Annotated in this window: 48 protein-coding genes and 3 pseudogenes (2 of these 51 cut by a window edge); 24 read left to right on the top strand and 27 right to left on the bottom strand. The window is 58.8% G+C overall.

Going from position 1 to position 57671, the window contains the following annotated elements:
* The 5 genes in view from AB4N48_RS19250 to AB4N48_RS19270 are tightly spaced (each overlapping or abutting the next) and all read right to left on the bottom strand, a layout consistent with a single transcriptional unit that may run on beyond the window.
* Window positions 1–1260: the 5' portion of a hybrid sensor histidine kinase/response regulator gene (locus AB4N48_RS19250; RefSeq protein ID WP_457264244.1), read on the bottom strand. 1011 nt of this gene lie to the left of the window's left edge; only the first 1260 of its 2271 coding nucleotides appear in the window; its start codon is at window positions 1258–1260; its stop codon lies beyond the left edge, outside the window.
* The gene (locus tag AB4N48_RS19255; RefSeq protein WP_457264246.1) at window positions 1257–1940 is read right to left on the bottom strand and encodes a chemotaxis protein CheW; all 684 of its coding nucleotides are present in this window, start codon (window positions 1938–1940) and stop codon (window positions 1257–1259) included. The genes AB4N48_RS19250 and AB4N48_RS19255 overlap by 4 nt, the downstream gene beginning before the upstream one ends.
* Complete coding sequence (locus AB4N48_RS19260; RefSeq protein ID WP_460142769.1) at window positions 1937–3211, bottom strand: CheR family methyltransferase; 1275 nt, start codon at window positions 3209–3211, stop codon at window positions 1937–1939. The genes AB4N48_RS19255 and AB4N48_RS19260 overlap by 4 nt, the downstream gene beginning before the upstream one ends.
* Entirely contained in the window at window positions 3208–3744 is a 537-nt protein-coding gene (locus AB4N48_RS19265) for a chemotaxis protein CheW (protein WP_252885427.1), read from the bottom strand. The genes AB4N48_RS19260 and AB4N48_RS19265 overlap by 4 nt, the downstream gene beginning before the upstream one ends.
* Complete coding sequence (locus tag AB4N48_RS19270; RefSeq protein WP_252887380.1) at window positions 3744–5366, bottom strand: methyl-accepting chemotaxis protein; 1623 nt, start codon at window positions 5364–5366, stop codon at window positions 3744–3746. The genes AB4N48_RS19265 and AB4N48_RS19270 overlap by 1 nt, the downstream gene beginning before the upstream one ends.
* Window positions 5367–5804: 438 nt before the next feature.
* Here AB4N48_RS19270 and AB4N48_RS19275 point away from each other — a divergent pair, with 438 nt between their 5' ends.
* The 12 genes and pseudogenes from AB4N48_RS19275 (at window position 5805) to AB4N48_RS19330 (ending at window position 21823) form a co-directional block, all read left to right on the top strand.
* Window positions 5805–6320 carry an Hcp family type VI secretion system effector gene (locus AB4N48_RS19275; protein ID WP_007949952.1) on the top strand — a complete coding sequence of 172 codons (516 nt, stop codon included), beginning with the start codon at window positions 5805–5807 and terminating at the stop codon, window positions 6318–6320.
* 134 nt (window positions 6321–6454) lie between these two features.
* Complete coding sequence (locus tag AB4N48_RS19280; RefSeq protein WP_460094181.1) at window positions 6455–8497, top strand: type VI secretion system Vgr family protein; 2043 nt, start codon at window positions 6455–6457, stop codon at window positions 8495–8497.
* Window positions 8487–9230, top strand: a complete 744-nt coding sequence (locus AB4N48_RS19285; protein WP_460095569.1) for a DUF4123 domain-containing protein — start codon at window positions 8487–8489, stop codon at window positions 9228–9230. The genes AB4N48_RS19280 and AB4N48_RS19285 overlap by 11 nt, the downstream gene beginning before the upstream one ends.
* Window positions 9227–14113, top strand: a complete 4887-nt coding sequence (locus tag AB4N48_RS19290; RefSeq protein WP_460094182.1) for an RHS repeat-associated core domain-containing protein — start codon at window positions 9227–9229, stop codon at window positions 14111–14113. The genes AB4N48_RS19285 and AB4N48_RS19290 overlap by 4 nt, the downstream gene beginning before the upstream one ends.
* On the top strand, window positions 14110–14523 hold the full coding sequence (locus AB4N48_RS19295; protein ID WP_041478177.1) for a hypothetical protein: 414 nt from the start codon (window positions 14110–14112) through the stop codon (window positions 14521–14523). The genes AB4N48_RS19290 and AB4N48_RS19295 overlap by 4 nt, the downstream gene beginning before the upstream one ends.
* A 1386-nt stretch (window positions 14524–15909) precedes the next feature.
* Window positions 15910–17436: pseudogene (locus tag AB4N48_RS19300) on the top strand (RHS repeat domain-containing protein); the annotation flags it as partial.
* A 3-nt stretch (window positions 17437–17439) separates the two neighbouring features.
* Window positions 17440–17742 carry a hypothetical protein gene (locus AB4N48_RS19305; RefSeq protein ID WP_136492024.1) on the top strand — a complete coding sequence of 101 codons (303 nt, stop codon included), beginning with the start codon at window positions 17440–17442 and terminating at the stop codon, window positions 17740–17742.
* Between the two features lie 22 nt (window positions 17743–17764).
* Window positions 17765–19391, top strand: a pseudogene (locus AB4N48_RS19310) (RHS repeat-associated core domain-containing protein); the annotation flags it as partial.
* On the top strand, window positions 19391–19681 hold the full coding sequence (locus AB4N48_RS19315; protein WP_041478181.1) for a hypothetical protein: 291 nt from the start codon (window positions 19391–19393) through the stop codon (window positions 19679–19681). The pseudogene AB4N48_RS19310 and the gene AB4N48_RS19315, both read left to right, overlap by 1 nt.
* A complete protein-coding gene (locus AB4N48_RS19320) occupies window positions 19682–20905 on the top strand; it encodes a hypothetical protein (RefSeq protein WP_460094183.1) in 1224 nt (407 codons plus the stop codon).
* A gap of 177 nt (window positions 20906–21082) precedes the next feature.
* Window positions 21083–21370, top strand: a complete 288-nt coding sequence (locus AB4N48_RS19325; RefSeq protein ID WP_150636249.1) for a barstar family protein — start codon at window positions 21083–21085, stop codon at window positions 21368–21370.
* Between the two features lie 108 nt (window positions 21371–21478).
* A complete protein-coding gene (locus AB4N48_RS19330; protein WP_460094184.1) occupies window positions 21479–21823 on the top strand; it encodes a hypothetical protein in 345 nt (114 codons plus the stop codon).
* A gap of 122 nt (window positions 21824–21945) precedes the next feature.
* Here the strand turns inward: AB4N48_RS19330 and AB4N48_RS19335 are convergent, their stop codons facing one another.
* A complete protein-coding gene (locus AB4N48_RS19335; protein WP_323621756.1) occupies window positions 21946–22668 on the bottom strand; it encodes a tellurite resistance TerB family protein in 723 nt (240 codons plus the stop codon).
* A gap of 179 nt (window positions 22669–22847) precedes the next feature.
* Window positions 22848–23033 carry a hypothetical protein gene (locus AB4N48_RS19340; protein WP_041478186.1) on the bottom strand — a complete coding sequence of 62 codons (186 nt, stop codon included), beginning with the start codon at window positions 23031–23033 and terminating at the stop codon, window positions 22848–22850.
* A 403-nt stretch (window positions 23034–23436) separates the two neighbouring features.
* On the opposite strand from AB4N48_RS19340, the gene AB4N48_RS19345 reads away from it, so the two are divergent.
* Entirely contained in the window at window positions 23437–25065 is a 1629-nt protein-coding gene (locus AB4N48_RS19345) for a glucan biosynthesis protein D (RefSeq protein ID WP_460094185.1), read from the top strand.
* A gap of 199 nt (window positions 25066–25264) precedes the next feature.
* Here AB4N48_RS19345 and AB4N48_RS19350 read toward each other — a convergent pair whose 3' ends face one another.
* The 3 genes from AB4N48_RS19350 to AB4N48_RS19360 form a co-directional block, all read right to left on the bottom strand.
* Entirely contained in the window at window positions 25265–26371 is a 1107-nt protein-coding gene (locus AB4N48_RS19350) for an NADH:flavin oxidoreductase/NADH oxidase (RefSeq protein WP_039759093.1), read from the bottom strand.
* Between the two features lie 255 nt (window positions 26372–26626).
* Window positions 26627–28336: a single-stranded-DNA-specific exonuclease RecJ gene (recJ, locus tag AB4N48_RS19355; RefSeq protein WP_236168090.1), complete on the bottom strand. Its 1710-nt coding sequence runs from the start codon at window positions 28334–28336 to the stop codon at window positions 26627–26629.
* 54 nt (window positions 28337–28390) lie between these two features.
* Window positions 28391–28933, bottom strand: a complete 543-nt coding sequence (locus AB4N48_RS19360; protein ID WP_007908961.1) for a YaeQ family protein — start codon at window positions 28931–28933, stop codon at window positions 28391–28393.
* Window positions 28934–29079: 146 nt separating this feature from the next.
* On the opposite strand from AB4N48_RS19360, the gene AB4N48_RS19365 reads away from it, so the two are divergent.
* Entirely contained in the window at window positions 29080–30279 is a 1200-nt protein-coding gene (locus AB4N48_RS19365; protein WP_041478190.1) for a CaiB/BaiF CoA transferase family protein, read from the top strand.
* A gap of 220 nt (window positions 30280–30499) precedes the next feature.
* Here AB4N48_RS19365 and AB4N48_RS19370 read toward each other — a convergent pair whose 3' ends face one another.
* The 7 genes from AB4N48_RS19370 to xerD form a co-directional block, all read right to left on the bottom strand.
* On the bottom strand, window positions 30500–30781 hold the full coding sequence (locus AB4N48_RS19370; protein ID WP_016771530.1) for a DUF3509 domain-containing protein: 282 nt from the start codon (window positions 30779–30781) through the stop codon (window positions 30500–30502).
* 162 nt (window positions 30782–30943) lie between these two features.
* Window positions 30944–31351: a response regulator gene (locus AB4N48_RS19375; protein ID WP_041478191.1), complete on the bottom strand. Its 408-nt coding sequence runs from the start codon at window positions 31349–31351 to the stop codon at window positions 30944–30946.
* A gap of 117 nt (window positions 31352–31468) precedes the next feature.
* Entirely contained in the window at window positions 31469–32842 is a 1374-nt protein-coding gene (locus AB4N48_RS19380; RefSeq protein ID WP_056783127.1) for a transporter substrate-binding domain-containing protein, read from the bottom strand.
* Window positions 32843–32962: 120 nt separating this feature from the next.
* Window positions 32963–34372, bottom strand: a complete 1410-nt coding sequence (thrC, locus tag AB4N48_RS19385) for a threonine synthase (RefSeq protein WP_024011723.1) — start codon at window positions 34370–34372, stop codon at window positions 32963–32965.
* Between the two features lie 106 nt (window positions 34373–34478).
* Complete coding sequence (locus AB4N48_RS19390; protein ID WP_024011722.1) at window positions 34479–35783, bottom strand: homoserine dehydrogenase; 1305 nt, start codon at window positions 35781–35783, stop codon at window positions 34479–34481.
* Window positions 35784–35914: 131 nt separating this feature from the next.
* Entirely contained in the window at window positions 35915–36646 is a 732-nt protein-coding gene (gene dsbC / locus AB4N48_RS19395; protein WP_095180448.1) for a bifunctional protein-disulfide isomerase/oxidoreductase DsbC, read from the bottom strand.
* 366 nt (window positions 36647–37012) lie between these two features.
* Window positions 37013–37909 (bottom strand): site-specific tyrosine recombinase XerD, encoded by an 897-nt coding sequence (xerD, locus tag AB4N48_RS19400; RefSeq protein WP_016771535.1) that lies wholly within the window; start codon window positions 37907–37909, stop codon window positions 37013–37015.
* A gap of 108 nt (window positions 37910–38017) precedes the next feature.
* Between xerD and AB4N48_RS19405 the strand changes: the two genes are divergently transcribed.
* Complete coding sequence (locus AB4N48_RS19405) at window positions 38018–39826, top strand: cation:proton antiporter (protein ID WP_460094186.1); 1809 nt, start codon at window positions 38018–38020, stop codon at window positions 39824–39826.
* A 166-nt stretch (window positions 39827–39992) separates the two neighbouring features.
* Here the strand turns inward: AB4N48_RS19405 and rplS are convergent, their stop codons facing one another.
* The 5 genes from rplS to ffh all read right to left on the bottom strand — a co-directional run bounded on the left by rplS (window position 39993) and on the right by ffh (window position 43563).
* Window positions 39993–40343: a 50S ribosomal protein L19 gene (gene rplS / locus AB4N48_RS19410; RefSeq protein WP_041478196.1), complete on the bottom strand. Its 351-nt coding sequence runs from the start codon at window positions 40341–40343 to the stop codon at window positions 39993–39995.
* A 45-nt stretch (window positions 40344–40388) separates the two neighbouring features.
* The gene (trmD, locus tag AB4N48_RS19415) at window positions 40389–41099 is read right to left on the bottom strand and encodes a tRNA (guanosine(37)-N1)-methyltransferase TrmD (protein ID WP_231507574.1); all 711 of its coding nucleotides are present in this window, start codon (window positions 41097–41099) and stop codon (window positions 40389–40391) included.
* 44 nt (window positions 41100–41143) lie between these two features.
* Window positions 41144–41680: a ribosome maturation factor RimM gene (gene rimM, locus AB4N48_RS19420; RefSeq protein WP_016771538.1), complete on the bottom strand. Its 537-nt coding sequence runs from the start codon at window positions 41678–41680 to the stop codon at window positions 41144–41146.
* Between the two features lie 5 nt (window positions 41681–41685).
* Window positions 41686–41937 carry a 30S ribosomal protein S16 gene (gene rpsP / locus AB4N48_RS19425; protein ID WP_003185073.1) on the bottom strand — a complete coding sequence of 84 codons (252 nt, stop codon included), beginning with the start codon at window positions 41935–41937 and terminating at the stop codon, window positions 41686–41688.
* Between the two features lie 249 nt (window positions 41938–42186).
* Complete coding sequence (ffh, locus tag AB4N48_RS19430; RefSeq protein WP_007967791.1) at window positions 42187–43563, bottom strand: signal recognition particle protein; 1377 nt, start codon at window positions 43561–43563, stop codon at window positions 42187–42189.
* 210 nt (window positions 43564–43773) lie between these two features.
* Here ffh and AB4N48_RS19435 point away from each other — a divergent pair, with 210 nt between their 5' ends.
* The 3 genes from AB4N48_RS19435 to AB4N48_RS19445 all read left to right on the top strand — a co-directional run bounded on the left by AB4N48_RS19435 (window position 43774) and on the right by AB4N48_RS19445 (window position 47389).
* Window positions 43774–44586, top strand: a complete 813-nt coding sequence (locus AB4N48_RS19435) for a cytochrome C assembly family protein (protein WP_016771539.1) — start codon at window positions 43774–43776, stop codon at window positions 44584–44586.
* A 12-nt stretch (window positions 44587–44598) separates the two neighbouring features.
* A complete protein-coding gene (locus AB4N48_RS19440; RefSeq protein WP_460094187.1) occupies window positions 44599–45840 on the top strand; it encodes a CNNM domain-containing protein in 1242 nt (413 codons plus the stop codon).
* Between the two features lie 232 nt (window positions 45841–46072).
* Window positions 46073–47389, top strand: a complete 1317-nt coding sequence (locus tag AB4N48_RS19445) for an MFS transporter (protein ID WP_076566027.1) — start codon at window positions 46073–46075, stop codon at window positions 47387–47389.
* A gap of 125 nt (window positions 47390–47514) precedes the next feature.
* Here AB4N48_RS19445 and purT read toward each other — a convergent pair whose 3' ends face one another.
* The 5 genes from purT to AB4N48_RS19470 form a co-directional block, all read right to left on the bottom strand.
* Window positions 47515–48696, bottom strand: coding sequence for a formate-dependent phosphoribosylglycinamide formyltransferase (gene purT / locus AB4N48_RS19450; protein WP_024011715.1), 1182 nt, complete (start codon window positions 48694–48696; stop codon window positions 47515–47517).
* Between the two features lie 100 nt (window positions 48697–48796).
* Window positions 48797–49264: a VUT family protein gene (locus AB4N48_RS19455; protein WP_016771544.1), complete on the bottom strand. Its 468-nt coding sequence runs from the start codon at window positions 49262–49264 to the stop codon at window positions 48797–48799.
* A 154-nt stretch (window positions 49265–49418) separates the two neighbouring features.
* Window positions 49419–49634, bottom strand: coding sequence for a DUF1289 domain-containing protein (locus tag AB4N48_RS19460; protein ID WP_039759143.1), 216 nt, complete (start codon window positions 49632–49634; stop codon window positions 49419–49421).
* Window positions 49631–50155 (bottom strand): gamma carbonic anhydrase family protein, encoded by a 525-nt coding sequence (locus AB4N48_RS19465; RefSeq protein WP_016771546.1) that lies wholly within the window; start codon window positions 50153–50155, stop codon window positions 49631–49633. The genes AB4N48_RS19460 and AB4N48_RS19465 overlap by 4 nt, the downstream gene beginning before the upstream one ends.
* Before the next feature lie 80 nt (window positions 50156–50235).
* The gene (locus AB4N48_RS19470) at window positions 50236–50793 is read right to left on the bottom strand and encodes a CoA pyrophosphatase (RefSeq protein WP_460094188.1); all 558 of its coding nucleotides are present in this window, start codon (window positions 50791–50793) and stop codon (window positions 50236–50238) included.
* Between the two features lie 147 nt (window positions 50794–50940).
* On the opposite strand from AB4N48_RS19470, the gene AB4N48_RS19475 reads away from it, so the two are divergent.
* From AB4N48_RS19475 to ptsP, 6 genes and pseudogenes are all read left to right on the top strand, one after another.
* Window positions 50941–51492: an NUDIX hydrolase gene (locus AB4N48_RS19475; protein ID WP_150636236.1), complete on the top strand. Its 552-nt coding sequence runs from the start codon at window positions 50941–50943 to the stop codon at window positions 51490–51492.
* 76 nt (window positions 51493–51568) lie between these two features.
* Window positions 51569–52084, top strand: a complete 516-nt coding sequence (locus AB4N48_RS19480) for a L,D-transpeptidase family protein (protein ID WP_217852193.1) — start codon at window positions 51569–51571, stop codon at window positions 52082–52084.
* Window positions 52085–52367: 283 nt separating this feature from the next.
* Window positions 52368–53099: a GntR family transcriptional regulator gene (locus AB4N48_RS19485; protein ID WP_051600384.1), complete on the top strand. Its 732-nt coding sequence runs from the start codon at window positions 52368–52370 to the stop codon at window positions 53097–53099.
* A gap of 56 nt (window positions 53100–53155) precedes the next feature.
* A pseudogene (gene nagA, locus AB4N48_RS19490) lies at window positions 53156–54238 on the top strand (N-acetylglucosamine-6-phosphate deacetylase); the annotation flags it as partial.
* Between the two features lie 15 nt (window positions 54239–54253).
* A complete protein-coding gene (locus tag AB4N48_RS19495) occupies window positions 54254–55264 on the top strand; it encodes an SIS domain-containing protein (protein WP_460095570.1) in 1011 nt (336 codons plus the stop codon).
* Between the two features lie 152 nt (window positions 55265–55416).
* Window positions 55417–57671: the 5' portion of a phosphoenolpyruvate--protein phosphotransferase gene (gene ptsP / locus AB4N48_RS19500; RefSeq protein WP_460094189.1), read on the top strand. The gene runs 259 nt beyond the window's last position; the window shows 2255 of its 2514 coding nt (coding positions 1–2255); it begins with the start codon at window positions 55417–55419; the stop codon falls past the right edge of the window.

Here is a 57671-nt window from a genome sequence, read left to right on the forward strand (position 1 = left end):
AAACAGGAAGGTCAGCAGTTCTTCTTCGCTCAGTTGCGCTGCGGTTTCGGCTGGGGATAACTGCCGTTCGACGATGCTGCGGTGGACTTTCTCCAGATCGACGCCACCGCCGTCATCGCTGAGTTCCAGCACCAGCAAACCGGCTTGGTGGGAGGCGCGCAGACGAATCAGGCCTTCTTCGGGCTTGCCCTTGAGCAGGCGCTGCTCCGGGGATTCGATGCCGTGATCGACGGCGTTGCGCAGCAAATGAGTCAGCGGCGCTTCGAGCTTTTCCAGCACGTCGCGATCGACCTGAGTTTTCTCGCCTTCGATCTCCAGGCGCACTTGTTTGCCAAGACTGCGTCCGAGATCGCGAACCATGCGCGCCTGCCCGCTGAGCACGTCGGCAAACGGGCGCATGCGACAGGCCAGCGCGGTGTCGTAGAGCACTTGTGCACGCTGGCTGGCCTGCCAGGCGAATTCGTCGAGTTCGGCGTTTTTCTCGCTGAGCAATTGCTGCGACTCGGCGAGCAAACGTCGCGCATCTTCCAGCGACTCGAGCGCTTCCAGGCTCAGTGCATGCTCCTTCAGGTGCACATTGAGATTTTCCAGCGCGCGCAGGCCGTTGTTCTGCATGCGCTTGAGGCGCTGCATGGTCGCCAGATGCGGCTTGAGACGCTGGGTTTCCACCAGCGATTTGCTCGACAGATCGAGCAGGCTGTTCAGGCGTTCGGCAGTGACGCGCAAAACGCGCTCGCCGCCTTCGGTGGTGCGTTTGTTTTTACGCGGGGTCGGTTCGGCGGGCTCGTCGACAATCGGCGCCGACACTATCGGCACTGGCTCGATCTGCAACTCGGCCATTGGTGGCGTGGCAACCACAGCGGCTGGCGCCGAAGGATCGAGCAGACGCCCCATCAGCGTCACGTAGGCTTCAATGTCCGTGGGTTGCGGCGCATTGGCCGGCGTGGCGATGCGCATCAGCAGGTCGGTGCCCTGCAACAACGCGTCGATGTGTTCGGGACGCAGCAACAAACGCCCTTCCTGCGCGCTGACCAGGCAATCCTCCATGACGTGGGCGACGCTGACGCCGCTGTCGATGCCAACAATGCGCGCCGCACCTTTGAGCGAGTGCGCCGCACGCATGCACGACTCCAGCTGATCGGCCTGGGTCGGATTGCGCTCCAGCGCCAACAGCCCGGCGCTGAGCACTTGGGTCTGGGCTTCGGCTTCGAGACTGAACAGCTCGAGCAGAGAGGCGTCGCGCATTTGCTCGGGGGTCATGTCAGGCTCCGGGTCACGGCGGACAACAGCTGTTCTTCATCCAGCCAGCGCAGGCTGCGACCGCGATATTGCAGAACGCCACGGGTGTACTTGGCACTGTTCTGCGCACCGGACTGCGACGCGGCGTCGAGGATGCGCTCGTCGATGGCATGGATGCCGTCGACCTCGTCTACCGGCACCACCACCGGCCCGCCGTGCGCGGCGATGATCAGCATGCGCGGCATGACGCGTCCGCCGCTGGCCGGCGCGGCACTGCCGTCGAGGTCGAGCAACTCCACCAGCGACAAGCAAGCTACCAAGGCGCCACGGACATTGGCCACGCCGAGCAAGGCCCGTGAGCGCTGGTGCGGCAGCGAGTGAATCGCCTGCAACGGCGCGACTTCGACGAGGCTGCGCGTCGCAAGTCCGAGCCATTCCTCGCCGAGGCGGAACATCAGCAGCGAGCGGGTCTTGACGTCGGTTTCGACCTTGCTGACCACTGCTTCGCGCTGGTCCTGCTGCAACGAATAGCGGTCGAGCAGGCGTGTGGCGGCGGCGGAATATACCGAGCAGTTGCGGCAATGGATGTGCTCTTCCAGCAACGGGCAGGACTTGTCGCCATGAATGCCGATGCGGTTCCAGCAATCGTCGATGGCGCGGGCGTCTTCGTGGGTAACGTTCAAGGTGTCGGACGCGCTCATCGTTTACGCTCACTGTCGGCGGTGCGCCCGCTGCGGGCGGCGCGCTCCTGCAATCGTCGGGCACCCGCCGTATCGCCCTGAGCCTGCAGCAATACGGCCAGGTGCATCAGCGCTTCGGGGTGTTGCGGTTCGAGGTACAACGCTTTGCGGTAATACCCCTGGGCTTCGAGGCTCAACCCGGCGACATCGCTGAGCAGGCCCAGCCAATAGAACACCTGCGCCACGGGTTCATGGCTGCACAGATAGTGTTCGCACGCGGCGCGGGCCTCGGCGCTTTTGCCTTCGTTGGCCAGTGCAGCAATCTGCGCCAGCAGTGTTGCGGCGTCCGGGTCGGCAGTTTTTTTCGTCACCGGCAAAGCCGTCACGGCAGCGAACGGCCGATTGCGCACTGGCGCTGGCGGCGGCGCGCTGCGCAGTGGTTGGCTGACCGGCACGGCGACCGGTTTGGGCGTCGGCAGCGGTTCGGGGTGCGGCTCGCTATGGCGGCTGAAAGCGAACGACTGCGGGATGCCGATCGAGCGCATGCCCAAGCGCCCGAGCAGACTGCCCTCCGCCGGGCCGATAAACAGCACGCCGTCGACGTGGGTCAGGCGCTTGAGCACTTCGAACACCTGCTTTTGCGTCGGCTGGTCGAAGTAGATCAGCAGGTTGCGGCAGAACACGAAATCGAAGGCCGGCTCGGTCGCCAAAAGCGTCGGATCGAGCACATTGCCGACCTGCCAGCGCACTTGTTCGCGAACGTATTCGTTGACCCGGTGGCCGTCCTGCTCAGGCATGAAATGCCGATCGCGAAACTGCAGATCCTGCCCGCGAAACGAGTTCTTGCCGTAAACAGCGCGGCGCGCCTTGTCCACCGACAACGGGCTGATGTCCATGCCGTCGACCTTGAATTGATGCGGCTGCAATCCGGCATCAAGCAAGGCCATGGCAATCGAGTAGGGTTCTTCGCCGGTCGAGCACGGCAGGCTCAGAATTCGCAGCGCGCGCATATTATTGAGTTCTTTAAGCCGACCTCGCGCCAGTTTGCCCAGCGTCGCGAAAGATTCCGGATAACGGAAAAACCACGTTTCCGGAACGATCACCGCTTCGATCAGCGCCTGCTGCTCGTCCCGCGAGCCTTGCAACAGCTGCCAATATTCGTCGGCGTGGGCGGCCTGGGACAGGGTCGTGCGCTGGCGTACGGCACGCTCGATGATCGCCGCGCCCACCGACGCAACATCAAGGCCGATGCGTTCCTTGAGGAAATCGAAAAAGCGCTGCTCACTGCTCATGGCTGCGCCTCAAGCTGCGCCGGATCACGCGGCGGATCGGGGAACAGCAAACCGCGCACGGCATCATCGAGCAAGTCATCGACCCGCACCCATTGCAGCAATCCCTGCGCATCTTCGCGCACCGGGCCGAGGTACGGCGCCTCGCGGTTGTCGAGGCCGTAGGGCTGGAAATCTTGCGGATGACAGCGCAGCGTGTCGGTGGCCTGCTCGAGAATCAGCCCGAGCCATTGCGCTGCTTGCGATTGATCCGGCTGATAATTGACCAGCACCAGCCGCGTGCTGGTGCGCGCCTCGGCGGGTCGGCCGAAAGTCAGCGCGCTGAGATCGATCACCGGCACCACCGCCCCGCGATAGGCGAACACCCCGGCCACCCAGTGCGGTGCCCGGGCAATCGGTTTCAATGGCAGGCGCGGCAGCACTTCGGCCACTTCCGTGGCGCGCAGGGCATAGCGTTCGCTGCCGATGCGAAACAGCAGAAACAGCGCCTGCTTCGCCACTGGCGCGGCGCCACGCTTGGCGATGATTTCGCTCATCAGACTTTGAATCGCGAAACGCCGCTGCGCAGGCCGACGGCCACCTGGCTCAGTTCGTCGATAGCGAAACTGGCCTGACGCAGCGACTCGACGGTCTGGCTGCTGGCATCGCCCAACTGCACCAGCGCATGGTTGATCTGCTCGGCGCCAGTGGCCTGGGCCTGCATGCCTTCGTTGACCATCAGCACGCGCGGTGCCAGCGCCTGCACCTGATGGATGATCTGCGACAGCTGCTCGCCGACCTGCTGCACTTCCGACATGCCGCGGCGCACTTCTTCGGAAAACTTGTCCATGCCCATCACCCCGGCCGACACCGCCGACTGGATCTCGCGAACCATCTGTTCGATGTCGTAGGTGGCCACGGCGGTCTGATCGGCCAAACGCCGGACTTCGGTGGCGACCACGGCAAAACCGCGACCGTACTCGCCGGCCTTCTCGGCTTCGATCGCTGCGTTGAGCGACAGCAGGTTGGTCTGGTCAGCCACTTTGACGATGGTCACCACCACCTGATTGATGTTGCCGGCCTTCTCGTTGAGGATCGCCAGTTTGGCGTTGACCAGATCCGCCGCGCCCATGACCGAGTGCATGGTGTCTTCCATGCGCGCCAGGCCTTGCTGGCCGGAGCCGGCGAGCACCGAGGCCTGATCGGCAGCGGTCGACACTTCGGTCATGGTGCGCACCAGATCCCGCGAAGTCGCGGCGATCTCACGGGAGGTTGCGCCGATTTCGGTGGTGGTCGCTGCGGTTTCGGTGGCGGTGGCCTGTTGCTGCTTGGAAGTGGCGGCGATCTCGGTCACCGAGGTGGTCACCTGCACCGAGGAGCGCTGGGCCTGGGACACCAGCGACGTCAGCTCGGTCATCATGTCGTTGAAGCCGGTTTCGACCGCGCCGAATTCGTCCTTGCGATCGAGGTTCAGGCGCGAGCTCAGATCACCGGTGCGCATGATGTCGAGGATGGTCACGATGCGGTTCATCGGCGCCATGATCGCGCGCATCAACAGCAGACCGCAGAGGCCGGCAACCAGTACCGCGACCAGCAGGGAAATGACCATGCTGACTTTGGCCGTTGCGACCGCATCGTCGATGTTGGCCATGGCGTTATCAGCGACGACTTTGTTTTCGCCAATGATGTCGTTGAGTTTCATACGCCCGGTGTACCACGCCGGGGTCAGTTTCTCGTTGAACAGCTTGATGGCATCGGCTTCCAGATTGCGCTTGTGCAGGTCCAGCACGGCATCCTGAATCTGCATGTAGGTATCGTGGTACTTCTCGAACAGGGCGAATTCGGAACGGTCTTCATCCGTGGCCATGGTCTTGCGATAGTTGGCCATCTGCTCTTGCAGACGCGCCTCGAATGCCTTGTAGTCCGCTGCGTCTTCGCTGGAAACGCCCTGGCCTTCCTTGAGGCCGAGCAGCTCCTGGGTCTGCAAATAACTGTCGACCCAAGCGCCGCGAATCATCGAGCTGTAATAGACGCCGGGAATGGCATCGTCGCGCACGCTGTTTTCACTGGCCTCGATTTTCAACAACCGCGAGTAGGACAGCACCACCATCAACAGCATGATGGCGATAATCACCGCAAAGCTCGCCAAAATGCGTTGGCGCAACGTCCAGTTCTTCACAGTGAATCCTCGTGCCTGATCGAAATGCGGGGAGTATAGCCGAGGGCGGTGTTTCATTTATAAGACGCTTTCGCTGGCAGCACTGTCCTTGTGGGAGCAAGCCTGCTCGCGAAGGCCACACCGCAGTCCCGGCAAATACCCAACTGCGCAAGAAGTTGCGCAGTTGGTCGTAATATTTCAGGGCCTAAATCCTCTGCAGCTCAAGCGGCGCAAGGCCTGCAGCCAAGTGCGCAAGAAGTTGCGCAGTACTGCGCAACTTCTTGCGCACTTTCTCCCGACTTTCCCGCTGAAAATCGCCCCGAATGATCACCGACTACCGTGGCGCCCCCGCCATCCGGGCACCGCGCAAAACCTGGCACGCTCCTTGATAACTCTCAGCCACCCACCGGGCGATTTCGCCTCCGGGCACCCTAACTTTATCCGCAAGGAGAGCACCCCATGGCAACACCAGCGTACATGTCGGTTACCGGCGAAAAACAAGGCCTGATCACTGCCGGCGCTTTCACCGCCGACTCCGTTGGCAACACCTACCAGGAAGGCCACGAAGACCAGGTCATGGTTCAGGCTTTCACCCACGACGTGATCATCCCGCGTGACCCGCAATCCGGTCAGCCAACCGGTCAGCGCGTACACAAGCCAGTTGTGATCACCAAGGTCTACGACAAGGCTTCGCCACTGCTGCAAGCAGCTCTGACTTCCGGCGAGCGCATGAGCGAAATCGTTATCCAGTGGTACCGCACTTCGGCTCAAGGCACCCAAGAGCACTACTACACCACCAAACTGGAAGACGCGATCATCGTCGCCATCAACAACAAAATGCACAACTGCCAGGATCCAGGCAACGCGCACTTCACCCACCTGGAAGAAGTGCAGTTCACCTACCGTAAAATCACCTGGACCCACGAAGTATCCGGTACTTCGGGTTCCGATGACTGGCGTGCTCCAGTCGTTTAATTACGGCTGACCGTTACACGCATCGGCCAGCTCTGCTGGTCGATGTTGTTTACGCCCCTCCAGAATTTCGCGTACGTTGAGCCGCTTTTTTGCGGCCGTCGACGAGCGCCGCTGTACAGCACGAGGAACAAGGGATGTTCGCGCCGGCCAATGAAACCCACTTTGCCCTGACCATCGAAGGGCTTTCCGCCGACTTTCAGGTGTTTACCCTCACCGGCCGGGAAGCCATCAGCCAGCCTTTTGTCTTTGAGGTGGAGCTGGTCAGTGAGCAGCCGTCGCTGGACCTCGAAACCCTGCTGCACAAACCGGCCTTCCTGCAGCTGTCGCCCGACGGCAGCGGCATCCATGGCCAGATCTACCGCGCCGCGCAAGGTGACTCGGGCAAACGCCTGACCCGTTATTCGGTGACGCTGCGCCCGCAACTGGCGTATCTCGCGCACCGCATCAACCAGCGCATCTTCCAGAACCTCAGCGTGCCGAAAATCATCGGCATGGTGCTGGAAGAGCACGGCATCCAGAGCAACGCCTACGAATTCAAGACCGGTTCGATCTATCCTGAACGCATCTACTGCGTGCAATACGACGAGTCGGATCTGCACTTCATCCAGCGCCTGTGCGAGGAAGAAGGCATTCACTTCCACTTCCAGCACAGCGCCAACGCGCACAAGTTGGTGTTCGGCGACGACCAGACGGTGTTCCCGAAGCTCAAGCCGGTGCCCTATCAGCAAGACTCCGGCATGGTCGCCAGCAACCCGGTGATCAAGCGTTTCGACCTGCGCCTGGAAACCCGCACCAGCCGCACCACGCGCCGCGATTACGATTTCGAAAAACCGCGCCTGACCCTGGAAAGCGAAAACCGTGGCGACGCCCTGCCCGACCTCGAAGACTACGATTACCCGGGCCGCTTCATCGACCGCGAGCGCGGGAAACATTTGGCCAAACGCGCCCTCGAACGCCATCGCAGCGACTTCCAGCTCGCCGAAGGCAAGAGTGATCAGCCACTGCTGGTCAGCGGCCATTTCCTCGCGCTGACCGAACACCCGAAAGCCAAATGGAACGACCTGTGGCTGCTCACTGAAGTCCTGCATGAAGGCAAACAGCCGCAAGTCCTCGAAGAGTCGGTGACCAGCGACACCACGGCGCTGAAAGACGATTTCCACCAGGGCTACCGCAACCGCTTCCAGGCCACGCCGTGGGACGTGCCCAATCGCCCGCCGCTACGCCATCCGAAACCACGCATCCTCGGCAGCCAGAGCGCCGTAGTTACCGGCCCGAAAGGAGAAGAAATCCACTGCGACGAATACGGCCGCGTCAAAGTCCAGTTTCACTGGGACCGCGAAGGCCAGGCCGACGACAAGACCAGTTGCTGGCTGCGCGTCTCCTCCGCCTGGGCAGGCGCCCAGTACGGCGGCATCGCCATCCCGCGCATTGGCATGGAAGTGCTGGTCACGTTCCTTGAAGGCGACCCCGATCAACCGCTGATCAGCGGCTGCCTGTACCACAAGGAAAACACCGTCCCCTATCCACTGCCGGCAAACAAGACCCGCAGCACCTTCAAGACCCTGAGTTCCATGGGCGGTGGCGGCTACAACGAACTGCGCATCGAAGACAAAAAAGGCCAGGAACAGATCTACCTGCATGCCCAGCGCGACTGGGACGAAAACATCGAGCACGACCAGAAAATCCGCGTCGGCAACGAACGACACGACACCGTCGAAAAGAACAGCTACACCGAGCTCAAAGCCGAAGAACACCACACCGTCTACGCCGACCGCAAAGTCGAAACCCGCGCCAACGACCACCTTACCGTCGGCGTGAACCAGCACATCAAGATCGGCACCGGTCAGTTCATCGACGCCGGCCAGGAAATCCACCTTAGCAGTGGCATGAAAGTGGTGATGGAAGCCGGTGCGGAGCTGACCCTGGTCGGCGGCGGCAGCTTCATCAAGATTGATGCTGGTGGCGTGACCATGAGCGGCCCGGTGATCAACATGAACTCCGGCGGCAGCCCGGGCGTTGGCACGGGCGCCGCGCCGTTGATGCCCGGCGTGTTGAAACAAGCGGATGCCGACAAGGCCGGCCAGGTCCTGACCCCGGCGCAAATCAATACACTCAAACGTAACGCGCCGTTCTGTGAAGAATGCGAAAAATGCAAGGCAGGTGCCTGTGCCATCTGAACGAATCACCCCCAAAGACTGGCTGGCGCAACAGCCACTGCAAAGTGGCGAGCGGTTGTACCTGATCATCAGCGCGGCCAGCGACGCAGACGCCCTGAAAACCCTGTACCTCACCGAACCCACCGCCCAGCTCATCCCGATCTGGGGCGGCACGCCCTACTCCACCTGGCAACCGGTGATGCCCTACCTCACCGAACTCAAAGCCAACTCCGCCTTCCTGCCATGGATCGCCGAAACCGACGCCCTCGACTGGGGCTGGCTGGCGGTATCGCGTTCAGAACCGAACGAAGTGTTCGAGCATCTGCGCAGCCTGACGCAGGTGAAAATGCCGGATGGCACCGAGGTGTTTTTCCGGTTTTGGGATGGCCGGCATATTTATCCGATTCTGCGGGGGCTTGGGGAAAAGGCTGGAGAGGTGCTGCCGGTGTTTGAGCGGTATCTGATCAATGGGCAGGCGCTGGAAGTGGGCACGCGAGTTGTGCCGAAGGTGCGGGACTGGCCGTGGTGGGAGGTGCCGAAGGGGTTGTTGGAAGGGTTGATGGCAGAAAATCCATCCACCGTGATCGGCAACATGATGCAGTGGTTGCAGGAGGAACACGCCGATCTGTATTTCTCCTTTCCCGAATCGAACCTGAAACAAAAAGTGGCGCGCTTTGTTAAACGCACGCCACTCACGGAAGAAAACCTTACCGGGCTGTTGAAGGCCTGTCTGGAAAAAGAGGTGGTGGTATGAGCGTTTTAATGGGCGGGATCGTTGGCGGTCTCACAGCAAAACAACCCGATGCTCAGGCCATCATCAACGACTTCAAGAAGTGCCTGAAGGATTACCGCGAGCATGCCGAAGCCTGGTACGGCGGCATTCTGGATGCGGAGCAGCAGTTCAAAGTCGGTGACGAAGTTGGCACGGCTGACAAGGACAGCAAGAAGGAAAATACCCTTTATGCCAACTGTCCTGCGAACGGCAAGCTGGTGCTGATCCATAGTTTCGAGTCCGCGCGCTTTGTGCCGATCGGCAATACGCCAGTTCAACTGACACCGGTCGTCAATGGTCGCTTCATCGGCAAAAACGAAGTTGGACCGACCATCAATAAAACCATTGATGCATCAGGGATTCTTGAAGTCTCAGGCCTTACTCCCAATCAGCAGTACAAAATCACCTTCTTCCCGAATCCTACGCGTGCCCAGATCGACAGTTTGTTCAATTCCTACCAAGGCGTGATCGGCGAGTTGGGCGGCTGGCTACAAACCGAATGGAGCACCAGCTTCCTCCCGCTATGGCAGGCGCACACCGAAGCCTCCCTTGGAGGTCGCGCCTTGCAGGAGCTGGAAGCGGCTTGGGAAGGTTTCATGAAAGCGATCATGGGCTTATGGGGCGATATCAAAAGTCTCTACGACCTCATTGCCCATCCTCGCGAAAACTACGAGAAGCTGAAAAACTTTTTCACTGAAGAACAGATCAAGAAGATCTACGACGCCTCTGCCGACGCTATTCACACGGCTTTGTTAATCGCGAGCGATGAGCCGCTGATGTGGATATACGTCGCGGCCATCGTGGCCTGGGTGAAGATGCTGCCGCCGCAGACTTGTACCGAAGTGCTGGCGCAAATGTCGACAGAGTTCCTGCTCAACATTTTGATCGGCGTTGTTTTGACTGGTGGTCTTGGCTTGGCCGTACGCGTGGGTACAAAAGCCGTCAAAGGGATACAAAGCAGCGGCAAAGTCATAAAGCTGATTGAAGACTTCACCGGCATGTTGATGAAAGTCAGCAAGTCCAAAGCGACGCCGCATACCGAAGCATCGAAGCCGTTGCTACTCAATGGTGATTCGAAATTCAATCCGGCACGCAAAGCGGATGTTCAGATTGCGCCCCCCAAACCCGCCGAAACGGCCACAGCTCCTAAAAGCAGGCCACCGATCACTGGCGGAAGTGATTCGAATTTCAATCCGACACCCAAAGCGGATGTTCAGATTGCCGCTCCCAAACCTGCTGAAACCGCGACAGCTCCGAAGAGCAAGCTACCGGGCACCGTCGGAAAAGTGGAATCCGATGCGCAGATTCAAACCCGTAAAAAAGATGAGCCAGCCTCACGGATCGAGCAAGTAGAGACCATCGACAACGCCCCCGAACAGCCGAAGAACCCAGCAAAAAAACCTGCACAATGCGTCGACGACACATGCTCAGACGGCGAACCAGTATCGATGGTGACCGGTGAAGAGTTACTGACGCTCACCGATGGGGAACTGGGTGGCCTGCTGCCTTTTGAGTGGACACGCCTATACCGAAGCAGTGCAGTCGAAATTGATAGCCGCCTCGGCTATGGCTGGAGTCATTCACTGTCTCATCGCTTGCAGATCGACGATGAGGGTGTGCTGTGGACGGACAACGAGAACCGGCAAACCCGTTTCCCGATGCCCACGGAACAGCGGCCGGCCATCACTAACAGCCTGGCTCAGGCAGCGATTTATCTAGGTAATGAACCCGGCGAACTCATTTTGACCCAAGCCGGGGCAAAAACCCGCTTCTACCATTTCCGTGCCGGTCGACTGACCGCGATCAGCGATGCTTACGAAAATCGTCTGCACATCAGTTATGACTTCGTTGATCGTATCCAGCGCATAGATAACGGCGCAGGGCGCGCCCTTTTGCTGCGCTACGAAGACAGACACATCGTTGCTGTCGACCAACAGCAACAACGCCACGAATACAATGAACGCGGCGAACGCCAAGACCCATGGCTGACGATTCATACCCTCGTCACCTACCGATACAACGCACTCAATCAACTGATTTCTTCCACCAATGCGATCGGCGAAACCGAGCATTACCGCTACAACGATCAGCACGTCATCCTTGAGCGACAAATGGCCGGAGGGGCTAGCTTCTTCTGGGAGTGGGAGCGTGAAGGCAAGCTGTCCCGATGCGTGCGTCATTGGGCCAATTATGCGCAGATGGAAGCGCGTTACGAGTGGGACGATAAAGGCTCAGTCATTGTCCATAACGCTGACGGCAGTGAGCTGGTCTATGTGCATGACGAAAATGCACGCTTGGTCAGTGAGACCGCGCCCGACGGTGGTGAAACGCAGAACGCTTATGACGATCAGGGTCGACTGATTGCTGTTAAAGATCCCATGGGAGCGATCACCGAGTATCAGTACAGCGATGCCGGACGCTTGATTGCAGTGATTCCACCGGAAGGTGTTCCGACGCGTTACAACTACTTCAACGGTCAACTTATTGATGTCCAGTGCGGCAAGGCCCGCTGGAAATACGAACGCAACCGTCAGGGCGATATCACCCAACAAACCGATCCTGACGGCAACGAGACCTTCTACAGCTATGACCGTCAGGGACGCTTGCTGGAGATCCGTCACTCCGACGGCAGTCGTCATCAACTGGGCTGGAACAACCTCGGCCAGTTGTTGGAAGAGCGCCTGCCGGACGGCGGTCAACGAAAATACCGCTACGATGCCCTCGGCCGGCAAATCACTCGCCAGGACGAATTCGGCGCGATCACCCAATATCAATGGGACGCCGTCGACCGCCTGACCCAAGTCACCCTGCCTGGCGGCGCCACCCGCGCGTTTACCTACAATCCTTATGGCCGCGTCACCGCAGAACGTGACGAGCTCGGCCGCATCACCCGCTACGAATACGCTGACAACCTGCATCTGGTCAGCCGCCGCATCAACCCCGACGGCAGCCAACTGCGCTACCGCTACGACAACTCGCAACTAAACCTCACCGAGATCGAAAACGAGCGCGGCGAACGCTATCAACTCGATTATTACCCGAACGGCCTGATCCAGCAGGAAACCGGCTTCGACGGCCGCCGCACCGCGTACGAGTACGACCTCAACGGCCAACTGCTGAAGAAAACCGAGTTCGGTGACGACGGTAGTGAACTGGTTACCGAATACCAGCGCGATGCCGCAGGCCGTTTGCTGGTCAAGACGCTGCCCGATGGCGAAGAGATTCATTACAGCTACGACGCACTCGGTCGCCTGGTAAACGTCGACGACGGCCATTGGCCGCTCGCTTATGAATACGACGTGCAAGATCGCTTGATCATCGAACATCAGGGCTGGGGCACCACGCGTTACGCTTACGACAAAGTCGGTCAGCTCAGCCACTGCCGTCTGCCCGATGGCTGCACGCTCGATTACCGTCATTTGTCCGGTGGACGGCTGAGCAGCATCGACCTCAACGGCTCTCGCCTGACCAGCCACCAGTTCAACGCCGGTCGCGAGCAACAACGCCAACAAGGCTTGCTGCTTAGCCAATACCAATACGATGAACAGGGCCGACTACAGGCCCACAGCGTCAGCCAACGGGACAAGCACCTGTTCCAGCGTCGCTACAACTACGATGCCAACGGCAACCTCGCCGGTATTAACGACAGCCGCAAAGGCAACCGCAGCTATCACTACGATCCACTCGACCGACTGATCAGCGTACGCGGCGCCATGCCAGAGAGCTTCGCTCACGACCCGGCAGGCAACCTCCTCGGACAAAATGACCTGCCCGCAGCCAACATAGCCAACGTCAAAGGCAACCGCCTACTGATGCAAGGCGACCGCCATTACGATTACGACGCCTACGGCAACCTGATCCGCGAGCGTCGCGGCACCAGCCAAAAGCTCGTCACCGAGTACCGCTACGACTGCCAGCACCGCCTGATCGGCGTCAGCCTGCCGGGTGGCAGCACCGCATCCTACAAATACGACGCCTTCGGCCGCCGCATCGAGAAAACCGTCGACGGCCACACCACTGAATTTCTCTGGCAAGGCGAGCGATTGATCGCCGAAAGCGCAGAAAATCGCTATCGCAGCTACATCTACGAGCCGGGCAGCTTCCGCCCGTTGGCAATGCTCGACGGCGAAGGCCCACTAAAGGCTGCCCCGTTCTACTATCAACTCGACCACCTCGGCACACCGCAGGAACTCACCGACTACAGCGGCGAGATCATGTGGTCAGCGAAGTACCAAGCCTACGGCAACCTCGCGGCGCTGGACGTCAGCGAAATCGATAATCCGCTGCGTTTTCAAGGGCAGTATTTCGACGCCGAGACAGGGTTACATTACAACCGCCACCGCTACTACAATCCGGGGACTGGACGGTTTTTGACGCCGGATCCGATCAAGCTTGCGGGTGGGTTGAATAGCTACCAGTACGCGCCTAACCCTACGGGGTGGGTGGATCCTTTGGGATTGAGCGGATGCCCCGGAGGCAAAGATGGCTCCTCCGGCTCAAGCACCGAAAACCCTGCAAGTAAAGCAGTTGTAAAGGAAGGATCGCCCCCACCTCCTGAACCACCAAAACATGACAAATGGAGTCGTGAACCTAAAAGCATTCAGGATCAGATGACATTGCAGGCGGCGAAAGAAGGACACGGGGTCAGGATCATTGAGGGCTTAAATGATCCAAACTTCAAAGGAATGGACAAATGGGAGCTTAAAGTAAAATCCAAAAACGGTAACGACTCGGTGGTGCACTATGTTCGTGATCCGGAAACTGGCAAATTAATGGACTTTAAATTCAAAAAGCATAGCACCGACGATATAAAACCGTGGGGAAACGACCCATCCGTACCACCCGGGGATTCTGAAAAAAAATGAAAGTTAAATGTAAAACAAACAAAATAGACCAAAGCTTCACGCAGGATACTTCAATAAGGCTTAAGCGCTATATCTCGATCGGCGACAGTGAGCTAGACATCGAAGTCGGAAAAGAATATACCGTATACGGCGTTGAATTTTGGGACAACTGCCCATGGGTTTATATATGCCCAGAGCCTTATGACGAATACCCTAAACCATTCGCATTGGACTTTTTTGAAGTCACCGAAAAAAAAATGTCGTCTCACTGGGTTCTTAACTCACAGTGCACGCACAACAAAAAAGTCAAGACCCAGCTCGTATTTTGCGAGTGGGCTGACGATGAGAGCTTCTATGAAAGGTTGATTAACGAAGACGAAGAATGCGTTAATACATTCGACAGCTATAGGAAAATGATGAACGCCGAATAGAAAACAACCAAGGACCAAAATCGCTACTGTTATTTTCAACGTACAAAACCACCATCCTTGATGGTTAGTATAAATGCAAATGGGGACAGATTTACTTCCTACTGAAATAAATCTGTCCCCATTTGTCCCTAGTGATAAAAACATTGCGACACGTAGAGCTGCGTTTAGAGAGGCTAAGCGCGACGCCAAATTCCCTAACACAGCTGTTCTAATTAGGGTGAAACGTGTTCCGCTTACGAAAGAAGCTGAAAATGGTAGGGGTACGGAGTTTGTTTGAGACGCGGAAGGTAATACGGTGATGATTAAAGAGTATCGCTACAAAAATATTGATAAAGAACGTGTTGTCATTCAGAAACATTTGTACGGACATTAGGACTATCCAGCCTCCCATGCTTCTCATAATTACACACCTTAATGTTAGAGAATACGACTCTGTATCAGGCAATGCTCATCGAAACAGAACACTCCACTTATGAAGTGTGGCACGCCATTACGTATTTGAGTAATAAAGAAAATGCTGACAAATTCAACTTCAAAAAAAAGAATGAACATCGATCATTGGAGAGTTTTATTCCCCAGAGCATTCGTTCACTAGCTACGCACTATTAGACGAAAACTCGTCACAATTAAAACTACATAGTAGGGTAAAAGAAAAAACAGCACCTGCGAAATGTTTGAAAAATACTACAACTAATATGAATTTGATCTTTACATAGAATTTATCGAATCACTCAAAATAGAAAACTTCAATTTCGCCAGACATACAATTCTATCGATCATGAATGAGAACCAGATGCTTGCCGTAAAAATTGAAATCAATAACTCATGCATTGTCACATGTAGCGCAAGAAACATTACTACTTCCAACTTAAAAGCTTATTACAACGACGGATCCGTTTGAGCATATCCGAGACTTTAAAACAGAAGAGTCGAAAATCTACTATTGATCTAGTACATTCATATGGATCTGCTCTCTTCACCACGACCTGACTTGGCCGGTTCTTAGCCAGAGTCGGGCCCGGTTTCCCTGGAACGATCGCAAGCACATCATCGCCGTCGACTATCAACAGTTCCTGCCAGCGGACAATCTTGAGGCCGCATGGAACACAGTGCAGACGCTGGTCACTTACAGCTACGACACGCAGCATCGCCTGATCGAGGCGAAGAATGCCGCAGACGAAGCCGAACGCTATCGCTACAACGACCAGCACGTCATTCTCGAGCGGCAATTGGCAGGCGGCGCGGCGTTCTATTGGGAGTGGGAAAACGAAGGCAAACTGTCTCGCTGCACTCGTCACTGGGCCAACTTTTCGCAGATGGAAGCGCAGTACGTCTGGGACGACAAAGGCAGCGTCACCGTAACCAACGCCGATGGCAGCGAAGAACGAATACGACAGCGTCGGCCAGCTCAAGCACTGCCGCTTGCCCGATGGCAGCCAACTCGATTATCGTCACCAGCCTGGCGGGCAACTCAGCAGCATCGACCTCAACGGCTCACGCCTGACCAGCCATCAGTTCAACGCCGGTCGCGAACAACAGCGCCAACAAGGCTTGCTGCTCAGCCAGTACCAATACGACGAACAGGGCCGACTTCAAGCACACAGCGTCAGCCAGCGGGACATACACCTGTTCCAGCGCCGCTACCAATACGACGCCAATGGCAACCTCGCCGGCATCGACGACAGCCGCAAAGGCAACCGCAGCTATCACTACGATCCACTGGATCGCCTGGATCAGCGTACGCGGCGCCATACCAGAGAGCTTCGCCCATGACCCGGCAGGCAACCTCCTCGGCCAGAATGACCTGCCCGCAGCCAACCTCGCCAATGTCAAAGGCAATCGCCTGCTGATGCAAGGCGACCGCCACTACGACTCCGACACTTACGGCAACCTGATCCGAGAGCGTCGCGGCACCGGCCAAAAGCTCGTCACCGAATACCGCTACGACTGCCAGCATCGCCTGATCGGCGTCAGCCTGCCGGGTGGCAGCACCGCATCCTACAAATACGACGCCTTCGGCCGCCGCATCGAGAAAACCGTCGACGGCCATACCACTGAATTCCTCTGGCAAGGCGAACGCCTGATCGCCGAAAGCGCACAAAATCGTTATCGCAGCTACATCTACGAACCGGGCACCTTCCGCCCGTTGGCAATGCTCGACGGCGAAAGCCCGCTAAAAGCGGCCCCGTTTTACTACCAACTCGACCACCTCGGCACGCCGCAGGAACTGACCGACTACAGCGGCGAAATCATGTGGTCGGCGAAGTATCGCGCGTACGGCAACCTCGCAGCGCTGGATGTCAGCGAAATCGATAACCCGTTGCGCTTCCAGGGTCAGTATTTCGACGCCGAGACAGGCTTACATTACAACCGCCACCGCTACTACAATCCGGGCACTGGGCGGTTTTGACGCGGGACCCGATCAAGCTTGCGGGTGGGTTGAACAGCTACCAGTACGTGCCTAACCCTACGGGGTGGGTGGATCCCCTAGGGTTGAATACTTGTCCAGGCGGAGATAAATGCGTTCCGGGGCAAAGCGCTGAAATATCTGAAGGAAAAGCCAGGGTAAGCGATGGAGCCCCGCCTCCTCCCGACGTTCAATGGACAAATCATGGCAATAAACATGTGGCGCCTAAGGCTCCTTGGCCATCGGTTGTAAAATCGACCGCTAATGGAGGTGCAGCTAAATATCTACCCGGCACGGACATTGAAGCGTTAGAGCGGCACGCGTTTGCAAATGGTCAAGATGTTAACAACGGAAAACCATGGAAAGTAATTGACATGGGAAAAACCATAGGCGCCAATGACGGAAAAGAAACTCAGTACATGAGAGTGGAGTTAAGTGCAAACACTATACATGGACATCCAATATCAGAAGAATCGTTTAGAAAACCAACGAAAAAGAAGAAATGATTTATGAATCTTGAAAACATAAAAAAACTTGGTGGCAAGATAACTTTTGACGAGATATCCAGCCTAGTCGGATCGGATATTTCGCTCATTACAGATGAGTTAAGGGAGGATCTTTTGCAAGCGCTACTCCCGCACGAGCAAACAATAGACATTGGTTGGTATCCCGAATTCAGTGAACACGGCGCCTTCAGAATCTCATTAATCGCAAATAAAAATTGGGCATCGCCTATATACACCGAAACGGCCAAAACCTGGGCCGATCTTGAAAAAGCGTTAGACCATACATTGAATAAAGTAAAAATTTAATGGATCGACGAGCTCGCGTTGACTAGCCAGCGTCGACGACGGTCGTTAGCCTTTCGCCTATAAATATGACTTGCAGACCAACTCATCGAGGAACACCAAGTCTGGGGCACCTTGCGCTACGAAAACGACAGCGTCGGTCAACTCAGCCACTGCCGTCTGCCGGACGGCTGCACGCTTGATTACCGTCATTTGTCCGGTGGGCGCCTGAGCAGCATCGACCTCAATGGCTCACGCCTGACCAGCCACCAGTTCAACGCCGGTCGCGAGCAACAACGCCAACAAGGCTTGCTGCTTAGCCAATACCAATACGATGAACAGGGCCGACTACAGGCCCACAGCGTCAGCCAACGGGACAAACACCTGTTCCAGCGTCGCTACAACTACGATGCCAACGGCAACTCACCGGCATCAACGACAGCCGTAAAGGCAACCGCAGCTATCACTATGATCCACTGGATCGCCTGATCAGCGTACGCGGCGCCATACCAGAGAGCTTCGCCCATGACCCGTCAGGCAACCTCCTCGGCCAGAATGACCTGCCCGCAGCCAACATAGCCAACGTCAAAGGCAACCGCCTACTGATGCAAGGCGACCGCCATTACGATTACGACGCCTACGGCAACCTGATCCGCGAGCGTCGCGGCACCAGCCAAAAGCTCGTCACCGAGTACCGCTACGACTGCCAGCACCGCCTGATCGGCGTCAGCCTGCCGGGTGGCAGCACCGCATCCTACAAATACGACGCCTTCGGCCGCCGCATCGAGAAAACCGTCGACGGCCACACCACTGAATTTCTCTGGCAAGGCGAGCGATTGATCGCCGAAAGCGCAGAAAATCGCTATCGCAGCTACATCTACGAGCCGGGCAGCTTCCGCCCGTTGGCAATGCTCGACGACGAAGGCCCACTAAAGGCTGCCCCGTTCTACTATCAACTCGACCACCTCGGCACTCCGCAAGAGCTCACCGACTACAGTGGGGAAATCATGTGGTCCGCGAAGTACCGCACCTATGGCAACCTCGCGGCGCTGGACGTCAGCGAAATCGATAATCCGCTGCGTTTTCAAGGGCAGTATTTCGACGCCGAGACAGGGTTACATTACAACCGCCACCGCTACTACAATCCGGGGACTGGACGGTTTTTGACGCCGGATCCGATCAAGCTTGCGGGTGGGTTGAACAGCTACCAGTACGTGCCTAACCCTACGGGGTGGGTGGATCCTTTGGGGTTGAGTAGCGAATGTCCACAGAAGAAAGCTAAATCTAAGGGCGATATCGGTAACCCTTCCGAAAAAGCCAAGGTCAACGAAGGCGAACCAGCGGCACCTTCCCCCGTCCCTCGCGGAGAAAGTACTACTCGTGTCCGGCACTACACCAACAGAAAAGGCTCTACTGGTATCGAAAGCGATGGTGTAATCCAAGCTCAGGATAACAATCGTGTTTACGTCGAACCCGCCAACAAGAAGCCGCTGAGCCAGCTTGATGCTGAAGAAAAATACCAAATTGGCAGAGGCCGCGGCCGGGATTACATTGAGACAGACGTACCTGACTCGCAGCTCGAATGGGTTAAAAACCCTAGGTATGGAACTATGGAGCTGACCATTAAAGGAAACTTAAAATTAGAGAACCCAACTTTTACTCGGAGAAAATAATGTTAGAAAAAAACAAGAAAATCATACTGACTGGCGAAGATGCTCTGGAAGCACTCGCAAATATTGAATTCATCATGATTTCTCTACATAAAATGGGAAGTTACTATAGCGACAAACCGGTTGAAGAATATCGAAAAGCGACAACCGAGTTCATTGACAATGAAAACGTAACTCAGCGACTAGCAAAAATCAGAACAATTATCAGCAAAAACTTTGACTCAACTCTTGGCGAGGATGACATGGATGACATAGAGCGTCATGTGGAGGGAATTGAATTCTGGAAGCCTTGAATGATTGGCTGTACGAAGAAATCTGCTGGGCCGCCTGATACGCGTGAAAAACACGTCACTGAAACCTTCAAGGCGACTGTCAACTTAAACTCCCCATTAAAGAATAATGAAAAACAGAAAACTTATGCTCAACGCATAATCACCAGATCACATCTCTGCGACCACTCTCACGGATTAAATAACCAAAGGACTGTTATCTTGAAACACTTGAGCCGCACTCTCGCCTTGCTTTTAGCCTTCACCTTCTCCCTAAGCGCAATCGCGCTGTCACTACGATCCGAACAACGTTCCGACGGCACAACTGTCTTGTTGCTTACAAACGAAGCCAGTCCAGAACGGGCTCACAAGCTCAACCAAGACCCGGCGGTTCGTTCTGCACTCGTTGATTTTTTTGGCTACCAAACCGGAAGTTACACCAATGACAATACGATGATCGTGCAGCAGGTTCTTGAAGCGCTCGACTCAGAAATGTCGACTTTTGTTGATGGTGTGCCTCCCGGCAGAAAAATGATCACTGCCATGGACGACGGTAACAACGGGGTCGAGCGCGCCGCATTGCTGCTGGACGACAAGGGGCAGTTGCTCGCCGTAGGACTGGTCAATGGCCACTGCACCGTCAAGTCTCGCGAGGAACCATTGACTTGTAACGATGCGCCGGAAACCGTGCTGACTATTTTCCAGCCAGAAGGCGCCGGCAAGTCTGACGCCGATGCTTTGATCCCCTGGAGTAAGCAACTGCCTCCTATGATGGCGCTGTGGGCGGAGAGTGACGATCCAGAACGCCGAGCCGCTGCGCAGAAGATTGCCCACGTTGAGTACATCGTGACTCAGCCGAAACAGGGAGCCTGGACTGCGGCTCAATTACCTTCCGATTTTCCAAAAGCGATGCTGCCGTTGCTTCCGCAGCGAGCTCACTTGATTGGCGCCGGCGCTCACGGTGTCTTTACGACACCGGGTATGGAGGGCACGTCAATTGACGGTGACTGGGACAAAATAGCCGGACGCCCTCAGCATGAATATGAGGTCATTCTCAGGACTTTTACCGAATACGCGGATGTTATCGACTTCTATCAGCAACATGCAAAGGACGCCGAAGTCAGCGGCAACGAGCGCAAAGCGCTCGTTGAAGGCCGCATCAATGGTGGTACCTATAAAGTAGAAATCACCAATAGAAAAGAAGCTGGCACAGTGATCACGTTTTCCGCTTGGCGGCAGGAGGTCTAATTCATCTCTGAAGACAGAGCGATCATGTGGTCGCTTGTCTTCTGAGCAAAAGGGACTGAGTAAAAGAGGACAGATTTCTTTCTTCAAACTGAATATAAATCTGTCCCCTTTTCTTAAGGCAGGCTGCTCAGAGCGGATGGGCGCTGTCAGCCCAATAGGAAAGTGGAAATAACCTGAATGATAATTGAACTTGACGGCCTATCCATTTCTTCCGAGCAGGATTTCCACAAGCGTATAGCTTCTGCATTTTATTGGGCTCAGTACTATGGAAACAACCTAAATTCTCTGTGGGATTTGCTCAGTACGGACGTGGAGCGTCCGATTGAAATAGTATGGAAAAATTCGAAAGAATCTGAACAAAGCATGGGCGAAACTTTTAAAAAAATGATACTTATATTCGAGCGAACAGAAAATCAGGACATATCCCTGGGCTTAGATGAAAAATTCGAATACAAATTAAAGTAAAAAAAATTGTTACTTGCCAGCGCATTTATTCAACGCTGCAGTAAGCACGATTATCGTTTGAATGATCAGAGCAAAGTATTCACGAATGCAAAGATTCGGAGAGAACCAATGAGATCAAAACTCGAATACAAACTCCAACCCATCCGAGTACCAAGCGGCTGGACAATAACAATCAACAATCTGTTTGAGGTGGAGCTGACACCGGAGACTTGCAACTGGTTCTCTAGTTCGGTACTGATCGGAGGAGTCCGCCAGAGTACCGGCCATTGCTTTGACACGAGAGTCGAGCCCGAAGGGGATCCCGACGGAGAATTTGTGATTGATATGCTAACGATCGAATACGATAGAACAGGTGAGCCAATCAAAAACTCCGAAAAGTTTCTAGGTGAATTCAGAACCAAAAGCAAAATCGAATTCATTGAAAGAATTGAAGATTTTATGATTGAGGCTTGATTACATCATTGTTCACGAATCAAAAAGATTAAAAACGGCTTTCCGAGCTAAATCTGTATTGACGCCTCAATAAGCGACACAGGAAAAATCGCAGCACAACACTGCGATTTCTGACCCCATAATCAATCTGCCGCCAACCGCACCTGCCTCTCCAACTCCACCTTCAACCCCGGCTCCAGCTTCAACTGCCGTGCCAGTTCATCCAGATAACTCTTCTCCATAAAATTCTCCTCATCCACCAGCATCACACTGGCGATGTACATCTCTGCCGCCATTTCCGGCGTGCTCGCGGCGCGGGCGACGTCGGTGGGGTCGAGGGGTTTGTTGAGTTCGGCGTGGAGCCAGTGTTGCAGTTCCTGGTCGTTGTCGAGTTTGGTGAATTCGCCTTCGATCAGTTCGCGCTCGCGCTCGTCGATGTGGCCGTCGGCCTTGGCGGCGGCGACCAGGGCTTTGAGGATCGCCTGACTGTGTTCTTCGACTTGCGCGGGTGGCAGGCGGTCGAGGGTTTGTGGTTCGCGTTGTGGTGCGCTGCCTTTCTGAGCGTTGTAGTTGCCGTAGGCCTTGTAGGCCAGCACGCCCAGCGCGGCGAGGCCGCCGTAGATGGCGACTTTGCCGCCGACCTTGCGGACCTTTTTATTGCCGAGCAGCAGGCCCATCGCGCCCGCGGCCAATGCGCCGCCGCCCGCGCCTGAGAGCAGGCCGCCGAGACCGCTGGAGCCAGACGAGCCACCGAGCAAGCCGCCAAGTCCGCCGGCAGCCGACTTGTTGGAAGCGCCGCCAGTCTTGTTCTGCAGCATTTCCTGCCCGGACTTGAGCAGTTGATCGAGCAATCCACGGGTGTTCATGTTCCGTCTCCAAACAAGGGTTATCCGGATCTAAGGCCCTCAGCCTAGTTCGAAAGTGCCCCAACCCGCCCCGTGAGTGTGCTTCGAGATGTTGCTCGCCACTCAGAAGGGCATGTTTCGAGCGTTACGCAATTGAAAAGGGGCAGGCCTCTCGGCCTGCCCCCTTCTCCCCCTCCCCCTTAGAATCGCGAAACACTCCGCATCGCATCCACCAGATAGCGCATGGCGATCCGGTCGCTCTCTGACAGCTCTCGATAACGCTCCACAAGTTTCAATTCCTCGGAATTGAGGCGGCGTCTTCTGCGCCCGCCGCCCAAGCAAGGGAAGATGCCCAACATTTCGGTGATGCTCTGTATTTTTGCCATGGACGATGACCTTCTCTATTGAGTCAAGAAACTGCTGAACCTCACATCGCCCTGCCTCTTCGAGCAGCGTCGTGTGCCCCGCCGGCACGAAGGCTTGTATCCGGTCTTGCCCATAGAATAGGAATTAAATCGGCGTTGAAAAGTGGTTTTTAGAGTAATTAATCGAAAAAAGCAGATATGCCCTCTAAATCAGAGAACCCTGTCAGAGAAATTACAGACATGTCTTGTTTCATTGCCAGATGACGCAACGCAAACAACCCTTTTTGCCCGACAATCGAACCGATTAAGCTAGCGGGCATCTGTTTATAGTCCGTTGCGTTTGGCCGAAGGCATGACCGAACCGTAATTTCCGATCCGACAGGTGCCAGGAACGGCGCTGGATTGCACACGACAGGTTGTATTTATGCACCGCAGGAATTTGCTCAAAGCGTCCATGGCCATTGCGGCCTATACCGGTCTTTCCGCGTCGGGCCTGTTGGCCGCCCGCGCTTGGGCAGCCAATGGCGGCGCCGCCGATGGCGAGGCCCAGGCCTTCGATTTCGAGGCGTTGAAGCGTCAGGCCAAGCAGCTCGCCGGCAGTGCCTATCAGGATACGAAACAGGTGTTGCCGCCAACCCTGGCGACCATGACTCCGCAGAACTTTAACGCGATCCGCTACGACGGCAAGCATTCCTTGTGGAAGGAAAACAAAGGTCAGCTGGACGTGCAGTTTTTCCACGTCGGCATGGGTTTCCGTCAGCCGGTGCGCATGTACAGCGTTGATCCGAAGACGCGCATGGCGCGCGAGGTGCATCTCCGTCCGGCGCTGTTCAATTACGAGAACACTTCGGTCGACACCCAGCAGCTCAAGGGCGACCTGGGTTTTGCCGGCTTCAAACTGTTCAAGGCGCCGGAGCTGGATCGGCATGACGTGGTGTCGTTTCTCGGCGCCAGCTATTTCCGTGCGGTCGATGCCACTGGCCAATATGGCCTCTCCGCGCGCGGCCTGGCCATCGACACTTACGCGAAGAAGCGCGAAGAGTTTCCCGACTTCACCAAGTTCTGGTTCGAGACGCCTGACAAGAACGCCACGCGTTTTGTGGTCTACGCCCTGCTCGACTCGCCGAGCGCGACCGGCGCCTATCGCTTCGACATCGATTGCCAGGCCGAGCGCGTGGTCATGGAAATCGACGCGCACATCAACGCACGCACCGCCATCGAACAACTCGGCGTGGCGCCAATGACGAGCATGTTCAGCTGCGGCACCCACGAACGGCGCATGTGCGACACCATTCATCCGCAGATTCACGACTCCGATCGCCTGGCAATGTGGCGCGGCAATGGCGAGTGGATCTGCCGGCCGTTGAACAACCCGGCGACGCTGCAATTCAACGCATTTGCCGACAAGGACCCGAAGGGTTTCGGCCTGGTGCAGACCGACCACGAATTCGCCAACTATCAGGACACTGTCGACTGGTACAGCAAGCGCCCGAGCCTGTGGGTAGAACCTACAACCGCCTGGGGCGAAGGCTCTATCGATCTGCTGGAAATTCCTACGACCGGCGAGACGCTGGATAACATCGTCGCGTTCTGGACGCCGAAGAAACCCGTGGCTGCCGGTGATTCGCTGAACTACGGGTACAAGCTCTACTGGAGCGCCCTGCCACCGGTCGGCACGCCACTGGCGCGGGTGCACGCGACGCGTTCGGGCATGGGCGGCTTCACCGAGGGCTGGGCGCCGGGTGAGCACTACCCGCCGGTCTGGGCGCGGCGCTTTGCCGTGGACTTCACCGGTGGCGGCCTCGAGCGCCTGCCACAGGGCACCGGAATCGAGCCAGTGATTACCTGTTCCAACGGCAAGGTGCAGGACTTCAGCGTGCTGGTGCTGGATGACATCAAGGGCTACCGGATTCTGTTCGATTGGTATCCGACCAATGACAGTGTCGAGCCAGTGGAACTGCGCCTGTTCATTCGCACCAATGACCGCACGTTGAGCGAGACCTGGCTGTACCAGTATTTCCCGCCGGCGCCGGACAAGCGTAAATACCCTTGAGGTTTTGTGGCGCCTGAACGGGCCTAATCGCCGGCAAGCCAGCTCCCACAGTGGTGGGTTGATCACAAGACCTGTAGTCGACTCGAATCTGTGGGAGCGGGCTTGCCCGCGATGACGGCAGCGCAGACAGCGAGGCCGCATCAGACAAACCAAAGCCCCGATCATCACTGGCTCGGGGCTTTTGCTTTCCAGCCTTCAATCAATCGCGCAAATCCGATTCATGAATCGGCTGATCCCGATGGGTCGCGCGCTGATACTGCGCCGGCCACACTGCTTTGCGCCCGCCCAGATCATCGTCGGCGTGCAGCGGCCAGTACGGATCGCGCAGCAGTTCGCGCGCAAGGAAAATGATATCGGCCTGACAGGTACGCAGAATGTGCTCGGCCTGGGCCGGCTCGGTAATCATTCCGACAGTACCGGTGGCGATGCCTGACTCTTTGCGTACACGCTCGGCGAAGCGCGTCTGATATCCGGGTCCAACCGGGATTTCCGCGTTTGCAGCAGTCCCTCCTGAAGACACGTCAATGAGATCGGCGCCCAGCGTATGAAGGCGGCGCGCAAGCTCCACGGTCTCATCCGGATTCCAGCCATCTTCGACCCAATCGGTCGCCGAGACGCGGACAAACACCGGTAATTCCTCCGGCCATACCGCCCTCACCGCTTCAGTGACTTGCAGCACCAGACGGATACGATTCTCGAACGAACCACCGTACTGATCGCGGCGTTGATTGCTCAGCGGCGAGAGAAACTGATGCAGCAGATAGCCATGCGCAGCATGCACCTCGACCACGCTGAAACCCGCCGTCAGCGCGCGTTTTGCCGCGTCGACAAAGGCCTGGATCACTTCGGCGATCTGCCCTTCATCCAGCTGCTTGGGTTGGGTGTGCTGCGGGTCGAAAGCAATCGGCGATGGCCCGACCGGGGTCCAGCCGCCGTCCTCGGGTTTGACACTGCCATGCTTGCCGATCCACGGCCGGTGGGTGCTGGCCTTGCGCCCGGCGTGGGCCAGTTGAATACCGGCGACCGCGCCCTGGGCGGTGATGAAGCGAGTGATGCGTTGCAGCGGTTCGATCTGTTCGTCGTTCCACAGTCCAAGGTCTTCGGCGGTGATGCGTCCGTCGGCGGTAACCGCCGTGGCTTCGGTGAAAACCAGACCGGCACCGCCCACCGCGCGGCTACCCAGGTGCACCAGGTGCCAGTCGTTGGCCAGGCCGTCGACGCTGGAGTACTGGCACATCGGCGACACGGCGATGCGGTTGGGCAGGGTCAGTTGGCGAAGAGTAAAGGGTTCAAGCAGCAGACTCATGGGGCACCTCTCGAATCAGTGGGCAGGCTCCAGGGTTCTGTTTGAAAAGTCGACGAGTGACAGAAAAAGGGTGCAGCACCCGCCCCCGCGGGCAAAAAAACGACAAGACGTCACAAGGCCAATCAAGCAGTGCTTAGAGCCTAGTCGACAACCGGGGATCTTGGGGGGTTCCAGAAAAGATCGCAGCCTTCGGCAGCTCCAACAGAGGAATGCGATCCCCTGTAGGAGCTGCCGAAGGCTGCGATCTTTTGATCTTCAGCGCGGTTCGATATGAGCAATCATCAGCTGCACAGTCTCGTTGCCACGAAACTCGTTAACGTCGAGCTTGTAAGCCAGTTCAACCCATTGAATCGTCGGGTTCGGCCACACATCGCGATCAATGCCAAACGCGATGCCATCGAGCTTCACCGAACCGCATTCGCTTTTCAGCACCACTTTCAAATGCCGTTCGCCGACCACGCGCTGCTCGACCAGTTGAAACACACCGTGAAACAGCGGCTCGGGAAAATGCTGCCCCCACGGCCCGGCGTGGCGCAAGGCGCGGGCCAGTTCGAGATGAAACTCTTCAACGGCCAGCGTGCCATCTGAAAGCATCCGCCCAGTGAGGTCTTCTTCGCGAAGTTGCCTACGCACTTCAGCGTCAAATGCCTCGGCGAACAGCTGAAAATTCTCCTGCGGCAAGGTCAGACCAGCGGCCATCGCATGACCACCGTACTTGGCGATCAGGTTCGGATGCTGCGCCGCGACCACACTCAGCGCATCGCGAATATGGAAGCCCTGCACCGAGCGACCGGAGCCCTTGAGCAGACCATCACCGGCATCGGCGAAGGCAATGGTCGGGCGGAAATAGCGCTCTTTCATGCGCGAGGCGAGGATGCCGATCACGCCCTGATGCCACTCCGGATCGAACAGGCACAGACCAAACGGCATCGACTCGACCGGCAGATCCTTGAGCTGCGCCAGCGCTTCACGCTGCATGCCCTGCTCGATGGATTTGCGATCCTGGTTCATGCCGTCCAGTTGCGCAGCCATTTCCCGCGCCAGATTGGCGTCGGCCGTGAGCAGGCATTCGATGCCCAGGCTCATGTCGTCCAGACGTCCGGCGGCGTTCAGGCGCGGGCCGACGATGAAACCCAGGTCGGTGGAAGTGATCCGCGCAGCCTCTCGCTTGGCGACTTCGAGAATCGCCTTGATCCCTGGCCGTGCCCGGCCGGCGCGAATCCGCTCCAGCCCTTGATGCACAAGAATGCGGTTGTTGGCATCCAGCGGCACCACGTCGGCGACGCTGCCCAGCGCCACCAGATCGAGCAGTTCGCCGATGTTCGGTTGTGGCTTGCTCTCGTACCAGCCGAGGCTGCGCAGACGCGCGCGCAACGCCATGAGTACGTAAAAGATCACCCCGACGCCGGCCAGCGCTTTGCTCGGAAATTCGCAGCCCGGCTGATTCGGATTGACCAGCGCATCAGCCTGCGGCAGTTCATCGCCGGGCAAGTGGTGGTCGGTGATCAACACCTTCAGTCCGGCGCGCTTGGCCGCCGCGACGCCTTCGACACTGGAAATACCATTGTCGACGGTGATCAATAATTGCGGTTCACGGGTCAGCGCGACTTCGACGATTTCCGGCGTCAGGCCGTAGCCGTATTCGAAGCGGTTCGGCACCAGGTAATCGACATGCGCCGCGCCCAACAGGCGCAGACCGAGGACACCGACAGTGCTGGCGGTGGCGCCGTCCGCGTCGAAGTCGCCGACGATCAGAATGCGCTGGCGTTGCTCCAATGCCGTCACCAGCAGGTCAACCGCCGCATCGATGCCTTTGAGCTGCTGGAACGGGATCAAGCGCGCCAGACTTTTGTCCAGCTCCGCCTCCGACTGCACGCCCCGCGCCGCGTACAGGCGGGTCAGCAGTGGCGGCAGATCACCGAGGAAAGGCAACGTGGCAGGCAATTCACGAGGTTCGATACGCATGGGGCGACGGAGGCTTCTCTTTGATTCGTGGGAAATATCAGCGGTGTCGCGACCTCAGCCGCGCTCACCTTGCAGCCATTGCAACTGGACTTCGTGCTGACCGCGATCGTCGGTGACGAAGATCGTGCCTTCGCTGATCATCACGTCCCACTTGATGACGCGGGGCATGTCCTTGGCCAGGGTCTCCAGCACTTCTTGCGGGACGGCGGCGATGTTGACGTTTTTCAGGTTCTTGATCGCCGGGATCACCTTGGTTTCCCACACACGCAGGCTGCCGTAGGCCAGCAGGCTGGTGCGTTCGGTGCGGCGCGAGCACCAGGTCAGGCGATCGGCATCCGGCTGGCCGACTTCGATCCAGTGCAGGACACGGTCGTCCAGGCTCTTTTCCCACAAGGCCGGTTCATCCACGTCTGACAGACCACGGCCGAACGACAGCTGCTCGTTGTACCAGAGCGCGTAGGCCAGCAGCCGCACAGTCATGCGTTCTTCGGTCTCCGAAGGATGACGGGCGATGGTCTGCTTGACGCTTTCGTAGACGCTGCGGTCGAGGTCGGTGAGGTTCAGTTCGAATTTGTAGGTAGTGGACGGCTGGGCCATGAACGGGCTTCTTGATACGAGGAAAGTCGGCAAGTCTAACCCATGCCACAGGCAATCATCGAATTGATGGCAATCCAGCTGCGGCGTCTGACAGCCGGCTATGTTAAAACCCTGTATCCGCTCAGCCTTGTCCTACAGGATTTCGCATGCCGTTCACCAGCAAACCGCTCTCGGGTCTGAAAGTCATTGAATTGGGTACGTTGATTGCCGGGCCGTTTGCCTCGCGCATTTGCGGCGAATTCGGCGCCGAAGTGATCAAGATCGAATCGCCGGACGGCGGCGATCCCCTGCGCAAATGGCGCAAGTTGTACGAAGGCACCTCGTTGTGGTGGTTTGTCCAGGCGCGCAACAAGAAGTCGCTGACCCTCAATCTGAAACACCCCGACGGTTTGGCGATCCTGAAACAACTGCTGGGCGAAGCTGACATCCTCATCGAGAATTTCCGCCCCGGCGTACTGGAAAAACTCGGTCTGAGCTGGGAAACCCTGCACGCCCTGAACCCGAAACTGGTGATGGTGCGCCTGTCCGGTTTCGGTCAGACCGGGCCGATGAAGGACCAGCCAGGTTTCGGTGCGGTCGGCGAATCCATGGGTGGCCTGCGGTACATCACCGGTTTCGAAGACCGGCCACCGGTGCGTACCGGGATTTCCATCGGCGATTCGATTGCCGCGCTGTGGGGCGTGATCGGTGCACTGATGGCGCTGCGTCATCGCGAGGTCAATGGCGGACTGGGCCAAGTGGTCGACGTTGCGCTGTACGAAGCTATCTTCGCGATGATGGAAAGCATGGTGCCGGAGTTCGACGTCTTCGGTTTCATCCGCGAGCGCAGCGGTAACATCATGCCGGGCATCACGCCCTCTTCGATCCACACCAGTGCCGACGGCAAACATGTGCAGATCGGCGCCAATGGTGATGCGATCTTCAAACGCTTCATGCTCGTGATTGGCCGCGCAGATCTTGCCAACGACCCGGTGCTGGCCAGTAACGACGGACGTGACAGTCGCCGGGACGAGTTGTATGGCGTGATTGATCGCTGGGTCAATTCCTTACCGCTGCAGACCGTTCTCGACTTGCTCAATCAGGCCGACGTACCGGTCAGCCGGATCTTCAGCGCCGAGGACATGTTCAACGATCCGCAATACCTGGCGCGGGAGATGTTCCTGCATGCCAAGCTGCCGGACGGCAAGGATTTCAAGATGCCCGGCATCGTGCCGAAGCTGTCGGAAACGCCGGGCTCGTCCGAATGGGTCGGACCGCAGCTTGGCGAACACAATGCGCAGGTGCTTGGCGATCTGGGCTACGACGCGGCGCAAATCGCTCGGCTGCGCGAAGACGGGGCCATTTGAGCAACGCTGGAGGTTTGGTTTTCGAGCAAAAAGCTGTGCACAGGGCAAACGCCGGGCAAAAGAAACCCCGAGAAGTGGGGAGACAACTCGGGGTTAAACGGGGTCTGCTTCGAGACCCGTAGCAGCAAGCGACAAGCACCGGAGCACAATGCTTGATCCTGCTGTTATGGGGTCTGACTGACAGGGATGCAGGAAGGTTCCCACAAAAAATATTTCATCTTTACAGGGCCGGACGCTTGTCCAGAGCTGCATTGCGCAACGCCGCAATGACGCAGGGTTCCAGCCGCCCTTCGGCGATCATCACGTCACGGTGCAGGCCGTCCACCACGTCGGTCAGCAAGCGCTTGTCGCTCAACTGGGCCTGATTGAATTCGCGTTCCACCACAATGGCGCCGCTGCTGTTCTTCAGCGTCACCAGACATTCACCATGGCTGCCGCGAGGGGTCAGCGTCACCTGATACGGGCTCAGAGCCTCACCGAGCAATAGACTGATACTTTCCATCTCGATCTCCACTCAATAGTCCGAAAACACAGTGCCTGGGGCGTGTTCACATTAAATGACCACCGGCCCGAGAAGAAAGTTCTGCCTGTCACGTTCCGACCTTGCAGGACCGTGTCTGACAGAGCATGCATGGCGAAGATGACAGAAAAATATTCGCCGGTATCAGGCCTCGATGAGTGCCTGCGCAGTGATCAGATAACTGTCCAGCAGACCTCGCATCAACACCGCCGAAACCGGTGTCTGCAGACGCCCCAGCAGGCGCAGGCGTTGTTGACGAAGCACCGGCTCCAGGTCACTCAACAAACTCTGCGCGACCGAGCCCAGCAGAATCAGGGCACGCGCCTCATGGTGCGCCGCCAGGTGATGAATCAATGCCAACCCATCGCCACCTTTGAGCTGCGGATCGCAAATGGCGATATCGACCGCACCGCGATGCCCCAGTGAAGACAAGGCTGACGCCAGCGAAGGCGCGGTCAATACGTCGTAGATGCCGATGGCATTGAGCATTTGATGCAATGCCATCAGCTGGAACGGGTTGGGTTCAAGAATCAGGACTTTAAGCGAGCGCATGGGCGACCTCTGGAGCGATCATCGCGGACTCTCACCGCAGGTGTCGTTCACTCTAGGGCAGGCGTCTTAAGCCTCCCATCAGAAAAGTAGCCGCGTCTTGCAGGACATTTCCCTTCTTTACTGCAGACAGCGACACCCGCTCTCGGTCCGACGCTGGGTGATGTCGGTCCAGCCGCCCAACAAGCCGCGCAATTTGCCGTCGCCGCTGTAAAACGGCACGGTCCACTGATAAACCTCGCGAGGCCCGCCCTTGAACAGCAGTTGACGTTTGCTGAAGCGCGACTTGCGGGTTTGCAACTGGGCGATGAATTCGTCGTGGAGCATCCGCGCGGTGGTTTCCGGAAACGCATCGACTTCGATCAGCAAGCGTCCCTGCATCTGGTCCTGGCGCACCGACAGCGCCTCTTCGTAACTGCGATTGCAGATGATCAAACGCCCGTGCAGATCACGGACAAACACCGGATCCGGCATCGAATCGATCAGGGCGTGCTGAAAGGCCAGTTGATCACCCAACTCCTTTTCCGCCGCGCAGCGCAGCTTGATCACGGCCGCCAGGCGCCGGTTCCACACCAGCGACAGCATTCCGAAAACGCCGATTCCCCCCATCGCCCAGCATGCCCACTCGACCAGGCGCTTCCACACGGAGGGCACGGGCGGCGGCGAAACGCCTGCCAGCCACTTGAGACGAATCGCCCGCAACTCCGCAGCAGGGAAAGCTTCCAGCGCCTTGTTGAGAATACTCAGTAGTTGCGGCATGCCTTTTCGTACAGCCAGATGATCGGCTTCCCACTTGCCCTCTACCAGAGCACCGACCTTGAGCATGCCCAACGGATAGAGCTGCGCGCCGATTTCGTTTTCGATGGTTGCGTAGGCTTCCCCACTCTCGACCAGCGCCCGCGCTTCGGCGTAGGTTTTCACCGAGCGTATTTCAATCGACGGATAATCGCGCCGAATCGCATCCTCCAGAGCATGACGGGCGGGCAGCACCAGAACGCGCTTCGCCAGTTGCTCGAAAGACTCCACCCTCGGGGCATTGGCATGTCCGACAAACACCCAGCCAGCCCCTCCGAAAGCATGACTGAAATCGAGAAAGGCCTTGCGTTCATCGCTCATGGCCAACGTCGTACTGATGTCCGCGACCCCGCTTTGCAGGCGATCGAGCATATGGTCGGTAGAGAACGATTCCTGGTGCTCGAATTGCAGTCCGGTCATAGCGCTGACCCGCTTGAGCACATCGTTGTTCAGACCGCTCCACTGGCCGTGTTCGTCCTGAAACAGGTACAGCGGATATTGCACCGATGCCACCGTTACTCTGGGGTTGTCACGGATCCATTGCCGCTCGTGCGCATCCAGTTCGACAACCGGCACAGTGCCCGACGCATTGGCCTGATCGAGTGCCATCTGCGCTGCCACGCCGCTGTGCATCCATCCCAGCACCGCCAACAAAAACAACCAGCCCAGTGCCGGTTTCAAACCTCTGTAAAACAGCATTGCCATTTCCTTCGTGATCGACTCACCCGTCCTTCGTGGGTGAAAACCCGAGCAGTGTGGCAGCAGAAACAAAAAAGCCCGTCAGGAGACGGGCTTCAAAATGTGACAGCTTTTACTGGCTTAGAGTGGCTTGCCGCGGTTGCCATGCTGGCTGACAAAGGCTTGCACGGCTTTCAGGTCGTTTGGCAGAACCGTGCAACGCTCGTTTCGCTCAAACAAATCAGAAAGATGTGCAGGTAGTTCGAGCGCTTTTCCTACACCCGCTTTCTCCACTGCCTCAGGAAACTTGACCGGATGGGCAGTGCCCAGAATTACCATCGGGATATCCAGACTGCGACGGCATTCGCGCGCAGCTTTCACACCGATGGCAGTGTGCGGGTCGAGGACTTCACCGGTTTGCTCGTAGACGTCGGCGATGGTTTCGCAGGTCTGCGCATCGTCCACCGCCAGCGAATCGAACAGCTTGCGTGCTTCGGTCCAGCGTTCTTGTTCGACGCTGAAACTGCCGTCCTTTTTGAACGAGTCCATCAGGCCGGCAATCGCCGCACCGTTACGCCCGTGCAGGTCGAACAGCAGGCGCTCGAAGTTCGACGACACCATGATGTCCATCGACGGCGACAGCGTTGCGTGCAGGGTTTCCTTGACGTACTGGTTGCCGCTCATGAAGCGGTGCAGGATGTCGTTGCGGTTGGTCGCCACGATCAACTGATTGATCGGCAGGCCCATGTTGCGCGCCAGGTAGCCGGCGAAGATGTCGCCGAAGTTGCCGGTCGGTACCGAGAACGACACCGAACGCGCCGGACCGCCCAACTGCAGGGACGCATGGAAGTAGTAAACGATCTGGGCCATGATCCGCGCCCAGTTGATCGAGTTCACCGCCACCAGACGCGTGCCTTTGAGGAAGCTCTGGTCGGCGAAGCTGTTCTTGACCATTTCCTGGCAGTCATCGAAGTTGCCTTCGATGGCGATGTTGTGGATGTTCTCGCCGAAGATCGTCGTCATCTGCCGACGCTGCACTTCCGATACACGCTGGTGCGGGTGCAGGATGAAGATGTCGACGTTTTCGCAGTGCTTGCAGCCTTCGATGGCCGCAGAACCGGTATCACCAGAGGTGGCACCGACAATCACCACGCGCTCGCCGCGCTTTTCCAGCACGTAATCGAGCAGACGACCGAGCAGTTGCAGGGCGAAGTCCTTGAACGCCAGGGTCGGGCCATGGAACAGCTCCAGCACCCATTCATTACCGTTCAGCTGACGCAATGGCGCCACGGCGCTGTGCGCGAACACGCCGTAGGTTTCTTCGAGGATCTTCTTGAAATCGGCATCCGGGATGCTGCCGGTGACAAACGGGCGCATCACCCGGAAGGCCAGTTCGTGATAAGGCAGGCCAGCCCAGGAAGCGATCTCTTCCTGAGTGAAACGTGGCAGGTTTTCCGGGACGTACAGACCGCCATCGGTCGCCAGACCGGCCAGCAGGACCTCTTCGAAATTCAGGGCCGGGGCCTGGCCGCGAGTACTGATATATCGCATTTTTTTCAAACCTTCGGTTTGAGCTGCAAGCTGCAAGCTGCAAGTCGCAAGTAAAAGCCAGACTGCTTCTCTCTTGCCGCTTGCAGCTCGAAGCTTGCCGCTGCTTTTAGTTCAAATGTTCGACACGGATCCGTACAACCGGGCCGTCGACGCCAGCCAGTGCTTCCAGCGCGGTGATCGCATCATTGATGCGTTGCTCGACCACGCGGTGGGTCAGCAGGATCATCGGCACCAGGCCGTCATGCTCTTCGACTTCCTTCTGCATGATCGATTCGATATTGATGCCGCGCTCCGACAGGATGCTCGCCACCTGAGCCAGTACGCCCGGGTGGTCCTTGGCGTGGATTCGCAGGTAGTAAGCGCTTTCGCAGGCTTCGATCGGCAGGATCGGATGCGCCGACAGCGAGTCCGGCTGGAAGGCCAGGTGCGGCACACGGTTTTCCGGGTCGGAAGTCATCGCGCGAACCACGTCGACCAGGTCGGCGATCACCGACGAAGCGGTCGGCTCCATGCCAGCGCCGGCGCCATAGAACAGCGTCGAACCGGCCGCATCACCGTTGACCATGACGGCGTTCATCACGCCGTTGACGTTGGCAATCAGGCGATCGGCCGGAATCAGCGTCGGGTGCACGCGCAACTCGATGCCGGCGTCAGTGCTGCGCGCCACACCCAAGTGCTTGATGCGATAGCCCAGCGCTTCGGCGTAGTTGACGTCGGCAGTGGTCAGTTTGGTGATGCCTTCGGTGTACGCCTTGTCGAATTGCAGCGGAATACCGAAGGCGATAGACGCCAGAATGGTCAGCTTGTGCGCGGCATCGATGCCTTCGACGTCGAAGGTCGGATCGGCTTCGGCGTAACCCAGCGCCTGCGCTTCGGCGAGCACGTCTTCAAACGTACGGCCTTTCTCGCGCATTTCGGTGAGGATGAAGTTGCCGGTGCCGTTGATGATCCCGGCAACCCAGTTGATACGGTTGGCGGACAGGCCTTCGCGGATCGCCTTGATCACCGGAATGCCACCGGCCACGGCCGCTTCGAATGCCACGATCACGCCTTTCTCGCGTGCCTTGGCGAAAATCTCATTACCGTGAACGGCTATCAGCGCCTTGTTCGCGGTGACCACATGCTTGCCATTCTCGATGGCCTTGAGTACCAGCTCGCGGGCAACGGTGTAGCCGCCCATCAGCTCTATGACGATGTCGATCTCAGGGTTCGTGGCCACTTCGAAGACATCGTTGGTAATCGCAATACCGGTCGTCTGGAACTGAGGCTTTGGCGTGCGCGTGGCAATTTGCGCCACTTCGATTCCACGCCCGGCACGACGAGCAATTTCCTCGGCGTTGCGCTGAAGTACGTTGAAGGTACCGCCACCGACGGTCCCTAACCCACAGATGCCTACTTTGACCGGATTCACTGTGAACTCCCCATGAAACGGCCGACACAGGGTCGGCCGGAAAACAACCGCGTGCTCGCGGCTCTCTGTTGATGGCCCGGCGCTGTAGCTGCCGGACCACGATCATCAACGGTTGCCCGTGACGATGCGAATTACTTCGCGCCCAGCGCCAGTTTGGCGACTTGTGGCGCCGGCTGGTAGCCCGGAATGACCTGCCCGTCGGCCAAAACGATGGCCGGTGTACCGTTCACGCCGATCGACTGACCTAGCGCGAACTGTTTGGAAACCGGGTTATCGCACTTGGCGGCTTTGATTTCCTTGCCATCGACCATTTTGTCCATGGCGGCTTTCTTGTCTTTCGAGCACCACACTGCTTGCAGCTGCTCGTCACCCGGCGAATTCAGGCCCTGGCGCGGGAACGCCACGTAGCGCACTTCGATGCCGCGCTTGTTCAGCTCGGGCACTTCGGCATGCAGTTTGTGGCAGTACGGACAGGTGGTGTCGGTGAACACGGTGATGTGCGATTTGGTCTCGCCCACGGCCGGGTAGACCACGGTTTCGGCCACCGGGATGGCATTGATCAGTTTGGAAATGCCCAGGCGTTCGGTCTTCTCGGTCAGGTTGACCGGTTTGCCATTCGCGAGCTGGTACAGATTGCCCTGCACGATGTACTGGCCATCGGCACTGGCGTACAGCACGCGGCTGCCTTTGAGTTTGACTTCGTACATGCCAGGCAACGGGCTGGCACTGATGCTTTCGACTGGAACCTCGAGTTCGAGTTTTTCCAGGCTTTGACGAATGGCTTTGTCGGCCGCGTCGTCGGCGACGGCAAAGGTGCTCACCAGCGCGACAGCGGCGGCAGCGAAAATCTGGGTCAGACGCATGAGTACTCCTGAGGGCGGGCGGATGAAACGATCAGAACGCCCGTGCGAAACACCGGGTCATAGCCGTCCATCGTGCAAACCGGCAAAGCCTAACACATAAGGCCGCGAGGGCCGAATGCGCCTGTCGCCACACACTCATGTGCAACTGACACATCTTCATGCTTGTACAGTTGACCCACAACCACATGTGGCTGACACACATTATTGTGGCGAGGGGATTTATCCCCGCCGGGTTGCGAAGCAGCCCTAAACCATCCACCGCGATCTTTCAGTCAAAATCGAGCCAGCCGGGTTTGCGACTGCTGCGCAGCCGAACGGGGATAAATCCCCTCGCCACAGGTCAGTATTTCAACATTATGGGATGTGTCAGCCGCGTGGGTGGTGTTTGGCGTGCAGATCCTGCAATCGGGCGCGGGCGACATGGGTATAGATCTGCGTCGTAGAGAGGTCGCTGTGCCCGAGCAGCATCTGCACCACGCGCAAGTCCGCGCCATGGTTGAGCAGGTGCGTAGCGAACGCGTGACGCAAGGTGTGCGGCGACAGCGATTTGCTGATCCCGGCGACCTTGGCCTGATGCTTGATCCGATGCCAGAACGTCTGCCGGGTCATCTGCTCGCCGCGCTGGCTGGGGAACAGCACATCGCTGGGGCGACCACCGAGCAACTCGCCACGACCATCACGCATATAGCGCTCGACCCAGACAATCGCCTCCTCGCCCATCGGCACCAGACGCTCCTTGCTGCCCTTGCCCATCACCCGCAATACGCCTTGGCGCAGGTTGACCTGCTCCAGTGTCAGGCTGATCAGTTCGGTCACGCGCAGGCCACAGGCATACAGCACTTCCAGCATCGCGCGGTCACGCTGGCCGATGGCGTCACTCAGATCCGGCGCCTTGAGCAGTGCTTCGACATCGGCTTCCGACAGCGACTTGGGCAACGGCCGGCCCAGTTGCGGCATGTCGACGCGCAACGTCGGGTCGACGCTGATCAGCTTTTCCCGCAGCAGATAGCGATAAAAGCCACGCACCCCGGAGAGAAATCTCGCGGTGGAGCGTGGCTTGTAGTTTTGCTCCAGCCGCCACGCCAGGTGATCGAGGATCAATTCGCGACCGGCATTGATCAGCTCGAGATTTTTCTCCTGCAACCAGCCGTTGAACAGCGCGAGGTCGCTGCGATAGGCGTCGCGGGTGTTGTCGGACAGGCCTTTCTCCAGCCATAAAGCGTCGAGGAATTGATCAATCAGCGGATGGTCGATGGCAGGCATGGGTGCTCAGGGCAGGCGGTTTTTAACACTGCGCGCAAATAGACAGTGAACGACGGGAATGGCCGCTAGTCTTTCATAGCCAGCCAGATCAAGGAACAGGGAGCATCAATGAACGAGCAGCAAATTCTCTTGGCATTTGGCGGGATCGGCGCGGCGGCGCTGGGTTGTCAGTGGCTGGCATGGCGCCTGAAGCTGCCGGCCATTCTGTTTTTGCTGCTGACCGGCATTCTGGCCGGCCCGGTGCTGGGTTGGCTCGACCCGCAGGAAATGTTCGGCCCGCTACTGATGCCACTGGTGTCGCTGGCAGTGGCGCTGATCCTGTTCGAAGGCAGCCTGACCCTGCACCTGTCGGAATGGAAAGAGATCGGCAGCGTCGTTCATCGACTGGTGACCCTCGGTGCGATTTCGACCTGGATCGTCATCGCGGTGGCCACGCACTTTCTGCTGGGCTTCGACTGGATGCTGGCGATTCTGTTTGGCAGCCTGACGCTGGTCACCGGTCCGACCGTAATCGTGCCGATGCTGCGGGTGGTGCGGCCAAAAGCCTCGATCGCCAACATCCTGCGCTGGGAAGGCATCGTCATCGATCCGATCGGCGCTCTGCTCGCCGTCGTGGTGTACAGCTTCATCATCGCCAGCGCTGAAGGGCATGGCCTCAAGCAAAGTCTTCTCACCTTCGGCGGGGTGATCCTCTGCGGCGCCGTGTTTGGTGTCGTCGGTGGCTGGCTGCTGGGGACGGTGATCCGGCGTCAGTGGCTGCCGGAATACTTGCATAACCTGGCCTCGCTGGCAGCGGTGCTGGCAATCTTCATCGGTGCCAACCAAGTGATGCATGAGTCCGGCCTGCTGGCGGTGACGCTGATGGGCATGTGGCTGGCCAACATGAAAGACGTGGACGTGCGGCACATCTTGCACTTCAAGGAAAACCTCAGTGTGTTGCTGATTTCCGGACTGTTCATCCTGCTCGCGGCGCGCCTGGACCTGAACGCTTTGATCGGTCTGGGACCGCTGGTGTTGATTCTGCTGCTGGTGATCCAGTTGATCGCTCGCCCATTGAATGTTTTGCTCAGCACCGCCGGTTCCAGTCTCAGCTGGCGTGAACGGGCGCTGCTGTGCTGGATCGCGCCGCGGGGGATCGTCGCTGCGGCTGTCTCGGCGATTTTCGCGATTCGCCTGGATGAATCCGGACATGAAGGCGCCCTGCTCCTGGTGCCGCTGACCTTTGCGGTAATCATCGGCACCGTGGTTTTGCAAAGCGCAACGGCTCGACCGCTGGCACGGCTGTTAAAGGTCGCCGAACCGGCGCCGAGCGGTTTTCTGATCGTTGGTGCCAATGGCCCGGCCCGCGCATTGGGCAAGTCGCTGCAGCAACTGGGCAGTCGCGTACTGCTGACCGATTCGAGCTGGGAGAATATCCGCGCGGCACGCATGGAAGGCTTGCCGACCTATTTCGGCAACCCGGCGTCGCAGCATGCTGACGCGCATCTGGACCTGGTGGGGTTGGGGCATTTGCTGGCGCTGTCACCGTCGGGCGAGCTGAACACATTGGCGGCGATGCGCTTTCGTCATGACTTCGGTCATCAGCGCCTGTTCGGTCTGGCCAGCGGCCATGAAATCCGCCGCAGCGATAAACATCGGGCGAGCCTGGAACACCGGGGCAATCAGTTGGGCAGTGAGGCACTGACCTATTCGAAACTGGCCGGCCTGATGGGCCAGGGTGCCGAGCTGTACAGCACAACCTTGACGGATGGGTTTGGCTGGGATGATTACCGGGCGCTGCACGGCAACCGCGCAACGTTGCTGTTCATGCGTGATGACAGCGGCTGGGTGCATGTGGTGACACCGGAAACGGCGTTGAAGCCGGGGGCTGGGTGGACGTTGCTGGCGTTGATTCAACCAGAAGGTTCCAGCGCCTGATGGATCGATTCGCGAGCAGGCTCGCTCCCACTGTATTCCTGTGGGAGCGAGCCTGCTCGCGAAGGCCGCGACTGGGTCACGGACAGACTGAAGATCTTTGCAGCACAAATCCCGGGCAACAAAAAAGCAGCCCGTAGGCTGCTTTTTTCTGCATCGGAGGCTAGGCTTAAGCCAGTTTTTCCTTGATGCGTGCTGCTTTACCCGACAGGTCGCGCAGGTAGTACAGCTTGGCTTTACGTACGTCACCGCGACGTTTAACAGCCATGCTGTCGATCTGCGGGGAGTAGGTCTGGAAAGTACGTTCTACGCCAACACCGTTGGAGATTTTACGAACGGTGAACGCACTGTTCACGCCGCGGTTACGCTTGGCGATTACAACGCCTTCGAACGCTTGCAGACGGGAACGATCGCCTTCCTTCACTTTCACCTGAACGACAATAGTGTCGCCTGGGGCGAAGGTAGGGATTTCTTTGCTCATCTGCTCTGCTTCGAGTGCAAGGATGATTTTGTTGGTCATGCTGTGCTCCTAAGGTAAATCGTTCGATCTACCATCGATACGTTGTTAACTATCGTCCCGCTCGCGGATGTATTCCTCGAGCAGCTTCTTCTCTTCTCCAGAAAGCGAGCGGCTTTCCAGAAGATCGGCGCGTCGTTCATAGGTCCGACCAAGGGACTGCTGTAAACGCCAACGCCGGATATGCGCGTGATTGCCACTCAGCAACACGTCGGGAACACGCTGATCCGCATACACCTCCGGTCGGGTGTAGTGCGGGCAATCCAGCAGACCATCCGTAAAGGAATCTTCCTCAGCGGAATCCGCATGCCCTAAAGCTCCAGGCAGCAGTCGTGTAACCGCATCGATCAGGACCATGGCCGGCAGCTCGCCGCCAGACAGTACATAGTCGCCAATCGACCACTCTTCATCGACATGAGCCTCAATAAAGCGCTCGTCAATGCCTTCGTAGCGGCCGGCAATCAGGATCAATGCATCCGATTGTGCCAGCTCGCGTACCGCCGACTGAGTCAGTTGACGGCCTTGGGGGGACAGGTAAATCACCTTCGCCGCCTCCCCGGCTGCTGCCTTGGCCTGAGCCAGCGCATCTTCCAGGGGCTTGATCTTCATCACCATGCCCGGACCACCGCCAAACGGGCGATCGTCCACAGTGTGATGCCGATCCGTCGTGTAATCTCGCGGATTCCAACAGGTCAGCTGCAAGAGCCCCTGTTTGACCGCACGACTGGTGATGCCGTAATCGCCAATGGCGGAAAACATCTCGGGAAACAAACTGATCACTTCTACGCGCAAGTTAGCCACGTTCAGAAGTCCGCGTCCCAATCCACCTTCATCTCGCCCGCTTCCAGGTCGACAGCCAACACGCATTGCTCCGTATAGGGCAACAGGCGTTCGCGATCATCCAGGCTGCCAGCGCAAGGCTTGACGACCATTACATCATTGGCGCCGGTTTCCAGAAGATGATCGATTTTCCCGAGCAGTTGCCCGAGGGTGTCGATGACCTTCAGACCTTCCAGCTGGTACCAGTAGTACTCGCCTTCGGTCAATTCAGCGAACAGGTTGCGCGGCACGCAGATCTCATAACCGGCCAGAAGACGAGCTTCTTCACGATCATCGAGACCCTTGAGCTTGGCGACCAGGAACTTGTCGCTCCCGCGTCCACTGACCAGCTCGACCTGTTTGACATTGCCTTCGCGCTTGAGCGTCCAGGTTTTGTACTGCAACAGGTTTTCAGTCGGATCAGTAAAGGAATAAACCTTCACTTCGCCGCGAACGCCATGAACAGAATAAATTTTGCCAATAACGATCAAATCATCGGCAGGGGCTGGCGTCGCGTTCATATTGCTCAGGCCGCAGCCTTGGCAGATTCCTTCAACAACTGAGCAACGCGCTCAGAAGGTTGTGCACCAACGCTCAGCCAGTAGGCAACGCGCTCTTGGTTCACGGACAGACGGATTTCCTGACCACGGGCAACAGGGTTGAAGAAACCAACCTGTTCTTTGTGGGAGCCGTCACGCGGGTTACGCGAGTCGGTTACGGTCAGGTGGTAAAACGGGCGCTTTTTGGAGCCGCCAAGGGCAAGACGGATTGTTAGCATGTGAACATCGTTCCTGTAGTCGGTGCTGCAAATCTAAATGCACAGCGGGCATGGGTGCCCGAAAGGCCGCATATTCTAAGGAATATCCGGACTTTTGCAAATGACTTTTTCCGGCGCCCATGGCATGCCGTGCAGATTTGCATAGAGAGCCGTCGTTAAAAACGGCCAGTCAGCTCCCGCCGAGTGCGGGTTTGCTGTTGATCCTGCGTCCTTGCAGGGTCTGCGCCGGTGCGACGACCGGCGAAGTCTTTACATTTTCGGCATGCCGCCGCCGGGCAACATACCGCCCATGCCGCGCATCATTTTCGCCATACCGCCCTTGGCGGTGAATTTCTTCATCATCTTCTGCATCTGCTTATGCTGCTTGATCAAGCGGCCGATGTCCTGCACCTGCGTGCCGGAACCCATGGCGATCCGACGCTTGCGCGAACCGCTGATCAGCTCAGGGTCGCGGCGCTCGGCCGGGGTCATGGAATTGATGATGGCTTCCATCTGTTTAAATTGCTTTTCTGCGGCGTTCTGGGCATTGCCCATCTGCGACAGGTTGACGCCGCCGATGCTCGGCAGTTTGTCCATGAGGCCGCCGAGGCCGCCCATGTTCTTCATCTGTTGCAGCTGATCGCGGAAGTCTTCGAGGTCGAAGCCCTTGCCCTTTTTCAGCTTCTTGGCCAGTTTGTCGGCCTTGTCCTTGTCGAGGGTCGCTTCGGCCTGTTCGATCAGGCTGAGCACGTCGCCCATGCCAAGGATCCGCGAGGCGATACGCTCAGGGTGGAACGGATCGAGCGCTTCGCTCTTCTCGCCCATACCGATGAACTTGATCGGCTTGCCGGTGATGGCGCGCACCGACAGTGCGGCACCGCCACGGGCGTCGCCGTCGACCTTGGTCAGGATTACGCCGGTCAGCGGCAGCGCATCGCCGAACGCCTTGGCGGTGTTGGCGGCGTCCTGACCGGTCATCGCGTCGACCACGAACAGGGTTTCAACCGGGTTGATCGCGGCGTGCAGCGCCTTGATCTCGCCCATCATCTCTTCGTCGATGTGCAGACGACCGGCGGTGTCGACGATGACCACGTCGATGAATTTCAGTTTGGCTTCTTTAATAGCCGCATTGGCGATGTCGACCGGCTTCTGGCTCAGGTCGGACGGGAAGAACGTCACGCCAATGTCGTTGGCCAGGGTTTCCAGCTGCTTGATCGCGGCCGGACGGTAAATGTCCGCAGACACGACCATGACCGACTTCTTCTTGCGCTCTTTAAGGAAGCGCGCCAGCTTACCGGCAGTGGTGGTTTTACCCGCGCCCTGCAGACCGGCCATCAGAATCACGGCTGGCGGAACGGCACTCAGGTTGAGGTCTTCGTTGGCCGCGCCCATCAGGCTTTCGAGTTCGGCCTGGACGATCTTCACGAACGCCTGGCCCGGCGTCAGGCTGCGCGACACCTCGGTGCCAACAGCGCGCTCCTTGACCGAATTGACGAAGTCCTTGACCACCGGCAGTGCGACGTCAGCTTCGAGCAACGCCATGCGCACTTCACGCAGGGTGTCTTTGATATTGTCCTCGGTCAGCTTCGCCTTGCCGGTGACATGGCGCAGCGTCTGCGAGAGACGGTCGGTTAAGTTTTCAAACATTGCGCGATCCTTTCAGGCCCTGTACGAACCGGGATAATGGCGGCCCAGACCGGAATCAACATGTGCTCGGCGAGCCTGCGGCGTGGGCAGGTCGCGGATTATAGCGAAGACTGCGGCCGGCGGACACCTCGCCGTCAGCTTGCGGAGTCTTTCGTGCCGTGGCGGTTCTATGCCAAACTCAGCGCCTTTCGGGCTCGCCTAACAGGATTTATGCTCCCCTTGTCACCCAGTTTGCTGACCACCCTCGCCGCCGCCCTGCTCTATGCCGCTGCGACCGTCTATCAAAGTACCCGCCTGGCCACCGGCGCCAAGGCGAACAAGCGCCTGCTGGTCAGCCTCGGCGTATTCGCCGTGCTCGCCCACGGCGCCAGCCTGCTTACACATCTATTGACCCCGATCGGCCTCGGTCTGGACTTCTTCAGCGCGTCCAGCCTTATCGCCGCTGCGGTGATTGCCCTGACTCTGCTGGCCTGTTCGCGGATCCCGGTGGAAAACCTGCTGGTGCTGCTGTTCCCGCTCGGTGCGATCACGGTATTGCTGGCGCAGTTCGCGCCGACCGGCACAGTGCAGATCATCGACGAAGAGCCGGGCATTCTCGCGCACATTCTATTGTCGATCCTCGCCTACGGCATGTTCACCATCGCCGTGTTCCAGGCGTTGCTGCTGCTGGTTCAGGACCATCAGCTCAAGCACAAGCACCCGTCCGGACTGATCAAGAACTTCCCGCCCCTGCAAACCATGGAAAGCCTGCTGTTCGGCTTTCTCTGGGCCGGCTGGACGCTGCTGTCGCTGTCGCTGATTTCCGGTTGGCTGTTCGTTGAGAATCTGTTCGCCCAGCATCTGGTGCACAAGACCCTGCTGGCCTGTCTGGCATGGATCGTCTTCAGCGTGCTGCTGTGGGGTCGCAACCGACTGGGCTGGCGCGGCCACAAGGCGATTCGCTGGACCCTCGCTGGTTTCTGCCTGCTGATGCTGGCGTACTTCGGCAGCAAACTGGTTCGTGAATACATACTGCACATCTGACGGGCGGCATAAATGGACGGTTTGCCCATAGGGCCGATGCTCGCGGTATTTGTCCTGCTGATCTTATGGTCAGGGCTGTTTACCGCCGTCGAAATCGCGCAGCAGCACCTGCTCGCGCAACGGATCGCCTCACGCGCCAGCGACAAGCCGCTGGCGAAGCTGAGCTTCCCGCTCGACAGCCTGATCCTCTGCAACACCCTGTGCCGCGCCCTGGCAGTGATCATCGCGACGCTGCTGGCGATTTTTCTCTGCGAAGAAAATGGCCCGTGGGCGGCCTGCCTGGGCGCCGGTGGCATCCTGTTGGTGTTCGCCGATTATTTCCCACGCACCGTGGCCCGGCGCTATCCCGACGCCGTGCTGGCGTTCGGCAATGCCCTGCTGGCCGTGCCGATGAAAATCGTCTACCCGTTCGCGTGGCTGTTCAGCCGGGTCAGCGCTTTGCTGCTGACCCCGTTCACGCGCAAGGCTCAGGTGGTGCAACAGAGCGAGGACGAGTTGCCGGCCGATCACGATGATGATCCCGAACATCCGGTCCGCGCCCACCCGGTGTCGGGCATTCATGCGCTGGACAACATCACGGTCAACGACATTCTGGTGCCGCGCAGCGATGTCGATGGCATCAACCTCGACGATTCGATCGAAGAGATCATCGAGCAACTGCGCGAGAACAAGCGCACGCGTCTGCCGGTGTTTCACAGTGACATCAATCAGGTCGAAGCGGTGCTCAACACTCGCCATATCGGCCATTTGCTGAGCAACGGCGGATTGACCCGCGAGGCGCTGCTGGCCGCCAGCTACGAGCCCTACTTCGTCCCGGAAAGCACGCCGCTGCAACTGCAACTGCTGAACTTCCACAAACAGCAACGCCGTCTCGGCATGGTCGTGGACGAGTACGGGGAGGTGCTGGGCATCGTCACCCTTGAAGACATTCTCGAAGAAATCGTCGGCGAATTCGAAAGCGAGCACAGCCTCGACAACCCGCACATCCATCCCCAGGCCGACGGGCGTATGGTGATCGATGGTGCAGCATCGATCCGCGACCTGAACAAGTGCCTGGGCTGGCATCTGCCGAGCGACGGTCCGAAGACCCTGAACGGCCTGGTCACCGAAGCGCTGGAAACCATTCCGGAAAGCGCGGTGTGCCTGAAGATCGGGCGTTATCGACTGGAAATCCTCGAGACCGAGGAGAACCGGGTGAGCAAGGTGTTGATCTGGCTGACCTCATCGGTGCCTGCTCTGGTGCCTGCTCGATAAAGCTGCATTGTTTGCGCTTGTTTGATCGTTAGCCCCCTTCCTATAATCGAGGCGCTTACCCAAGCGCCGTCGATCCCTGTGCTTACCCGGCACTGCCCGGATCCTGACTGTTTCCGCTGCAAACCGACGACTGTTCCTACTCGAAACAGCGCTCGCGCCCTACCCCACATCCCTGGGTGTTTCACCATAATAATTCGCTCCACTGGAGCTCATGACTGTCAGGGATCACCGCATGACGACCCATACCGCTTACAGCGAAACCGCGCCTGCCCAGCCGACCAATTCCGCCACCCGCGTGGCCACGGCAAGCTTCATCGGCACCGCCATCGAGTTCTACGACTTCTACGTTTATGCCACTGCTGCGGCGCTGGTGATCGGTCCGGTGTTCTTTCCGCAGACCTCCGGCACGGCGCAGATGCTTTCGGCGTTTCTCACTTTCGGCATTGCCTTCCTCGCTCGACCACTGGGTTCGGCACTGTTTGGCCACTTCGGCGACCGCATCGGGCGCAAGTCGACGCTGGTCGCCTCGCTGCTATTGATGGGCGTGTGCACCACCTTGATTGGCGTGTTGCCGGGCTACGACAGCATTGGTGCCTGGGCGCCGATTCTGCTGTGCGTGCTGCGTTTCGGTCAGGGCCTGGGCCTTGGCGGCGAATGGGGCGGTGCGGCGCTACTGGCTACGGAGAACGCGCCGAAGGGCAAACGCGCGTGGTTCGGCATGTTCCCGCAGCTCGGGCCATCGATTGGTTTTCTTGCAGCCAACGGCCTGTTCCTGACCCTGGCGATGACGCTGGATGATGAACAGTTCCGCAGCTGGGGCTGGCGCATTCCGTTTCTGCTCAGCGCGGCGCTGGTGATGGTCGGCCTGTATGTGCGCCTCAAATTGCATGAAACGCCAGTGTTCGCCAATGCGATCGCCCGTCACGAGCGAGTGAAAGTGCCGCTGGTCGAGTTGTTCAGCCAATACTGGGCGCCGACCTTGCTCGGTGCGGCGGCGATGGTGGTGTGCTATGCGCTGTTCTACATTTCGACGGTATTTTCCCTGAGCTACGGCGTGGCCACGCTGGGTTATAGCCGCGAAACGTTCTTGGGCCTGCTGTGCTTTGCCGTGTTGTTCATGGCCGCAGCGACGCCATTATCCGCTTGGGCCAGCGATCGTTACGGGCGCAAACCGGTGCTGATCATCGGTGGTGTGCTGGCGATTCTGTCCGGATTCCTGATGGAACCGTTGCTGACGCAGGGCTCGACCTGGGGCGTGGCGCTGTTTCTGTGCATCGAGTTGTTTTTGATGGGCGTGACATTCGCACCGATGGGCGCGCTGTTGCCTGAGCTGTTTCCGACCCACGTGCGTTATACCGGCGCTTCAGCGGCGTACAACCTGGGCGGCATCGTCGGGGCCTCGGCGGCGCCGTTCTTTGCGCAGAAACTGGTGGCGATGGGCGGGTTGAGCTATGTCGGCGGGTATGTGTCGGCGGCGGCGGTGTTGAGTCTGATTGCGGTGTTGTGCTTGAAGGAGACGCGCAATAACGATCTGAATCAGGTTGCCTGACAGAAGATCAAGAGCTTCGCGAGCAGGCTCGCTCCCACAGGGTTTTTGGGATTGGTCACAGATTCTCTGTTCACCCAATCCCATGTGGGAGCGAGCCTGCTCGCGAATGGATGCCGCGACCTGGTTTACAGCTCGACAACAACCGCCTGCGACGCACGGGTCGCCTTGGCGCGAGCAGCCTCGATCGACTCATCCCGCGCCAGCGCCACGCCCATGCGGCGCTGACCGTTCACTTCCGGCTTGCCGAACAGACGCAGCGCGGTATCCGGCTCGCTCAACGCAGCGCCCAGATTGGCGAATGCGGTCTGGGTCGACTGGCCTTCAACCAGAATCACTGCCGACGCCGACGGGCCGAACTGACGGATCAGCGGTACCGGCAGGCCGAGAATGGCGCGGGCATGCAGGGCAAACTGCGACAGGTCCTGAGAGATCAGCGTCACCAGCCCGGTGTCATGCGGACGTGGCGAAACTTCGCTGAACCACACCTGATCACCTTTGATGAACAGCTCGACACCGAACAGACCACGGCCACCCAGCGCTTCCGTCACAGCTTTGGCAACACGCTCGGATTCAGCCAGAGCAATCGGGCTCATGGCCTGCGGCTGCCAGGATTCCTGATAGTCGCCCTTCTCCTGACGGTGACCGACCGGTGCGCAGAACGTGGTGCCGCCAATGTGGCGCACGGTCAGCAGGGTGATTTCGTAATCGAAATCGATGAAGCCTTCGATGATTACCCGACCTTTGCCGGCGCGACCGCCCTCTTGCGCGTAATCCCAGGCTTTTTGCACATCATCGGCGCTGCGCAGCAGGCTCTGACCCTTGCCCGACGAACTCATTACCGGCTTGACCACGCAGGGGAAACCCAGGTCCTGAACGGCTTTGCTGTAGTCCTCGAAGGTGTCGGCAAAGTGGTACGGCGAAGTCGGCAGATCCAACTCTTCGGCAGCCAGACGACGGATGCCTTCGCGGTTCATGGTCAGTTGCGCCGCACGCGCGGTCGGAATTACGGTAAAGCCTTCGGCTTCCAGCTCGACCAGCGTGGCGGTGGCGATGGCTTCGATTTCCGGCACGATGAAGTGCGGCTTCTCGGCTTCGATGACTGCACGCAGAGCAGCACCGTCGAGCATGTTGATCACGTGGCTGCGATGGGCGACTTGCATGGCCGGCGCGTTGGCGTAGCGGTCGACGGCAATCACTTCAACGCCCAGGCGCTGCAGTTCGATTACCACTTCCTTGCCCAACTCACCACAGCCACACAGCAATACGCGGGTCGCGGTTGGCGACAATGGAGTTCCGATACGGGTCATCTCAGGTCCTCAAAGGAAGCGGATCATCGAGGAAAGCCACGCAAGTGCGCTTTCCATGGGGAGAAAGCGCGGCATTTTACATGAACCCGAGGGTTTGGCTTCAGCTGGCGACAGCCTGTTTGCGATCGCGCCAGGCCATGATCAGCCAGACGGCGGTGACGCCGGCGAACTTCGAGGCCAGCGCGGTGATGATCACCGGCGGCGTCAAGGCGTCGATCATGCCGAAAAAGATGAAGGTATCCAGCGGAATGCTCAGCGCCGAACTGATCCATAGACGGTCGCGCAATGGCCGCTTGGTGATGCTGAACACCAGCCAGTCGATGCACTCGGAGACCGCGAACGCCGTGGCGCTGGCGAGCGCGATGGAAGGGTCGGAGGTAATGTAGGAAAGCACCAGCGCCGCCAGCATCGCCACGATCGCGCCATGACCGAAGCGCGTTTGCACCATGTCGCGCAGCACGAACACCAGCCCGCCCCAGGCCGACCAGATGATGTCCAGGTGCGGTGCGGTGGAAAAGGCGAAGTTGATCAGCACGACGCTGCTGATGTAGGCGATGAGGAAGATCATGGAGGCGGCCTGTCGATTTGGCGCACAGGTTACTTGAGCGCTGGTATTGCGCCAATAGGTGCGGTCACAGGCCCGACGTCTTCGCGAGCAGGCTCGCTCCCACAGTGGAACGCATTTTCAAGGTGGGAGCGAGCCTGCTCGCGAAAGCGGTGGTTCAGACGCCTGACTTCGCGGGAATCATCCAGACCAATCCACTCGCCTTCGCCCGTTCATGACACAACCCCAGCACCACGCGGCGCTCGTCATTGTTCATGCGGCCCCAGCGGGTGATCTCCGCGACCGTGCGCTGGCACCCGGTACAAACGTCATCTTCGTCCAGCGCGCAGATATTCACGCACGGCGAGGCGACTGGTCGTTCAACAGTCGTCATTGTTCCTGCTCGACCAGATCGCGGGCGTAACGCTGCGAGTTATGCACATAGTGCGCGGCGCTGGCTTCGAGCATCTTTTTCTGCGCCTCGGTCAGTTCACGCACTACCTTGCCCGGCGAGCCCATCACCAGCGAACCGTCGGGAATTTCCTTGCCTTCGCCGATCAGGGAATTGGCGCCGATGATGCAGTTCTTGCCGATCTTCGCGCCATTGAGAATCACCGCGTTGATGCCGATCAGACTGTAATCGCCGACCGTGCAGCCGTGGAGCATCGCGTTGTGGCCGATGGTCACGCCGGTACCGATGGTCAGTGGATAGCCCATGTCGGTGTGCATCACCGTGCCATCCTGCACGTTGCTGTTCTTGCCGATGAGGATCAGTTCGTTGTCGCCGCGCAATACGGCGTTGAACCAGACGTTGGCGCCCTCTTCCAGGCGGACCTTGCCCACCAGTACGGCATTGGGCGCGACCCAGCTCTGTGGATGGGTTTCGACACGGGCGTCGCCCAGGCGGTATTTCATTTTGTTTTCCTCGGGCTCACGGCCGTTCGAACGACGGTTCAGGTATCGATAAAACTTTTCGGCGGTCGGTGCAGGCTGATTTAGGCGTCATAGAGCAGGTTGATCAACTCGACGATCATGATCGCCGTCAGGCCCCAGATCTTGTACTCGCCGTAGCGATAGCTCGGCACGTACCAGCTGCGGCCCTGATAGTCGATGCGATGGGTATGCTCGCGCGGGTCCTTGCGGAAGAATTCCAGCGGTACGCTGAAGACGGCGGCGATCTCGGCATCGTTGGGCTGGTATTCGACAAAGTCGGGAATCACCCCGACATACGGCGTTACCTTGATGCCGTGCAGGGAAATCAGCGGACTCAGCGGGCCGATGACTTCGACCAGACCCGGCGGCAGGCCGATTTCTTCTTCGGCTTCGCGCAGCGCGGTGAAGATCAAGTCCGGGTCTTCCGGGTCGCGGCGCCCTCCGGGGAAGGCGACCTCGCCGCCGTGGGTCGAAAGCCCGCTGGCGCGCAGGGTCAGGACCAGTTCCGGTTCGTCACTGCGGGTGATCGGCACCAGCACGGCGGCTTCGGGAAAACGTGCGTCGGTCTCCAGCGTGCGCGGTGTGTGGTTGCTTACCCTATGCAGTAGCTCGTCCAGCATGAGTGTTCTCGATCGGTGCCTTGCTCCGCATCATGCACCAATCAAAGCGAGCGCCCAAGCCCCCGAAACCCGTCGTGTCGCGAAACGACAACTTGCCGACCGGCCCCGCTGCACGCCAAGATAGGCGCAGCATTCAGGAACCCGAGCATGAAATTTTGCAGCCACTGCGGTAACCCGGTCACCCAGCGCATTCCCGAAGGCGACTCGCGGCTGCGATTTGTCTGCGACAGCTGTCAGACCATTCACTACCAGAATCCCAATATCGTCGCCGGTTGCGTGCCGACCTGGGGGACGAAAGTGCTGCTCTGCCGCCGCGCCATCGAGCCGCGTCTCGGTTACTGGACGCTACCTGCCGGCTTCATGGAAAACGGCGAGACCATCGAGCAGGCCGCCATCCGCGAAACGGCTGAAGAAGCCTGCGCCCGGGTGCGCAACCTGAGCATTTACACGCTGATCGACGTGCCGCACATCAGCCAGGTGCATGTGTTCTTTCGCGCCGAACTGGCCGATCTGCAATACGCGGCCGGGCCGGAAAGCCTTGAAGTGCAACTGTTCGAAGAAGCCGACATTCCTTGGGACGAGCTGGCTTTCCGCACGGTCGGGCGTACTCTGGAATGCTTCTTTGCTGATCGGCGCAGCGAGATTTACCCGGTGCGTTCGGAGTCGATTCCGCCACTGGTGCAACCTGCGATCACTTGAGCTTCGCGGCACCCTGCCGATAACCACACCTGCATCTATCAATATGTGTCTGCGTCATTCTTGGGGAATCGTTTCAATGCGTTGGTTGCTTGCCCTGTTCTGCCTGTCGTTCGTCAGCGTTTCGCAAGCGTCATTCGTGACCACCGTGACGCCCTCGAACACTCCACTGATCGAAAAAGTCCTGGTACTCAAATCAGCCCATCAACTGCAGTTGATTGCCGACGGCAAGCCGCTGAAGACCTATCGCATTTCCTTGGGCAAGGGCGCGAAGAAAGGCCCGAAACTGATCGAGGGTGACAAACGCACACCCGAAGGTTTCTATTGGATCGACTGGCGCAAGACCAGCGAGAAATTCAACCTGTCGATGCACATCTCCTACCCGAACATCAGCGATGCCGCCCGCGCGCGCCGTGAAGGCGTCGAGCCTGGCGGCATGATCATGATCCACGGCACTCCGGACTCGGCAGACAACCCGGAGCAGTTGTTCCATACCCTCGACTGGACCGACGGCTGCATCGCCATGCGCAACGTCGACATGCGTGAAGTGTGGAATCTGGTACCGGACGGCACGATGATCGAGATTCGCCCGTAACCTCGACCGCTGGTCACCCGCAAAAAAAATAAATCAAAAGATCGCAGCCTGCGACGGCGCCTACAGGGGTGATACCACTCTCAACTGTAGAAGCTGTCGCAGGCTGCGATCTTTTGCTTTTTATAGGCCATCACTAATACCACTTGAAACACTGCTCCCTGAAAACCGCCAATCCATTGGGTCAGACGCCAGTTCATCGCGTTGACATGGTATTCAAGTGGTATTAGCTTCCGTCGCACAAGCGAGCCACAACAATCCTATACTCGCGACGGAAACGACCTACATGAACGACCTTCAAACCCTACGTCCCGATGACTCCCAGCCGACGCCGCTGTACTTGCAACTGGCGCGCAATCTGGAAGCGGCGATTCATGCCGGGCAGTGGAAGGCCGAACAGGCGATGCCGTCCGAGCGCAACCTCAGCGACCAGCTCGGCATTTCCCGGGTCACCGCACGCAAGGCGCTGGAGGTCTTGCTTGAGCAAGGCCTGATCCGCCGCCTGCAAGGCTCGGGCACGTTCATCACCCCACGCCTGGAACAACCACTGTCGCGTCTTTCCGGCTTCAGCGAAATGCTGCGCCTGAAAGGTTTCGTGCCGAGTTCGAAATGGCTGGAGCGGGAGATCACCCTCCCAACCCACGAAGAACTGATCCGCCTCAGCCTGTCGCCGAATGACAAGGTGGCGCGCATGAAGCGCCTGCGCAAAGCCGATGACACGGTCATGGCGATCGAAATGAGCACCCTGCCCGCGTCGATCATGCCCAGGCCGCAAGCGGTGGGCGATTCGCTGTACGAATACCTCGACGGCATCGGCAAACCGATCGTCCGCGCCCTTCAGCACATCCAGGCAATCAACGCCTCGGACGAATTCGCCGCACTGGTCGGTATCGCCCCCGGCACCGCCATGCTGCTGATGACCCGGGTCGGCTATCTGGAAGACAACACACCGATCGAAGTCACCGACACCTATTGCCGCAATGACTACTACGACTTTGTTGCAGAGCTTCGTAGATAAAGAGCTTCGTAGATAAAGAGCCGCGTCGCTGAGCGCGGCCTCAAGCGAGAACGAAAATGTCCGAAGACAACATCCTCACCGCCAGCGGCTGGGTTCGCGGCCGGCTGATTCACGAACACGGCAAGATCGTGTCGATCGAAGGCGTGCCCTGCGATCCGGCCGCTAACGATCTGCCCTATCTGCTGCCGGGTTTCATCGACCTGCATGTGCACGGCGGCGGTGGCAAAGACATTATGGAAGGCGCCGACGCCTTCGAAACCATCAGCAAAACCCACGTGCGTTTCGGCACCACCTCGCTGTTGGCCACGACCATGACTGCGCCGAGCGCGGAGATCTCCAGCGTCCTCAAAGAGGTAGGAGAATTCTGCGAACAGCGTCCGAAAGGCGCCGCGCGAGTCCTCGGCGTGCACCTTGAAGGCCCTTACATCAACCCGGGAAAACTCGGTGCTCAACCGAACTTCGCCCACACCGCGTTGATGGCCGAGGTTGAAGAGTATCTGGCGCTGGCGCCGATCCGCGTCATCACCATTGCCCCGGAAATCGCCGGTCACGATGCATTGATTCGCGAACTCAGCAGCCGTGGCATCCGCATGCAGATCGGCCACACCCTCGGCAGCTACGAGGAAGGCGTCGCCGCGCTGGCTGCCGGTGCCAGCAGTTTCACCCATCTCTATAACGCCATGAGCCCGCTGCATCACCGCGAGCCGGGCATCGTCGGCGCGGCACTGGCGCACGCCAAATACGCCGAGCTGATTCCCGATCTGCTGCACGTGCACCCCGGCGCCATCCGCGTGGCCCTGCGTTCGATCCCGTGCCTGTATTGCGTCACCGATTCGACCGCCGCCGCCGGCATGCCCGACGGTGAATACAAGCTTGGCAGCCACACCGTGACCAAATGCCTGGGCGGCGTGCGTCTGCCCGACGGCACGCTGGCCGGCAGCACCCTGACCATGGATCAGGCCCTGCGCAATCTGGTGAAGATCGGTTTGCCGATCGCCGAAGCCTCGCAGCGTCTGTCGCAATTTCCCGCCGACTACCTCGGCATCACCGAACGCGGGCGCCTTGCCCCCGGCGCCTGGGCCGACTGCGTGCGGCTCGATCGCTCACTCACACTGACCGCCGTCATGGTCGAAGGAGAAGACATTGACTTCAAAATGCTTGAAGAGGCGCTGTCCTCGTTCGAGGCCGTGCAAGCCCAGTTGCAACAACTCGACGCGCCGATGATCGAGATCGCCGGGCGCCTGCGCCGCCAGCCACCGCAAGTGGCGATGACCGTCGCCCGTGGCAGTTCCGACCACGCGGCGAGCTACTTCGCTTACCTGACCATGCAGCAACTGGGTGTACCGGTGGCGTCGTTGCCGATGTCGGTGGTGACCATGCAGCAGGCGCCGCTGAAAGTCAGCGGTCAGGTCGCCTTTGCGTTTTCGCAGTCGGGGCAGAGCCCGGATCTGGTCAACAGCCTGCGCCTGTTGCGCAAGCGTGGCGCGCTCAGCGTGTCGATGGTTAACGCTGCCGACTCGCCACTGGAGGCGGCTTGTGAATTCAGCCTGCCGCTGCTCGCCGGGACTGAAAGCAGCGTCGCTGCGACCAAAAGCTTTATCGCCACCCTCAGCGCCAGCGCGCGTTTGATCGCGCACTGGAAAGAGGACAGCGAATTGCTGCAAGCCCACGATGCGCTGCCAGAAGGCCTGCGCGAAGCGGCGAAACAGGACTGGAGCTTGGCCATCGAAGCCCTGCGCGATTGCGAGCGCCTGATGGTGATCGGCCGTGGCGCCGGTTTCGCCATTGCCCAGGAAGCGGCGCTGAAATTCAAGGAAACCTCGGCGATTCAGGCCGAAGCGTTCAGCAGCGCCGAAGTCCGTCACGGCCCGATGGCATTGATCGACGAACACTATCCGCTGCTGGTATTCGCCCCACGCGGCGCCGAGCAGGCCGGCCTGCTCAGCCTCGCGGCAGAGATGCGTCAACGCGGCGCCCGGGTCTTGCTCGCCGCGCCGGATGACGTCAGCGAACGCGACCTGACCCTGAGCCGCGCCGAACACCCGGCCCTCGACCCGATTCTGGCGATCCAGAGTTTCTACGTGATGGCCGCAGGCCTGGCCGTGGCGCGGGGCATGGACCCGGATCAGCCGCGCCATTTGAGCAAAGTGACCCGCACGCACTGATAGCCGTTGACGGATGTACTCCCTGTAGGAGCTGCCGAAGGCTGCGATCTTTTGTTTTTTTCACGTAGCGAAAAAACAAGATCAAAAGATCGCAGCCTTCGGCAGCTCCTACAGGGGACATCGAACCGAGATTCAACTGATGAGACCCAGCCATGCCCGACAACAATAAAGAGCTGACCCTCAGCGCCCCGCTCAGCGGCCCGGTGCTGACGCTCGCCAACGTCCCGGACGCGGTGTTCGCCAGTGGCGCGATGGGCGACGGCATCGCCATCGACCCGCTCAACGACACGCTGTATTCGCCCTGCGCCGGCGTGGTCATCCACGTCGCGCGCAGCAGCCATGCGGTGACTGTGCGCGCCGACAACGGCGCGGAAATCCTCCTGCATCTGGGTCTCGACACCGTTGAATTGAACGGTGAAGGTTTCGCCATGCTGGTCAAGGAAAGCGATCGCGTCAGCCTCGGTCAGCCGCTGCTGCGCTATGACCTGGACAAGGTCGGCCAGCACTGCAAAAGCCTGGTCAGCCTGTTGATCCTGACCAACAGCGCGGATTTTCAGGTGCGGCCGATCACCCTCAAAACAGTGAAAGTCGGCGAGCCGCTGCTGCACATCATCGCGCGCAATGTGGTGGCGGCGAATACCGATACAAGCGGCGGGCCTGAGGTTCGTGGCCAAGCGCGGGTCGCTCATCGCGGCGGCTTGCATGCGCGCCCGGCTGCGCTGATCCGCCAGACCGCCCAGGGCTTCAACAGCCATTCACAGCTGCACTTCAACGGTAAATCGGCGCCGTGCAACAGCCTGATCGGTTTGATGGGTCTGGCCATTGGCGAGCAGGATGAGGTGCACGTCAGTTGTCAGGGGCCGGACGCCGATGCCGCATTGCAAGCTCTGCTCAGCGCATTGGCCACGGCGCTGCCGGATGATCATCACGCGCAAGCGCCGACCACCACAGCCGCGCTGAAACGCCCGGCCGAGGCTGGCGTGTTGCACGGTGTATGCGCGGCGCCGGGGCTGGTCGCCGGGCCGTTGTTTCGCTTGAACGCGATCACCTTGCCGGCGGATGCGGGCAACCACGATCCGGTGCAACAGCAGCCGATTCTTGAAGCGGCATTGAACGCGGTGCGCAGCGAAATCGCCGCCACCCTCGCCCAGGCGAAAAAGCACAAGAACGCCGACGAAGAAGCGATCTTCGCCGCACACATGGCGCTGCTCGAAGACCCGGCCCTGCTCGACGCCGCGCAGCAATTCATCGCGCAAGGCACCGCTGCGACGCACGCCTGGAGTCAGTCGATCGACACCCAGTGCGACATGCTCCAAGGCACCGGCAGTCCGCTGCTGGCCGAACGTGCCAACGATTTGCGCGACCTCAAGCAACGCGTCCTGCGCGCTCTGCTTGGCGAGGCCTGGGGATACCAGGTTCCGGCCGGCGCCATCGTCGCCGCCCATGAACTGACGCCGTCGGATCTGCTGCAACTCAGCGCGCAAGGTGTCGCCGGGTTGTGCATGGCCGAGGGCGGCGCGACCTCCCACGTAGCGATTCTGGCGCGCGGCAAAGGTCTGCCGTGCCTCGTCGCTTTGGGCGCGCAATTGCTAGAGCAACCGCAAGATCAGGCCGTAGTGCTCGACGCTGACGGCGGGCGCCTCGAATTGACGCCAAACGCCGAGCGCCTGAGCGAAGTGCAACAGGCACAAATCGAGCGCCGGCAGCGCCGCGACAGCCAACAGGCCAAAGCCCATTTGCCCGCTGAAACGCGCAATGGCGTGCACATCGAAGTGGTCGCCAATGTCGCCTCAAGCAACGAAGCGGCAGACGCTTTTGCCAACGGTGCCGATGGCGTCGGCCTGTTGCGCACCGAGTTTCTCTTCGTCGATCGCCAGACGGCACCGGACGTCGAAGAACAGCGCAGCGCCTATCAAGCGGTGATCGATGCCATGGGCGACAAGTCGGTGATCATCCGCACCATCGACGTCGGAGGCGACAAGCAACTCGACTACCTGCCACTGCCCGCCGAGGCCAACCCGGTGCTCGGATTGCGCGGCATTCGTCTGGCGCAGGCGCGCCCGGAAATTCTCGATCAGCAACTGCGCGCGCTGTTGCAGGTCAAGCCGTTGCCGCGTTGCCGGATTCTGTTGCCGATGGTCACCGAGGTCGACGAGCTGCTGCACATCCGCCAGCGCGTCGATGCCTTATGCCTTGAGCTGGGGATTACCGAGCGCCCGGAGATCGGCGTGATGATCGAAGTCCCCGCCGCCGCGCTGCAAGCCGAGCAACTGGCCGAACACGCCGACTTCCTCTCGATCGGCACCAACGATCTGTCGCAATACACCCTGGCCATGGACCGCGACCACGCCGGGCTGGCGGCGCGGGTCGATGCCCTGCACCCGGCGTTGCTGCGCCTGATCGCCAT

This window comes from Pseudomonas sp. S2_C11 (genome assembly GCF_054668395.1).

What these genes read in the sequence shown, in the direction of transcription:
- AB4N48_RS19480 (WP_217852193.1), top strand. Translation starts at nt 51,569, where the DNA reads ATGCGTTGGTTGCTTGCCCTGTTCTGCCTGTCGTTCGTCAGCGTTTCG.
- trmD (WP_231507574.1), bottom strand. Translation starts at nt 41,099, where the DNA reads ATGTTTTCCGCCATTGGCGATTACGGCATCACCAGTCGTGCGGTCAAA.
- AB4N48_RS19305 (WP_136492024.1), top strand. Translation starts at nt 17,440, where the DNA reads ATGAATCTTGAAAACATAAAAAAACTTGGTGGCAAGATAACTTTTGAC.
- AB4N48_RS19275 (WP_007949952.1), top strand. Translation starts at nt 5,805, where the DNA reads ATGGCAACACCAGCGTACATGTCGGTTACCGGCGAAAAACAAGGCCTG.
- ffh (WP_007967791.1), bottom strand. Translation starts at nt 43,563, where the DNA reads ATGTTTGAAAACTTAACCGACCGTCTCTCGCAGACGCTGCGCCATGTC.
- dsbC (WP_095180448.1), bottom strand. Translation starts at nt 36,646, where the DNA reads ATGCGTCTGACCCAGATTTTCGCTGCCGCCGCTGTCGCGCTGGTGAGC.
- AB4N48_RS19330 (WP_460094184.1), top strand. Translation starts at nt 21,479, where the DNA reads ATGAGATCAAAACTCGAATACAAACTCCAACCCATCCGAGTACCAAGC.
- AB4N48_RS19470 (WP_460094188.1), bottom strand. Translation starts at nt 50,793, where the DNA reads ATGCTGGACGAGCTACTGCATAGGGTAAGCAACCACACACCGCGCACG.
- rpsP (WP_003185073.1), bottom strand. Translation starts at nt 41,937, where the DNA reads ATGCTAACAATCCGTCTTGCCCTTGGCGGCTCCAAAAAGCGCCCGTTT.
- AB4N48_RS19340 (WP_041478186.1), bottom strand. Translation starts at nt 23,033, where the DNA reads ATGGCAAAAATACAGAGCATCACCGAAATGTTGGGCATCTTCCCTTGC.
- AB4N48_RS19260 (WP_460142769.1), bottom strand. Translation starts at nt 3,211, where the DNA reads ATGAGCAGTGAGCAGCGCTTTTTCGATTTCCTCAAGGAACGCATCGGC.
- AB4N48_RS19375 (WP_041478191.1), bottom strand. Translation starts at nt 31,351, where the DNA reads ATGCGCTCGCTTAAAGTCCTGATTCTTGAACCCAACCCGTTCCAGCTG.
- AB4N48_RS19325 (WP_150636249.1), top strand. Translation starts at nt 21,083, where the DNA reads ATGATAATTGAACTTGACGGCCTATCCATTTCTTCCGAGCAGGATTTC.
- thrC (WP_024011723.1), bottom strand. Translation starts at nt 34,372, where the DNA reads ATGCGATATATCAGTACTCGCGGCCAGGCCCCGGCCCTGAATTTCGAA.
- AB4N48_RS19350 (WP_039759093.1), bottom strand. Translation starts at nt 26,371, where the DNA reads ATGAGTCTGCTGCTTGAACCCTTTACTCTTCGCCAACTGACCCTGCCC.
- purT (WP_024011715.1), bottom strand. Translation starts at nt 48,696, where the DNA reads ATGACCCGTATCGGAACTCCATTGTCGCCAACCGCGACCCGCGTATTG.
- AB4N48_RS19360 (WP_007908961.1), bottom strand. Translation starts at nt 28,933, where the DNA reads ATGGCCCAGCCGTCCACTACCTACAAATTCGAACTGAACCTCACCGAC.
- AB4N48_RS19295 (WP_041478177.1), top strand. Translation starts at nt 14,110, where the DNA reads ATGAAAGTTAAATGTAAAACAAACAAAATAGACCAAAGCTTCACGCAG.
- AB4N48_RS19265 (WP_252885427.1), bottom strand. Translation starts at nt 3,744, where the DNA reads ATGAGCGAAATCATCGCCAAGCGTGGCGCCGCGCCAGTGGCGAAGCAG.
- AB4N48_RS19315 (WP_041478181.1), top strand. Translation starts at nt 19,391, where the DNA reads ATGTTAGAAAAAAACAAGAAAATCATACTGACTGGCGAAGATGCTCTG.
- AB4N48_RS19455 (WP_016771544.1), bottom strand. Translation starts at nt 49,264, where the DNA reads ATGATCTTCCTCATCGCCTACATCAGCAGCGTCGTGCTGATCAACTTC.
- AB4N48_RS19255 (WP_457264246.1), bottom strand. Translation starts at nt 1,940, where the DNA reads ATGAGCGCGTCCGACACCTTGAACGTTACCCACGAAGACGCCCGCGCC.
- xerD (WP_016771535.1), bottom strand. Translation starts at nt 37,909, where the DNA reads ATGCCTGCCATCGACCATCCGCTGATTGATCAATTCCTCGACGCTTTA.
- AB4N48_RS19435 (WP_016771539.1), top strand. Translation starts at nt 43,774, where the DNA reads ATGCTCCCCTTGTCACCCAGTTTGCTGACCACCCTCGCCGCCGCCCTG.
- AB4N48_RS19365 (WP_041478190.1), top strand. Translation starts at nt 29,080, where the DNA reads ATGCCGTTCACCAGCAAACCGCTCTCGGGTCTGAAAGTCATTGAATTG.
- AB4N48_RS19290 (WP_460094182.1), top strand. Translation starts at nt 9,227, where the DNA reads ATGAGCGTTTTAATGGGCGGGATCGTTGGCGGTCTCACAGCAAAACAA.
- AB4N48_RS19335 (WP_323621756.1), bottom strand. Translation starts at nt 22,668, where the DNA reads ATGAACACCCGTGGATTGCTCGATCAACTGCTCAAGTCCGGGCAGGAA.
- AB4N48_RS19280 (WP_460094181.1), top strand. Translation starts at nt 6,455, where the DNA reads ATGTTCGCGCCGGCCAATGAAACCCACTTTGCCCTGACCATCGAAGGG.
- AB4N48_RS19465 (WP_016771546.1), bottom strand. Translation starts at nt 50,155, where the DNA reads ATGAAATACCGCCTGGGCGACGCCCGTGTCGAAACCCATCCACAGAGC.
- AB4N48_RS19370 (WP_016771530.1), bottom strand. Translation starts at nt 30,781, where the DNA reads ATGGAAAGTATCAGTCTATTGCTCGGTGAGGCTCTGAGCCCGTATCAG.
- AB4N48_RS19475 (WP_150636236.1), top strand. Translation starts at nt 50,941, where the DNA reads ATGAAATTTTGCAGCCACTGCGGTAACCCGGTCACCCAGCGCATTCCC.
- rimM (WP_016771538.1), bottom strand. Translation starts at nt 41,680, where the DNA reads ATGAACGCGACGCCAGCCCCTGCCGATGATTTGATCGTTATTGGCAAA.
- rplS (WP_041478196.1), bottom strand. Translation starts at nt 40,343, where the DNA reads ATGACCAACAAAATCATCCTTGCACTCGAAGCAGAGCAGATGAGCAAA.
- AB4N48_RS19460 (WP_039759143.1), bottom strand. Translation starts at nt 49,634, where the DNA reads ATGACGACTGTTGAACGACCAGTCGCCTCGCCGTGCGTGAATATCTGC.
- AB4N48_RS19440 (WP_460094187.1), top strand. Translation starts at nt 44,599, where the DNA reads ATGGACGGTTTGCCCATAGGGCCGATGCTCGCGGTATTTGTCCTGCTG.
- recJ (WP_236168090.1), bottom strand. Translation starts at nt 28,336, where the DNA reads ATGCGTATCGAACCTCGTGAATTGCCTGCCACGTTGCCTTTCCTCGGT.
- AB4N48_RS19405 (WP_460094186.1), top strand. Translation starts at nt 38,018, where the DNA reads ATGAACGAGCAGCAAATTCTCTTGGCATTTGGCGGGATCGGCGCGGCG.
- AB4N48_RS19320 (WP_460094183.1), top strand. Translation starts at nt 19,682, where the DNA reads ATGATTGGCTGTACGAAGAAATCTGCTGGGCCGCCTGATACGCGTGAA.
- AB4N48_RS19445 (WP_076566027.1), top strand. Translation starts at nt 46,073, where the DNA reads ATGACGACCCATACCGCTTACAGCGAAACCGCGCCTGCCCAGCCGACC.
- AB4N48_RS19495 (WP_460095570.1), top strand. Translation starts at nt 54,254, where the DNA reads ATGCTTGAAGAGGCGCTGTCCTCGTTCGAGGCCGTGCAAGCCCAGTTG.
- AB4N48_RS19380 (WP_056783127.1), bottom strand. Translation starts at nt 32,842, where the DNA reads ATGCTGTTTTACAGAGGTTTGAAACCGGCACTGGGCTGGTTGTTTTTG.
- AB4N48_RS19345 (WP_460094185.1), top strand. Translation starts at nt 23,437, where the DNA reads ATGCACCGCAGGAATTTGCTCAAAGCGTCCATGGCCATTGCGGCCTAT.
- AB4N48_RS19485 (WP_051600384.1), top strand. Translation starts at nt 52,368, where the DNA reads ATGAACGACCTTCAAACCCTACGTCCCGATGACTCCCAGCCGACGCCG.